Source organism: Saccharopolyspora soli, from assembly GCF_022678645.1.
Taxonomy (GTDB): Bacteria; Actinomycetota; Actinomycetes; order Mycobacteriales; family Pseudonocardiaceae; genus Saccharopolyspora; species Saccharopolyspora soli.
Map to the genome: position 1 here is coordinate 1 of NZ_JALBWV010000072.1, position 40,831 is coordinate 40,831.

The 40,831-nt window shown below is 64.1% G+C and carries 36 protein-coding genes and 6 pseudogenes; 17 read left to right on the forward strand and 25 right to left on the reverse strand.

Translation table 11 applies throughout. From position 1 onward, the window contains the following. From MOQ72_RS36585 to MOQ72_RS36595, 3 genes and pseudogenes are all read right to left on the reverse strand, one after another. Window positions 1-218, reverse strand: a pseudogene (locus tag MOQ72_RS36585) (hypothetical protein); the annotation flags it as partial. A 15-nt stretch (window positions 219-233) separates the two neighbouring features. After that, window positions 234-1,085: an IS110 family transposase gene (locus MOQ72_RS36590; RefSeq protein ID WP_308198044.1), complete on the reverse strand. Its 852-nt coding sequence runs from the start codon at window positions 1,083-1,085 to the stop codon at window positions 234-236. Window positions 1,086-1,258: 173 nt separating this feature from the next. Next, window positions 1,259-1,870 (reverse strand): TetR/AcrR family transcriptional regulator, encoded by a 612-nt coding sequence (locus tag MOQ72_RS36595; RefSeq protein ID WP_242190423.1) that lies wholly within the window; start codon window positions 1,868-1,870, stop codon window positions 1,259-1,261. A 651-nt stretch (window positions 1,871-2,521) separates the two neighbouring features. Between MOQ72_RS36595 and MOQ72_RS45850 the strand changes: the two are divergent. Together MOQ72_RS45850 and MOQ72_RS45855 are read left to right on the forward strand one after the other, a co-directional pair. Further along, a pseudogene (locus tag MOQ72_RS45850) lies at window positions 2,522-2,773 on the forward strand (IS110 family transposase); the annotation flags it as partial. A 355-nt stretch (window positions 2,774-3,128) separates the two neighbouring features. Next, a pseudogene (locus MOQ72_RS45855) lies at window positions 3,129-3,305 on the forward strand (transposase); the annotation flags it as partial. Window positions 3,306-3,527: 222 nt separating this feature from the next. Here MOQ72_RS45855 and MOQ72_RS45860 read toward each other — a convergent pair. After that, window positions 3,528-3,680, reverse strand: a complete 153-nt coding sequence (locus tag MOQ72_RS45860; RefSeq protein WP_372495624.1) for a helix-turn-helix domain-containing protein — start codon at window positions 3,678-3,680, stop codon at window positions 3,528-3,530. A 566-nt stretch (window positions 3,681-4,246) separates the two neighbouring features. Here MOQ72_RS45860 and MOQ72_RS45865 point away from each other — a divergent pair. The 5 genes from MOQ72_RS45865 to MOQ72_RS36615 all read left to right on the forward strand — a co-directional run bounded on the left by MOQ72_RS45865 (window position 4,247) and on the right by MOQ72_RS36615 (window position 9,706). Continuing rightward, window positions 4,247-4,435 (forward strand): BTAD domain-containing putative transcriptional regulator, encoded by a 189-nt coding sequence (locus tag MOQ72_RS45865; protein ID WP_372495625.1) that lies wholly within the window; start codon window positions 4,247-4,249, stop codon window positions 4,433-4,435. 75 nt (window positions 4,436-4,510) lie between these two features. Continuing rightward, window positions 4,511-5,206 (forward strand): SDR family oxidoreductase, encoded by a 696-nt coding sequence (locus MOQ72_RS36605; protein ID WP_242190425.1) that lies wholly within the window; start codon window positions 4,511-4,513, stop codon window positions 5,204-5,206. A 461-nt stretch (window positions 5,207-5,667) separates the two neighbouring features. Continuing rightward, window positions 5,668-7,170 carry a flavin-containing monooxygenase gene (locus tag MOQ72_RS36610; protein WP_242190426.1) on the forward strand — a complete coding sequence of 501 codons (1,503 nt, stop codon included), beginning with the start codon at window positions 5,668-5,670 and terminating at the stop codon, window positions 7,168-7,170. A 437-nt stretch (window positions 7,171-7,607) separates the two neighbouring features. After that, on the forward strand, window positions 7,608-7,724 hold the full coding sequence (cas5, locus tag MOQ72_RS45870) for a CRISPR-associated protein Cas5 (protein WP_372495626.1): 117 nt from the start codon (window positions 7,608-7,610) through the stop codon (window positions 7,722-7,724). Window positions 7,725-8,107: 383 nt separating this feature from the next. Then, entirely contained in the window at window positions 8,108-9,706 is a 1,599-nt protein-coding gene (locus tag MOQ72_RS36615; RefSeq protein ID WP_242190428.1) for an AMP-binding protein, read from the forward strand. A gap of 175 nt (window positions 9,707-9,881) precedes the next feature. On the opposite strand, the gene MOQ72_RS36620 is transcribed toward MOQ72_RS36615, so the two are convergent. Continuing rightward, entirely contained in the window at window positions 9,882-10,127 is a 246-nt protein-coding gene (locus tag MOQ72_RS36620) for a hypothetical protein (protein ID WP_242190429.1), read from the reverse strand. Window positions 10,128-10,616: 489 nt separating this feature from the next. Here MOQ72_RS36620 and MOQ72_RS36625 point away from each other — a divergent pair, with 489 nt between their 5' ends. Together MOQ72_RS36625 and MOQ72_RS36630 are read left to right on the forward strand one after the other, a co-directional pair. Further along, window positions 10,617-11,837: an acyl-CoA dehydrogenase family protein gene (locus tag MOQ72_RS36625; RefSeq protein ID WP_242190430.1), complete on the forward strand. Its 1,221-nt coding sequence runs from the start codon at window positions 10,617-10,619 to the stop codon at window positions 11,835-11,837. A 297-nt stretch (window positions 11,838-12,134) separates the two neighbouring features. Further along, window positions 12,135-14,885, forward strand: a complete 2,751-nt coding sequence (locus MOQ72_RS36630) for an ATP-binding protein (protein ID WP_242190474.1) — start codon at window positions 12,135-12,137, stop codon at window positions 14,883-14,885. A gap of 101 nt (window positions 14,886-14,986) precedes the next feature. Here MOQ72_RS36630 and MOQ72_RS36635 read toward each other — a convergent pair whose 3' ends face one another. Further along, entirely contained in the window at window positions 14,987-15,553 is a 567-nt protein-coding gene (locus MOQ72_RS36635; protein WP_242190431.1) for a TetR/AcrR family transcriptional regulator, read from the reverse strand. A 413-nt stretch (window positions 15,554-15,966) separates the two neighbouring features. Between MOQ72_RS36635 and MOQ72_RS36640 the strand changes: the two genes are divergently transcribed. Further along, a complete protein-coding gene (locus MOQ72_RS36640; protein ID WP_242190433.1) occupies window positions 15,967-16,470 on the forward strand; it encodes a PaaI family thioesterase in 504 nt (167 codons plus the stop codon). 223 nt (window positions 16,471-16,693) lie between these two features. On the opposite strand, the pseudogene MOQ72_RS36645 reads toward MOQ72_RS36640, so the two are convergent. After that, window positions 16,694-16,834 (reverse strand): annotated as a pseudogene (locus MOQ72_RS36645) (IS630 family transposase); the annotation flags it as partial. A 500-nt stretch (window positions 16,835-17,334) separates the two neighbouring features. Here MOQ72_RS36645 and MOQ72_RS45875 point away from each other — a divergent pair. Further along, complete coding sequence (locus MOQ72_RS45875) at window positions 17,335-17,553, forward strand: acyl-CoA thioesterase (RefSeq protein ID WP_372495627.1); 219 nt, start codon at window positions 17,335-17,337, stop codon at window positions 17,551-17,553. Between the two features lie 128 nt (window positions 17,554-17,681). Next, entirely contained in the window at window positions 17,682-20,033 is a 2,352-nt protein-coding gene (locus MOQ72_RS36650) for a molybdopterin-dependent oxidoreductase (RefSeq protein WP_242190434.1), read from the forward strand. 233 nt (window positions 20,034-20,266) lie between these two features. On the opposite strand, the gene ltrA is transcribed toward MOQ72_RS36650, so the two are convergent. Beyond that, window positions 20,267-22,054 carry a group II intron reverse transcriptase/maturase gene (gene ltrA / locus MOQ72_RS36655; RefSeq protein ID WP_242190436.1) on the reverse strand — a complete coding sequence of 596 codons (1,788 nt, stop codon included), beginning with the start codon at window positions 22,052-22,054 and terminating at the stop codon, window positions 20,267-20,269. Window positions 22,055-22,708: 654 nt separating this feature from the next. Then, complete coding sequence (locus MOQ72_RS36660; protein WP_242190437.1) at window positions 22,709-23,662, reverse strand: IS630 family transposase; 954 nt, start codon at window positions 23,660-23,662, stop codon at window positions 22,709-22,711. A 144-nt stretch (window positions 23,663-23,806) separates the two neighbouring features. Here MOQ72_RS36660 and MOQ72_RS36665 point away from each other — a divergent pair, with 144 nt between their 5' ends. Further along, window positions 23,807-23,947: a hypothetical protein gene (locus MOQ72_RS36665; RefSeq protein ID WP_242190440.1), complete on the forward strand. Its 141-nt coding sequence runs from the start codon at window positions 23,807-23,809 to the stop codon at window positions 23,945-23,947. A 151-nt stretch (window positions 23,948-24,098) separates the two neighbouring features. Beyond that, window positions 24,099-24,437, forward strand: coding sequence for a transposase (locus MOQ72_RS45880; RefSeq protein WP_372495628.1), 339 nt, complete (start codon window positions 24,099-24,101; stop codon window positions 24,435-24,437). A 257-nt stretch (window positions 24,438-24,694) separates the two neighbouring features. Here MOQ72_RS45880 and MOQ72_RS36675 read toward each other — a convergent pair whose 3' ends face one another. Continuing rightward, window positions 24,695-25,927 (reverse strand): cytochrome P450, encoded by a 1,233-nt coding sequence (locus tag MOQ72_RS36675; RefSeq protein ID WP_242190442.1) that lies wholly within the window; start codon window positions 25,925-25,927, stop codon window positions 24,695-24,697. A gap of 634 nt (window positions 25,928-26,561) precedes the next feature. On the opposite strand from MOQ72_RS36675, the gene MOQ72_RS36680 reads away from it, so the two are divergent. Beyond that, a complete protein-coding gene (locus MOQ72_RS36680; RefSeq protein WP_242190445.1) occupies window positions 26,562-26,822 on the forward strand; it encodes a transposase in 261 nt (86 codons plus the stop codon). A 98-nt stretch (window positions 26,823-26,920) separates the two neighbouring features. On the opposite strand, the gene MOQ72_RS36685 is transcribed toward MOQ72_RS36680, so the two are convergent. Then, window positions 26,921-28,135: an epoxide hydrolase family protein gene (locus tag MOQ72_RS36685; RefSeq protein WP_242190447.1), complete on the reverse strand. Its 1,215-nt coding sequence runs from the start codon at window positions 28,133-28,135 to the stop codon at window positions 26,921-26,923. A 91-nt stretch (window positions 28,136-28,226) separates the two neighbouring features. Continuing rightward, window positions 28,227-28,724, reverse strand: coding sequence for a nuclear transport factor 2 family protein (locus MOQ72_RS36690; RefSeq protein WP_242190449.1), 498 nt, complete (start codon window positions 28,722-28,724; stop codon window positions 28,227-28,229). Window positions 28,725-29,084: 360 nt separating this feature from the next. Between MOQ72_RS36690 and MOQ72_RS36695 the strand changes: the two genes are divergently transcribed. Next, window positions 29,085-29,684 carry a TetR/AcrR family transcriptional regulator gene (locus MOQ72_RS36695; RefSeq protein ID WP_242190451.1) on the forward strand — a complete coding sequence of 200 codons (600 nt, stop codon included), beginning with the start codon at window positions 29,085-29,087 and terminating at the stop codon, window positions 29,682-29,684. A 44-nt stretch (window positions 29,685-29,728) separates the two neighbouring features. Here MOQ72_RS36695 and MOQ72_RS36700 read toward each other — a convergent pair whose 3' ends face one another. The 8 genes and pseudogenes from MOQ72_RS36700 to MOQ72_RS36735 form a co-directional block, all read right to left on the reverse strand. Beyond that, window positions 29,729-30,838 carry an aldo/keto reductase gene (locus tag MOQ72_RS36700; protein WP_242190453.1) on the reverse strand — a complete coding sequence of 370 codons (1,110 nt, stop codon included), beginning with the start codon at window positions 30,836-30,838 and terminating at the stop codon, window positions 29,729-29,731. A gap of 37 nt (window positions 30,839-30,875) precedes the next feature. Further along, the gene (locus tag MOQ72_RS36705; protein ID WP_242190455.1) at window positions 30,876-31,253 is read right to left on the reverse strand and encodes a nuclear transport factor 2 family protein; all 378 of its coding nucleotides are present in this window, start codon (window positions 31,251-31,253) and stop codon (window positions 30,876-30,878) included. Window positions 31,254-31,336: 83 nt separating this feature from the next. Beyond that, window positions 31,337-31,502 (reverse strand): annotated as a pseudogene (locus MOQ72_RS36710) (IS481 family transposase); the annotation flags it as partial. Between the two features lie 238 nt (window positions 31,503-31,740). After that, the gene (locus tag MOQ72_RS36715) at window positions 31,741-31,989 is read right to left on the reverse strand and encodes an acyl-CoA thioesterase (RefSeq protein ID WP_242190456.1); all 249 of its coding nucleotides are present in this window, start codon (window positions 31,987-31,989) and stop codon (window positions 31,741-31,743) included. A gap of 260 nt (window positions 31,990-32,249) precedes the next feature. Then, complete coding sequence (locus MOQ72_RS36720) at window positions 32,250-32,420, reverse strand: DUF6130 family protein (RefSeq protein ID WP_242190475.1); 171 nt, start codon at window positions 32,418-32,420, stop codon at window positions 32,250-32,252. 987 nt (window positions 32,421-33,407) lie between these two features. Beyond that, window positions 33,408-33,959 (reverse strand): TetR/AcrR family transcriptional regulator, encoded by a 552-nt coding sequence (locus MOQ72_RS36725; RefSeq protein ID WP_242190458.1) that lies wholly within the window; start codon window positions 33,957-33,959, stop codon window positions 33,408-33,410. An 81-nt stretch (window positions 33,960-34,040) separates the two neighbouring features. Beyond that, complete coding sequence (locus MOQ72_RS36730; RefSeq protein ID WP_242190460.1) at window positions 34,041-35,630, reverse strand: multicopper oxidase family protein; 1,590 nt, start codon at window positions 35,628-35,630, stop codon at window positions 34,041-34,043. Continuing rightward, a complete protein-coding gene (locus MOQ72_RS36735; RefSeq protein ID WP_242190461.1) occupies window positions 35,627-36,076 on the reverse strand; it encodes a hypothetical protein in 450 nt (149 codons plus the stop codon). The genes MOQ72_RS36730 and MOQ72_RS36735 overlap by 4 nt, the downstream gene beginning before the upstream one ends. 450 nt (window positions 36,077-36,526) lie before the next feature. On the opposite strand from MOQ72_RS36735, the gene MOQ72_RS36740 reads away from it, so the two are divergent. After that, window positions 36,527-36,997 (forward strand): hypothetical protein, encoded by a 471-nt coding sequence (locus tag MOQ72_RS36740; protein WP_242190463.1) that lies wholly within the window; start codon window positions 36,527-36,529, stop codon window positions 36,995-36,997. 1,065 nt (window positions 36,998-38,062) lie between these two features. Here the strand turns inward: MOQ72_RS36740 and MOQ72_RS45885 are convergent. From MOQ72_RS45885 to MOQ72_RS36765, 5 genes and pseudogenes are all read right to left on the reverse strand, one after another. Further along, window positions 38,063-38,221, reverse strand: a pseudogene (locus MOQ72_RS45885) (IS66 family transposase); the annotation flags it as partial. Between the two features lie 213 nt (window positions 38,222-38,434). Next, window positions 38,435-39,523, reverse strand: a complete 1,089-nt coding sequence (locus MOQ72_RS36750; protein WP_242190467.1) for a DUF418 domain-containing protein — start codon at window positions 39,521-39,523, stop codon at window positions 38,435-38,437. A 354-nt stretch (window positions 39,524-39,877) separates the two neighbouring features. After that, window positions 39,878-40,120: a PLDc N-terminal domain-containing protein gene (locus tag MOQ72_RS36755; protein ID WP_242190470.1), complete on the reverse strand. Its 243-nt coding sequence runs from the start codon at window positions 40,118-40,120 to the stop codon at window positions 39,878-39,880. A gap of 184 nt (window positions 40,121-40,304) precedes the next feature. Then, window positions 40,305-40,688, reverse strand: a complete 384-nt coding sequence (locus tag MOQ72_RS36760; protein WP_277955237.1) for a ketopantoate reductase family protein — start codon at window positions 40,686-40,688, stop codon at window positions 40,305-40,307. Next, window positions 40,627-40,824 (reverse strand): helix-turn-helix domain-containing protein, encoded by a 198-nt coding sequence (locus MOQ72_RS36765; protein WP_308198045.1) that lies wholly within the window; start codon window positions 40,822-40,824, stop codon window positions 40,627-40,629. Before MOQ72_RS36765 ends, MOQ72_RS36760 begins: the two co-directional genes overlap by 62 nt. Between the last annotated feature and the right edge of the window lie 7 nt (window positions 40,825-40,831).

A 40,831-nucleotide genomic window follows, 5' to 3' on the forward strand; every position in this document is an offset into this window, starting at 1 on the left:
CTGATCGGTGGGCGGCCTGACCGCTGCTGGTAGGTCCACTTCTTGATGATCAGATGCCGATGCCACGCCAGGAGCGTGGAGGGTGTGACGATCTGCCCCAGTCGCAGGCTGCGAGGCGGCAGGCGGGTCAGCGCGGACAGGATGCCGCGATCCGGCCACGACAGCTGCGACCGCCGACCGACCTGGCGGCGTAACACCGTCAGCTCATGCCGCAACACGAGGATGACCAGCGATCACGGCTTGATCACGGAACTCAGCGAAACCCCAAGGTCGCCGACCGAGTGGCGACTTATGGCACGGCACACGATTCCGTGGATGGTGGGGAGGGTGGTGCCGGCTGCTGTGATCGCGGCCTTGGATTGCGTTTCGTTGTCGGTGAGGGGTTGGTCCAGGTGACGTAGGTCGGCGAGCAGGTCTCTGGCGAGGTCACGGCGGCAGGCGTCGGTGGCGGTGGCCGGTCGGACGCGGCGTAGGAGGGCTGCGGCTTTGTCGGCGGTGAGCCCGCAGTCTGCGCCGCCGGGGATGAGTTCGCGGAGCTGTTGGTGGAGCCGGTTGAGGACGCGGGTGCGTTCGTGGATCAGGTCGTCGCGACGGTCGGAGAGCAAGCGCAGGGTGGCTGTCTGGTCTTTCGGGTGGACTTGGCGCAGCGTTGTGTGGTGGTGGGCAACGCTGCGTGCGTCGTCGGGGTCGGTTGTGCGGCCGCCTCCGGTGGTGAGCAGGCGGGCCCGTCGGACGAGGGTGGCAGGGACATCCAGGACGTGTTCCCCGGCGGCGGCGAGTTGTTGAGCGATGCCGCGGCCGAGGCCGAAGGCGTCTTCGACGGCGAACTGCCGTTCGGGCCACCTTTCGGCCCATGTCAGGAGTTTCGTCAAAGTTCCAGCGGTGTTGGCGATTCGTCGGCCGGCTGATTCGGCGCCTGTGCTTTCGACGGCGATCGCGGTCAGCGACGACAGTATCCGGAGCGTCACTGGCCGACCCGCCCTGGACTCTGAGCCACTTTCCGATCCCCCGGCCGAAGTCCCGATGTGCTTGGCTCCGTCGGTGAACCGAGGCAGTGGGGTGTAAGGGTCACATGAGGGATCCACTGCCGTTCATGGCTCGCAGCTTCAACGGAGTTCCTTGAACGAGAGTGGATCTTGGTCGACCACTCGTTCTACCGGAACTCCGTTGTCCTGTCTGAGCGTCCCCCGCTGATCACCAAGGCTCTTGACACCAAGCCAAATGCCTTAACTGCCCGGCATTGCCTTTAAATGCAAGCTTAGTCAGCGTTCCGCTGGCGGCTTACGGGTGGCAGTTCGGCAAAAGTTGGTGGGGAGGTCGTTCCGTAGATGCTCCGCAGCCACAGCTCAAGCAACGTGTTGAGCATGCCGGACTCGGGTATTGCCGGTTGGTCATCGGTGAATGTGGCGAAAAATATCCGCTCGTTCATGAGATTGAGTGCTGTCGCTAGTTCCTGAGCCGGGATTCCGGGTAGAGCCGCGCCACGTCGACGTTCAGCGTCGATTGTCTTGGCGGTGAGATGTACCCAGTTCATCATGATCGTGCTCCATAGTTGCCGCACCTCTGGGTTAGTGGCTTTCGCGTACGCGGTGGCCACTAGCACGCCGCGGTGCTCACGAAATGCTCGGATCCCGGCGTTAATGCCCTGTCGCCACTGTTCAGCGGGGTCATCACTGTCCGACCGGAAAAGTCGGTCTGTGACGGTAAAGGACTCGGCTGCTACTCGGTCGAGTAAGGCGAGCAGCACGTCGTCTTTGGACCGAAAGTAGAAGTAGAACGCGGGGCGCGAGATGCCAACACATCGCGTGAGGTCATCGATCGAGATCTCCTGCAGTGAACGCTGACCAAGTAGTCGCTCAGCGGCGGCCAAGATCGCGAGCTCGCGGTCATCACCAGAACGCCGCGCGGCACGTCGGCTGCGAGACGGGGATGGCGAATCCCCTGAGGTAGACGGTCGCTGCATGTAGTGCAGTCTACATAGAGTCAGACCTCCTGACACTTTGTTGGTTCTACTTGACATTGTGTAAGCGTTTCTGACTGAGGTTCACCGCAGCGAACCACGGCTCGTAACCGGCAACATCGGGGCGTCTCCGCGAACCTCGAGCACCACGCATGCGAGGAAACTCGCGGCGGCGGCGAGGGGGTATCCAGCCCTGCGGCGCGGTCAGGCCGATGGCGCCCGTTTCTACAACGTCATAGGTGGGAGCACCCGCCCAGACGACCACGGGTAGCTGCCCGTAGAGGTCGAACGAGGGCCAGCTGTGAGTTCGTCGATTCCAGCGTGACCGCATACCCAGCAGGATCGCGACCAGATCGGTTGTGACCGGATGCCGTCCGCAGGCGCCGGAGCCCCAGTGCTCGATGCGCTTCGCTGATCGAGCACGCCATATGGCTTCGTCGCGGTGCCCGGCCCGCTGCCGTTCCACTGCCGATAGGACGCCACGTACCCGACCGGCTAACGCCGCATCGTCGCGGACTGCCGCCGACCGGCGGAACGCCTCGCGGTCGTAACTGTGCGGCGTTGTTGATCGCGTTGTTGGTCGGCCACGGCCAGCGGGTGGTTTCTCTGCCCGGACGCACCGTGCACCACGCCGCGGCTACCTACAGGGGCAACGGTAAGACCGACGCCAAAGACGCGGCGATCATCGCTGACCAAGCGAGGATGCGCCGCGACTTGCAACCACTGGTCGTCGCGGACGAGATCAGCACGGAGCTGAAGATCCTCACGGCTGATCGCACGCGGCAGATCAACCGGCTGCGCGCCCAGCTGCTGGAGTACTTCCCCGCCCTGGAACGTGCTTTCGACTTCAGCACGAGCAAGGCCGCTCTGGTGTTGCTGACCGGCTACCAGACTCCGGCCGCGCTGCGCCGTGTCGGCACGACACGGTTGGAGACGTGGCTGAAAAAGCGCAAGGTCCGCAGCGCGGCAGCCGTCGCCGCCGCTGCTCTGCGGGCAGCCGAGGCTCAGCACACCACCATCGCCGACGCGGACCTGGCCGCGAGCATGGTCGCGCGGGCTGGCGAAGGGGGTGATGACCCTCGACCAGGAAATCGCCGAGATCGACACGCTGATCGAGGACCGGTTTCACCGACACCACCACGCCGCGGTGATCATCAGCCTGCCCGGTATGGGCACCTTGCTGGGCGCGGAATTCCTCGCCTACACCGGGGGAAGCGTGACTGCCTACGGCAACCCCGACCGGTTGGCCGGGGTCTCCGGCCTGGCACCCGCACCACGGGATTCCGGTCGCATCAGCGGCAACCTGCACCGGCCTCAGCGTTACCACCACCGCCGCCTGCTGCGCGTGTTCTACCTCTCCGCGCTGGTCAGCATCCGCTGCTGCCCAGCCTCCTGGGCCTATTACGACCGAAACCGCGCCGAGGGCAAGCGCCACGTCCAAGCCGTCCTCGCACTGGCCCGCAGACGCCTGAACTCCTGTGGGCCATGCTCCGCGACAGCACCACCTACCACCCGGCCACCGCAGAATGATCCCCGCATCAGCAGCCACCCCTACGGCTTGACAACTTCATTGGGAACCCTTACCGCCCTCGCGGTATCTGGCCAACCAGCCATACACCGTCTTCCGGTGTACCCCCAAGGCCTCGGCGATGTCCTCGAGACTGCGCGCCTGCCTCGACACGCTCCACACTACTGACACTTCGTTGATTATACTTGACATCGCGTAAATGACTCTGACATGATGTCAAGTGTTGTTGTTGTTGTTGTTCGAATCATCGGGTTTGTCGGGAGGTGGATGCGCAATAGGCGGGGTTATATGCGAACCGCTTGACCCGATACGGCGGGTACGGCAGGGAGGATGCAGGGTGGATAGGGGACCGCCTCAGTCATGGGCCGTGCTTGCGGTGCTACCGCGCGAGTGTGTTTCGATATCCGCCGACGAGCTGAGCGTGGCCTTGCGGGGCATCGAATTGCCCGCAAACAAGCACGATGACAGTCCGCGCAGACAGCTCACGGCTGCGGCGGGCTCTCAATAGTCAATAACCTGAAAGCCTTCGCCGTGGAGGAATCTGGCAACGACCTGCATATCAACACCGACTGCGAAAGACGCCGAACTATTCGGCGCGCACTGCATGTGAATTCTTTCACCTCAGCCTGCCTAACATTGAGGCCGCACAGGACACGTCCCCCTCGGGAAGCCGCTCGTCGGCTGCGTGAAGGCCCGTCGTTGTGGCAGGAAGCCGTCCGTTGTCTGAGCTGAGCTAGAGAAAGGGCACGATACTTTACTTGAGAGGCCAACAAGCGCAATGGGAGCAATTGCGCTTGACTGTGGCAGAGGAGCGGCTTGCTGCCGAGATAGAACCAGGACGACATGTCGAGTTGTTTGCCAAACTGAGACTGACGATGACTGCACAGAGTCACCGTCAACGGCTCGGAAAGCGATCAATATTTGCCCTCTACAGATACAGCCACTAAGCCGAAACCTTGCGCGCCGCAGCGTCAGCCGACTATCAGGAACTACACACACCCAAGAATTAGGGAGCCGAGAACATGACAACTCGCACCGCGCTGGTGACCGGCGCTAACGGCGGGATAGGGAGTGCCATCGTTGACCGGCTGCGCACCGCCGGTCATTCCGTCATCACCCTCGACGTGGTCGAACCATGCGACCTCAAGCTCGACTTGACGACCGACCCACTCCCGCTGGATGTGCTGGCCGGGGTAGACGTGTGCGTATCCAACGCTGGAACTGTGGACACTATCGCCCCAGCGCACGAGATGACGACACGGCAGTGGCACCGAGACGTAGACACCAACCTCACCGGCGGATTCAGGGTTATCCAGGCATGCCTTGGCGGTATGCGCGAGCGCGGTTGGGGACGGGTGGTGGCTATCTCCAGTCTCGCTGGTCACCTCGGACTGGCGGGCCAGGTTGCCTACGCTGCTTCCAAGGCCGGACTGCACGGCATGATGCGTACCATTGCGATTGAGAACGCCTCATACGGGATCACCGCGAACTGTGTGCTTCCTGGCTTGGTGGCCACGCCGAAAGTACTCGGACTGCCCGACCAGGTGCGCACCCGATGGCTCCGAGGTATACCGATGGGTCGGTTCGCCGAGCCCGCTGAAATTGCCGAGCTGGTCGCCTATCTCGCAAGCGAGCACACCGGCTACCTCACCGCTCAGGAGATTGAAATCCACGGCGGACTCGGCATGACCACCAAAAGCTTCGGAGAAATCCGGTAATGACCGGGATGGCTCGCCCCATAACCCCCTGACTGCGGGAGCCTGCTCTGACTCCGTGGCCAGAGCCGGAGGGCTGGACGCGATGCCACCCATGTCTCGATGGATCTGGGTTGATTTCCTACGCCTGAGAGCCCAATAGCGATCCAGGAAATACTGGAAGTTAGGGAAATGCTGTGTGAAACCGAGCCAGTGATATTGACCCGGTTGGCACACAGGAATCGTTTGATTTGCAGCTACCCGGCTGGTGGGGTGTCATCGCCGTCAGTTGAGCGGTCAAAGCGCAGGAGAGTAAGTCGTGCAAGCCTGGTATTTGTTCGGCGCGGCCTACATCTGATCGAGACAGGATGGATCAGTGGAGGCCCGATAAATGTTCTCACCGAGATACGGAGTCAGTGTGATATTAGGAACACCCCCAAAAAATCAAGGAAAGGTCCTGTCGCCCAATGAAGTGGGGAACAGCGGTGACCTCGCTGACTGACCACGCACCGCCTGAAGAGAGTATCCCGCCCGCGAACGACGTCGACGTGCTGATCATTGGCGCTGGGTTCAGCGGATTCGCCGTGGCCGCGTTGCTCTCCCGGGCGGGCATACGCTCCTTTCTGATCCTCGAGTCGGCCAACGACATCGGTGGTACCTGGCGGGACAACACTTACCCGGGGTGCGCCTGTGACATCCCGGCCCCGCTGTACTCCTACTCGTTCGACCAGAAACCAGACTGGACGCAGCTGTTCGCCCGCCAACCGGAGATCCTGGACTACCTGCGCTCGGTCGCCCACCGCCGAGGACTGCTCGAGCACACTCGACTCGGCCAGCGGGTCGAACAAACCCGCTGGGTGGCCAAGGATACCCGTTGGGTAAGCGTGACCAATAGTGGTGAGCGCTACCGCTCCCGGTTCCTCGTCTGCGCGGTCGGTCTGTTGCGCGAGCCCGCCTACCCACGGCTACCCGGGATAGAGTCCTTCGGCGGCCCAATATTTCACTCCGCCACTTGGCGCCATGACGTCGATCTCACCGGCAAGCGGGTCGCAGTCGTCGGTACCGGAGCCAGCGCGATCCAATTCGTACCAGCCATCGTGGACCAAGTCGCGGCGCTGACCGTCTTCCAACGCACCCCACCGTGGATCGTGCCGAAACGCGACCGCCCATTCGACCAGCGACACCGCTGGCTGGCCCACTGGCTACCGCCATACCGCTGGCATGTGCGGCGGCAGCTCTACAGGGTGCATGAAGAACGCGCAACCGGCTTCGTCACCGACCCGGCCGCCATGGCCACCACTGCTGCATTGGCCCACCGGCTGCTGGCCAAACAGGTTCCCGACCCCGAACTGCGCGCCAAACTGACCCCCGACTACACCATCGGCTGCAAACGGCTGCTCATCTCCAGTGACTGGTACCCCACGCTGAACAAGCCACACGTGGACCTACGGACGTGCGCGGTCGAACAACTGGGCCCCAACACCGTCGTTGGCGCCGACGGGGGCACCGTGGACGCCGATGTCCTCATCTTCGGCACCGGATTCGACATTCAAGACAGTATCCGGATCAATATTGAGGGCGCTGACGGGCGCACCCTCGCCCAGTCCTGGAGTGGCGGCAGCGAGGCATACCTCGGCACGACGGTTGCTGGGTTCCCCAACATGTTCCTGATGGCCGGACCGAACACGGGGCTCGGTCACAACTCCCAGTTGATCATGATTGAGGCCCAGGCCCACTACATCGTGGACCTCTTGCGCCGGAGCCGCCGCCGCAACGCGCGCTCGATCCAAGTGCGACCCGAGGTGCAGCGCTCGTTCAACCAGTGGTTGATGGGCCGCATGGACGGGACCGTCTGGCAAACCGGTGGATGCCGCAGCTGGTATCAGGACCCGCGCTCCGGCCGCAACACCGTACTGTGGCCGGATACCACTATCGCGTTCCGACACCGCACCCGCCGCGCTCGTATGTCGGACTACCTACTGGACTGACCTACGGCCTGGATATACCGATATGCCTGTCTCATTTGATTTGACAACTACCGGTATCGGTGGAGGTTGGGTTGGACCCAACAGCCAAGGTTGGCCGAGATCGGTACACAGGTTGCCAAAGGTGATCAGATTCTGGTCGTAGTGAACACCATCGTCGATGCCCGCCATTACGGAGATTCAGCGTGACCGCAACGAACTTTGCTGCAGCGGCTACAGGACGGTCCTGAGGAACGGGGATGGTTGCTGCGGGAACTGCAGTGGCCCTAGCGAACCGCGCATGTATGACCCAGCGATTCGGGTGCTTTGCGACCCGCTGATCGGTGGTCTGTATGACAAGAACTACGGGGCCGACATGGCCGGCTTGCAGCATGAGAAGGTCTGGTGCGCCAGGAACTATCCCGCTCGGAGGAGGGCGCACCACCGGTCAGCGTGTAGGTATGAGGCCCGGAGCGCTGTTCACCCGCCCAGAGCTGAAAGTGGAACGCCTCACGTATCCGGTAATGCCCCAGCAGCACACGATCACGCGCATTACCCACGATGCCGGATCCCGGTAGAGGTGGCGCACTGACCGAAGATGGACACAAGTTCGTGTTGAACGAATGGTCTCAAGCCCGGCAATGGCAATACAGTGGCATGCAGCGAGACGTACATGCGATGTTGCTTCCGTTGGTACAGGCACGGCTACCCGCACGGTTCCTGGCGGAGACCGGCCTACCTATACCCCTATACCCCGTGGGCGGCGAGTTGAGGGGCGAACAGCTGATCACCTACGACGAACTGATCACGATCACACGTTCTGCGCACGGAATTTCCCTGCTGCCGTCGGGTGACGCCGGCCGTCCGCGGCCGGTGAGGATCGCAACGCTCACGATCTCATGATTCCCTTCACCAACAACCAAGTGGCGCCGGCCGTTTGCGGCCAGCCAAGGAGGCCGGAATGGTATTCCGTAGCCCGTTCCCCGACGTCGACATCCCCAACACCCCAGTACACGAGTATGTGCTGAGCGGGGCCGCGGATCGAGGCGATCGCCCCGCCCTGGTGGACGGCACCAATCCGAACAACCGGATCAGCTACGCCCAGTTGGACGCCGCGGTGCGCCGGCTGGCCGCCGGGTTTGCGGCCAACGGCATCCGGCACGGCGACGTGATCGCGCTGTTCAGCCCGAACACGGTGGCCTATCCGATCGTCTTTCACGCCGCGTCGATGGCCGGTGCGACGGTGACCACGGTCAACGCGCTCTACACCGCGGAGGAGTTGGCGCGGCAGCTGCGTGACTCCCAGGCGAAGCTGCTGGTGACGATCTCCGCTTTCCTCGACCGCGCAGTCCCCGCGGCAAAATCGTCCACAGTGGACGAAATTCTGGTGTGCGACGCCGCCGACGGATACCGGTCCATCACCGACGTCGCGAGCACCGCGGCCCACGACGTGGCCGCGCCCATCGACCCGGCCCAGGACACTGTGGTGATGCCGTACTCGTCGGGAACCACCTCGTTGCCCAAGGGAGTCATGCTGACCCACCGCAATCTGGTGGCGAACATGGCGCAGACACAGTCCCTGGTGAACCTGGGTGAGGACGAGCGAATCGTCGCGGTGCTGCCGCTGTTCCACATCTACGGCATGACCGCGACGATGAACCACCCGCTGCGACAGGGTGCGACCGTGGTCGTGCTGCCCAGGTTCGACGTCATCCAGTTTCTCGACGTGCTGGCCGAGCACCGCATCGCCCGCGCCTTCATCGCACCACCCATCGTGCTGGCGCTGGCCAAGCATCCCGCTGTTGACTCCTACGACCTCTCCGCGCTGCATACGGTGCTCAGTGCGGCGGCACCGCTGGACCCCGCGCTCGCCGAGGCGGCAGGCCGCCGGATCGGCTGCCGGGTGGTGCAGGGCTACGGAATGACCGAACTCTCGCCGTCCACCCACCTTGTGCCGGACAATGACTCGAACCCTCCACACGGGACTGTCGGCAAGCTGGTCGCCAGCACCGAGGGACGCCTGGTCGACGTGGCGAGCGGCGAGGACCGCGGTGTCAACGAGGACGGAGAGATCTGGATTCGCGGTCCGCAGGTGATGAAGGGGTACTTCGGCCAGGCCGACGAAACCGCGGCGATGATCGATTCCGACGGATGGCTGCACACCGGTGACATCGGCCGGGTCGACGCGCACGGAAACTGGTATGTGGTCGACCGCGCCAAGGAACTCATCAAGTACAAGGGGTACCAGGTCGCCCCGGCGGAACTGGAGGCCGTGCTGCTGGGCCACCCGCAGATCACCGACGCCGCCGTCATAGGCGTGCTCGACGGCGACGGAAACGAAGTTCCGAAGGCATACGTGGTGCGCGCCGACGAGAACCTGGAGCCGGACACCGTAATGTCCTATGTGGCCGGCGCGGTGGCACCGCACAAGAAGATCCGGCAGGTGGAGTTCATCGACGCGGTCCCAAAGTCAGCGGCCGGCAAGATCCTCCGCAAGGAGCTGCGCCAGTGGAACGCACCGAGACATGCTGCGCAAGCAGCCACATCGCCGGCGCGTTGATGGTCATCGAGGTGAGCACGTCACGGGGCCAGATGGCACGCTCGGGTCACCGCGCTGGGAGCGGCACCGGCCAGCTGGCGAGCTGTCCAGCAATGGAAGCTGATCGTCCAAGACCGCCTCGCCTACGTCGAGCGCTAGTTGTACTGCCCCGGGAGACCTCCGATCTTGCTAACTGTCAAGCGGCGACATCTTCGGACGGTGCCAGCTGTTCGCCGAATGCGTTGCTCGGATCGTAGTTTTGTCCGGTTTGGAGGCAGTAGTAGAGCTGGCCGAGCATTCGGTTGAACAGGTGGCGCAGTGCGGCGGCGTGGCGGTCGCCGTGGGCCCATCGGTGGTCGTAGTGCTCCCTGGTTGGCCCAGTGCGGACGATGGTGCTGAAGGTCCAGACGAAGCCGAGGGCGTTGAGCCGGTTGTTCTTCACAATCCGGCGGGTGACGGAGATGCTGGATCGGCGTCAGCCGCACGGGGCGACACATTGCCGGAACCAGGGGACGCGTCACAGGCGAAGGGTAGAGCCAGGACGGATGGGAGGATCTTCGGTTTCTAGGCCTGCTCGGGGCCTGGAGAGACGCGGAAGAATTTATAGTGGCTCTCCCCGCAGCAGCTGGCGGTGCTCGCGTCGCTGCTGCTGAATGAAACCCAAAGTTGTCGAGACCATATAATTGACGGTGTCACAAGGTCAGTGGAGCGACGAGTAATGCGGCCCGACAATATCTAACAGCCCGAGGAACGTGTTTTCCGAACCGTGATCTGCGCAAGGTTGTTCACGACATGAGCGTGTGAACTGATGTCGTTGTGGGCGCCTCCATCGTCGAGGTCATGTATGTGGCATGGCAGGCATGATGTCAGGAGTCAAGGCGGCATCATCTCTGTGCATTGGCTTACATCAACCAAACAAGATAGGAATCTCATGACTGTCGCTGAACGTGAAGGCGCCGGCGCGAACCCGAGTGAACGGCCCGACCGCGCTGAGCTAGTCAAACGTGCCCAGCGCCTGCAGCCGCTGCTGCGAGAGCACGCGTCGAAAGCCGAGGTGGACAGCAAGGTCGCCGACGAGGTGAATGCAGCTCTCGTTGAAGCCGGGTTCTTCCGGTTACTCGTGCCCAGGCGGTTCGGCGGCTACGAATCAGACCAGGCAACCTTGCTCGAAATCGTCGAGACACTCGCCGAAGCTGACGGTTCTGCGGCATGGCTTGTGGCTATCGGGACAACGGCAACATGGCTAGCCGGACTGTTCCCCGAGCAGTCGCTTCAGGAAATGCTCGGTGCGTCCCCCGACCTGCGGCTCGCGGGAGCCAGCGGCGGCCCCCACGTTGCGAAGCCGGCACCGGGTGGACTGCGGCTGAGCGGTCGCTGGACCTATTTGTCCGGTGTGGACAGCGCGGCCTGGGTCCTATTGGGCTCGCCTGTGGTCGATGACTCTGGCGAAACCGTCAGTGCTGTACTGACGCTGGTCCCTACCTCGGAAGTCACCATCGAGCGGACCTGGCAGACTATAGGAATGCGAGGCACCGGCAGCGACACCGTCGTCGTAGACAACATATTCGTGCCGGAACACCGGACGCTATGCACGGAAGCCCTCGATAACGGCATACCTACTGAGCTCTCCGCCGACGTGCCAATGTACAAGATGCCGCTAGCACCGGTCGGCACGCTGCCCCTCTTCGGTACTATTCTGGGATTGGGAACTGCGGCGCTAAAGCTGGTCATCGAGAAGGCGCCCACCAAGGCGATGGTCCATACGTTCTTCGCACGCCAGAGCGACTCGGTGGGGGTGCAGATTCAGATCGGGCAGGCGGCGATGAAGCTGAAGGTCGCCCGGACACTGGCCTACGACATCGCCGCCAAACTCGACAAGGTCACCGCAGGCGAAAGCCCGGTCCTCGACCACGACGCCCGTGCCGAATTGCGGGCCCAGGTCTGCCATGCAGCTCAAGAAGCCGTCGAGGCCATCCAGATCCTGCTCAACGCGCACGGTGCCGGTGCCTTCGCCGAATCCAACCGCCTACAGCAGTACTGGCGCGACGCCAACACGGCGGCCAGGCATGCCGCCCTTAACGCTTTCGTCGCCTACGAAGTTCATGGAAAGGCATTGCTCGGTGTCGAGGAGCGCATCAGCGCGTCGACGTGACTGGATACGAAACCAAAGCAGGGAGCCGCGCGCGACTCCCTGCTTAGCAGTTTGACGTGTCGTGGTTACCGTCCAACGGCTTTAGGTGCTGCGTTCCTCAATGAACACGTATATTGATCGTTGATCTTGCTGAGCGTGGGTCTGCGGAGTGTGGGTTCTGCCGAAGGTGTTGGTGGCGCGTCCCGCCACGGGATGCGGCCGAGGAACGCACGATCGGGGAATTGGCGAGTGCTCGGCATGCGCCGGGTCGGACTGGAGTCCATTTCCGGTATCGGAGCTAACGTGGGAATGCATGCCATGTCGCTTTTCGGGCGGGACGCGGAGATCAAGTACCTTGCCGAGCTGATTGGTGGTGTCGAAGACAGGGGTGGTGCCCTGATCGTCCGCGGCGAGCCGGGTATCGGAAAGTCGGCCTTGCTAGCGGAGGCGTCCAGCATAGCCTCGGCCTCGGGGATGCGTGTGCTTACCATCACCGGCGTCGAGGCTGAGCAGGGCCCGCCCTACGCGGGGCTGCATCAGCTGATCTACCCCATCCGGGCCGGCATGGGCGCGCTCACGGGGCCGCAGTGCGACGCTCTTCGTGGCGCGCTGGGCCTCGCCGATGTCGCCGCACCGAGCGGACCACTGGTCGGACTCGCCACGCTGACGCTGCTGGCCGAGGAGGCCGTCCACAGGCCGCTGTTCCTCGTCGCCGAGGACGCGCACTGGCTGGACAGCGCCAGTTCGGATGTGCTCGCGTTTGTCGCGCGGCGACTGGAATCCGAGCCTATCGTGCTGGTCGCCTCCGCACGGGAGGGCTCCAATTCGCCATTGGCCGATGTCGACCTGCCGTCTGTGGACCTTAATCGCTTGTCCGAGGATGTCGCTGGTGAGCTGCTGGATTCTGTAGCCCCTGGTCTCACTCCCGCTATCCGGTCGCGGCTGCTCCGCGAGGCAGACGGAAATCCTCTCGCACTGACCGAACTGCCTGCATCAGTCGGGAGCCTGGACGGGCTCGATCCGGTACTGCCGTTGACCGACCGGCTCCGGTACGCGTTCACCGCTCGCATCGCCGGGCTGCCGGTACAAACCCGGACCGGTCTGCTGGTCGCGGCGCTCAACGACAGTCCATCGGTCGCCGAGGTTCTTGAAGCCACGGGCGGCGTCCTCGGTAGGTCAGTGGAGCTGGATATCCTGACCCCGGCGATCGATGCCCGGCTGATCGAGCTTCGCCTCGGCAGACTGACCTTCCGACATCCGCTGATGCGTTCCGCCATTCCCGCGGCGGCCGATCCGGGTGAGCGTCTACAAGCGCATCGTGCGCTTGCCGAGACCCTTCGCGATCAGGCTGATCGGTGGGCCTGGCATCGCGCCGCGGCGACTGCTGGGACGAGCGAGCGCACCGCGTCCGCGCTGGAGTTGGCGGCCGACCGAGCTCTGCGCCGCGGCGGTGTCGACGCGGCGATCGCCGCGCTGGAGCATGCGGCGCGGCTGAGCAAAATGCCGGATCGCCTGGCCGAGCGGCTGCTGCGGGCGGCGGAGCTGGCGTTCGAGTCCGGGCAGCGGGATCTGGTCGAGCATCTGGTGCGCAAAGCGGAGACGGTGGAGCTGTCGGCGCGCCAGCGCGCCATAGCCACCTGGTTACCCAGCAGTTTCGAGGATGGCGTGCGCGAGGACACTTCCCGGACGCCGGAGCTGGCGTTTCTGGCTGAATCGGTCGCCGCCGACGGTGATGTCGAACTGGCAATGCGCATCCTGTGGAGTGCCGCAATGCGGTGTTTCTGGACCGAGCCGGGTTCCGAGGCCCGCCGGTTGCTGCTCGCTGTGGCCGACCGGCTGCCGATCCCGGCGGACGATCCTCGGATCGTCGCGATCTCCGCATATGGGGCCCCGTTCGAGCGTGGCGACAAGGTACTTGCCGGGCTGCGAGCGCTCGCTGCTGCGGCGGGCGAGGATGCCCAGGCGGACCGCTTCTTGAGCAGCGCCTCAGTGATGGTCGGTGCGTTCGACCTCGCCGCTCGTTTCTCCGCATCCGCAGTGCCCGGGCTGCGTGCTCAGGGCCGGCTCGGGCTGCTGGCCCGGGTGCTGACGGTCCAGGCGTGGAGCTGCGTCCGGCTCGGCGACCTGCCGACGGCGCTACCGGTCGCGGCGGAGGCGGTCCAAATGGCACACGAGACCAACCAGCGTTTCATATGCGGACTGGCCAAGGCCGTGCAAGCTGAGATCGCCGCGCTGCGGGGTGACTACGAGCAAGCTACGACGCTCGTGAAGGAGGCGGAGCAGGTCGGTCTGGCCGCCGGTGCCCGACCGGTACTGGCCACCGCGCAGCTCGCACGTGGGCTCGTCGCGTTCGGCGAGGGGCGTTTCGACGACGCGTTCGCCGACCTTCGCCGGATGCTCGACCCTGCGGATCCCGCTTACCAGTTTGCAATTCGGGCGTGTGCAGTTTCGGAGCTAACGGAGGCGGCTGTCCGATCAGGACAGTCTGACGCGGCGAGGGACATCGTCAACGATCTGGAGTCGCTGGGAGCGCGCACTCCTTCCCCGGCCCTGGAGATCGGCCTGCGCTACGCGCGCACGGTTCTCTCCCCGCGGGAAGACAGGGACGAGCTGTTCGCCGCTGCATTGGAGGCGGATCTGACCGGATGGCCACTCGAACGCGGCCGTCTCCAGTTGGCCTTCGGCGAGTGGCTGCGGCGGCAGCGGCGGGTCGTGGAATCCCGGACCCACTTACGGGCGGCGCGTGACACATTCGACGCGCTCGGTGTGCACGCGTGGGCTGATCGGGCGCGAGCGGAACTGCGCACCGCGGGGGAGCCGGGTCCGCGTCGCGGCCCGGATGCGCGGGACCGCCTGACGCCGCACGAACTCGGCATCGCCCAGCTCGCCGCAGACGGGCTCACCAACCGGGAAATTGGCCAGCGCCTCTACCTGTCGCATCGCACGGTCAGCACCCACCTCAGTCGAATCTTCCCCAAGCTCGGAGTCAGCTCCCGCGCGGATCTCGGCCCGATCCTGCGGTCCGCCGAGGCTGGGCAACGCCGGTCGCATGATCGCCGACGACCATAAACACCGTCTGGCTGACGCGCTGGCATAGTGACCGTTCCAGCCTGGTTACCGGGTGGTGGGAAGGGCTCATCCGCTGCGATTGCGCTGGCGACACCCACGAATTACCGCACTACTGCGAAAATCGGTGGGACGAGGTCGCCGACCTGTTTACCGAGGACCCGGTGATGCCTTTCTACGACGTGGACGGCAGCCTCCTCAACCGGGTCAACACGTCGACGTTCAGCGTCGATTGTCTTGGCGGTGAGATGTACCCAGTTCATCATGATCGTGCTCCATAGTTGCCGCACCTCTGGGTTAGTGGCTTTCGCGTACGCGGTGGCCACTAGCACGCCGCGGTGCTCACGAAATGCTCGGATCCCGGCGTTAATGCCCTGTCGCCACTGTTCAGCGGGGTCATCACTGTCCGACCGGAAAAGTCGGTCTGTGACGGTAAAGGACTCGGCTGCTACTCGGTCGAGTAAGGCGAGCAGCACGTCGTCTTTGGACCGAAAGTAGAAGTAGAACGCGGGGCGCGAGATGCCAACACATCGCGTGAGGTCATCGATCGAGATCTCCTGCAGTGAACGCTGACCAAGTAGTCGCTCAGCGGCGGCCAAGATCGCGAGCTCGCGGTCATCACCAGAACGCCGCGCGGCACGTCGACTGCAAGACGGGAATGACAAATCCACTGATGTAAGCTGGATGCCGCATGCCGTCCAGTCTACATCGAGTCGGCAGTGATTGACGTCTCGTTGGTCTCAATTGACACTGCGTAAGGTATCTGGCAGAGTGTCGAACGTCGCTACTGGAATCATCAGGTTTGAAGGAGATGGATGCGTGCTGGGTTGAGCTATATCTGAACTGCTTGGCGCGATGGGAAACATAAAGCGCGCTGCTTCCAGGTCTGGACTACACGACCTGATATGCACTCGCGATCGAGAACGCCTCGTACGGCATCACCGCGAACCGCACTCCCTAATGCTTGCCCTCTGGCACTACCCCTCACGTGCGGCCGTGTCCAACAGGCGTCGTGAGACACAGCCGTGAGATCGGTTGGGCCGTGTTGATACCAGACAGTGCCCGTTCGGTTAAGGACAGCGTGATGACTTCTGACGACAGCATTGCAGCGGTGCGCGACGCGTTCGCGACCTCGGAGGAGCCCGTCTCCGCCGAGGAGTTCATCGATAGAGCCAATGTGCAGATGCCGCCCGGCATGAGGCTGATTGGCGCGGAGTGCGTCCAGGCGCATGTCGAGCGCGGTGAGTTGTGGCTGCGGTTCACCCTGGACGAGCAGTTCAGCAATGTGGTGGGTTTTATCGGTGGTGGCTACGTTGCCCAGATGCTCGACCAGTCCGCCACCTATGCGGCGACGATGCTGACCGGCCGCGCGGCTCCCTCGACGAACCTCTCGGCCAGCTTCATCGCTCCGGCGCGTCCTGGCACGTTCGAGTGCCTCGGGCGGGTTATACGGGCAGGCAAATCGGTGGCTTTCCTATATGCCGAGCTCTTCGACCAGACAGGGCAGCTCGTCGCCACCGCGTCGGTGACCAGCCAACTGATGTCACGAAAAGGACTGGCCGACCGCGCCCGCAAGGCACAACCCTGACCCACCATCCTCGGCGCCACCGGGAAGTCGGCATCGCGACCTTGGTCGAACGATCCAGCCGGTTCGTCGTGCTGGCCACCTCGGAGCCGACCGCAGCGCCGACGCGGTCCGCGACAGCCTTAGCGCCGCCGTGTCCGACCTTCCCGAAGCACTGCGCGGCACACTCACCTGGGACCAGATGGCCGAACGGCGGATGGCGTCAATGAGGTCGCGGACGCTGGCGAGCCGAGAACAAGCTGGTGGTGCCATGCCGGAGGTAGTCGTGGGTCTGTCTTTCGAGGATTCCAGGGCGAAGCGGCAGGATCGGCGCGGTGCGGTCCAGCGCCTGGATCCGCGACTTCTCGTCACAGCAGAGCACGATGGCGTTCTACGGAGCGGCGATACGTCCGGATACCCGGTCGTTGACGAGCGCCGCGAGGCTATCCGGATGTATGGGTTGTCCGGTGCGTCGTCCGGGAAAGAGGTTGGCAGCGGGGCCTTATGTTGGCGCGCGCCACTCAGCGCCCTGTCGGTCGAGGGGGACCCGCGTAGCCGGGGTCGTCTGGTTCCTTGCCCGCTGATCTGACCCCACACGGTCTGGCGAGACGAAAGGACTTTCAATGACGAAGCCGACAGGACCTCGCGTGTCGCTCGACGATCGGAGCCGTCCATCGTTCGTTCTCGGTGCCTAGCAGCCGCAGCTAGTGATCTCCGTTGGTTGATCTTGTTTTTCCAAGATCATCAACCTACGCGTCCACAACCTCCATGGGCAGTACAGCTAGGGCGTGACGTACATCGATGACGTCGTCCAACAGGCGCCAAGCCGTTCGCTCGCCACCTACCGTCGCTCTAGGTGGTTCGCCGCTGAAAGGATTGCTGAGTGCTATGAGCGTCTTCACCGTGACGTTGACTCCACGACGGTACGAAACGGACTTCAACGGCCATGTGAACGCCCTCATGTATTTCGATTGGGCCGACTATGCCCGGGGCGTGTTCCTCGGCCGCGCCGGAGTCTCAGTGGAGACCATGGTGCGGCATAAACTCGGGCCAGTCCTGTTGGAAGCTGAGAGAAGCTTGGGCTCCGTCGGCGTGGCAACCGCTTAACGGTCGCCACGCCTCGATCGGATGTGAATGACGACCCGATCGAGGTTCCCGGAGCCATTATTCAAAATCCAGCGTGCGGAACGTAGCTCGCCGCTGACCGAGGCATATAGACGAGATCGGGAGCCGTCGTGACCCAGAAGGAACTGCCTCTGTGGCACAAGACCGCATGCAACCTCTGCTATGTCAACTGTGGACTAGAGGTGCAGATCGATGGACGCGCCATCACGCGAATCCGCGGAGACAAGCATCACCCACGCTCCAAAGGTTACTTGTGTCAGAAGGCGCAACAGCTGACGTGGTATGGCAACCACAACGACCGGCTCACTTCGCCGCTGCGGCGGCGTCCGGATGGGACGCACGAGCAGATCAGCTGGGACGTCGCATTGACCGAGATCGCAGCCACGCTCCAGCAAGTCCGCGATGAGGACACTGCTGCCGGACGGCCGGGCTCGCTGGCCTATGTCGGCGGTGGCGGCCAGGGCAACCATTCCGGCGGCGCGTACGCGAGCGCCCTCCGTAAGTGGATGAACTCCCCGCGCTATTTCACATCCTTGGCACAAGAGAAAACCGGCGACTTCTGGCTCAACGGCAAAATCTTCGGCGGACAAACCTGTCATTCCGCGGAAGACATCGAGCACTCGGACTTGCTGGTCGTGATTGGCTGCAACCCGTGGCTCGCGCACGGCTTCAACCGAGCCCGCAATGTGGTGAACCAGTTCAAGAACGACCCGCACCGCAAGATGATCGTCATCGACCCACGCCGCACCGAGACTGCCGAGATGGCCGATGTACATCTGCCCCTGCGCCCAGGGACTGACGCCTACCTGCTCGGCGCCATGCTCGCGCTCATCGTCGAGCGCGGTGGACAGGACGACTCGTTCCTCCAAGTCCATACCGACGGATTCAACGAGGTCTCGGCGACCTTGCAGGGCATCCCGGTGGACGAATGGATCGAGCACGCGGAGGTCGAGCGCGCGGACGTTGACCGCGTTGTCGACATGATCCTTGCAGCAAAGGCGATGTCCGTCCGAGTGGAGCTGGGCATTCAACAGGGCCGCCACTCCACATTGAACAGTTACTTGGAGAAGCTGCTCTACCTGGTGACTGGAAACTTCGGTCGCCCAGGAACCAACGCGCTGCATTCCTGGCTCGCGCCGATATGGGGCGAGTCCCGGGGGGAACGGTCGGAGATCACCGGGTTCGAGTACATCGGAGGGCAACTGCCGATGGCTACCCTTGCCGAGGAGATCCTGGCTGACCACCCGAATCGTGTGCGAGCTCTATGGGTGGACTCGTCCAACCCGGCGAATACGGTGTCGGACACCAAGTCAATCACACGTGCCATCACCGAATGCGAGCTGTCCGTCGTGATCGACGTCGCCTACACGGAGACAGCGGCGCTGGCGGACTATGTGCTGCCGGCCGCATCTCAACACGAAAAGTGGGAGTTCACGTTCTACAACCTCGAGTGGCCTGAGAACACTTACCAGCTGCGTCCACCTCTGTTTGAACCGTTGCCCGGCACCCTCCCGGAACCCGAGATCTACTCCAGATTGTTCGAAAAGCTCGGCGTGCTCCCAGAAGAGGCGACACTTGAAGCACTCGCCGACGTTGCCCGCACTGATCGCGGGAAGCTCCTTGAGCATGCTGCCCCGTTGATCCAGGAGCGACCAGACCTCGCGTCCATCATCCCCATCCTGGTCTATCGCACCCTCGGGCCCACGTTGCCGAACGGTGCCGCCTCAGCCGCTGTTCTGTGGCTCTTCTGCCACCGAACCGCTGGTCGGATGACCTTGCCTGTACAAAGGGCCCTGGGCAGCTCGCTGACTGGCTCTGCCCTTGCCGAGGAATTGTTCGACCGGATAGTTCGCAGCCCACAGGGGACTCTGTTCACCGTCCATGATTACGACGAGACATGGGACCTGGTGCGGAGTGACCGAGTCCAGCTCGCAGTACCGGAGATGCTGTCCTGGTTGGCAAGCCTTGATCCTGTTCTCGACCGCCCAGATCCAGCGTATCCATTCTCGCTGGTCAACGGGCAACGCCGGAGCCATAACGCGAACCAGATCCTCCGCCCGCCTGCGTGGCGAAAGACCGATCCTGACGGTGCGTTGTGGGTTCGGACCGATGACCTCACTGCGATTGGCGCACATGAAGGTGACTGGATCGCCGTGGTGTCCAAGACCGGCCGTATCGTCGTACGCACCACCATCGATGACAAGCTTCGCCGTCACCAGGTGGCCTTGCCACATGGATTCGGCATGGCAGTACCTGACGGGCACGGCGGTCGCGTCACCAACGGCCCGCGAATCAATATGCTCACCGATGCCACCGACCGAGACCCAATCGCAGGAACCCCGCACCACAAGGATGTTGCTGTTCGGCTCGAACTCCCGACCGAAGAGGAGAAAGCCACGGCTGTCCGCGACATGGAGCGCGTACACGCGCTAGTGCTTCGTCAGGCAACGTTGGGTAGGTAATCGGGTCTCCGGATTTTGGAGTCGGGGGCGAGCGGTGTTTGGGCTGGGTGTGTCGGTTGGTCCAGCGGGTGTAGCCGGCGATCGCGGCTTCCTGCGTTTGATGTGAGGGGTGATCGCTGCCGTCGAGGGTGAAATACCGCAGGGCGGTGAACTCGCTTTCGTCGGGTAGCTCCGGCGCGTTTCCGCGCCGGAGCCCCCTCAGAACCGGACGTGCCGCTTTCGCGGCATCCGGCTCAAGCAAGCTCTGAAGACTCACCGGCGGGGTTGCGCTGTGCCCGTTGCCGGAGTTCTCGGCGCTGGCAGTGGGCGTGTATGAGCCGGGTGGCGGTGCGTTCGTTCGGCGTGCCAGCGTCTCGCAAGGTGATCGCGTGTTTGCGGATCGCTTTGCGGGTGGCCGCGAGCCATTGTTCCCATTCCTGCGGGGTTTGCGGCTCGCGGTCGGTGTGCAGCAGCAGCCCGCGGCAGAGTGGGCAGCGTCCGTGCTGGGCTCGGAGGAACCGGAGCGTGGTCGTGCCCATCGGAGGCGGGTTGCGGCGGCGCCGCTGGGCCCAGTAGTCGGTCAGGGACGGATCATCCGGGGACGCCGTTCCCGCGACCATCCGGTGCCGGACGATCGGTGTCCAGGCGAACTTGCGGAGGTAGAAACCGGATTCCTGGCTTCCGAATACCCACGTGTCTCGCCTGGCGGGGTTGAACATGCCGAAGTGCCGGGCTATCACCCAGCGCACCGGCTTGTTCGGGTGAGTGAACCTGGCCCATTTGTAGGCCAGTCTCCACAGATGTGCGTCCAGCGCGTTGAAAACGCGTTTGGACACCCCGATCCGGTAGTAGGCTGCCCATCCAGCAATGATCGGGTTGAGCTTGGCGATCACCGCGTCGGCGTTGGTCCCGCGCAGGGCCTTGACCTCGGTCGAGAGCCGTTTCCGGATTCGCCGTAACGCGCGCTTACTCGGCTTGGTCAGCAGCTTTCCGTTGGGGTAACGGCGAATGGAGAATCCCAGGAAATCCACACCGTCTTGCTCAAGGTGCGTGATGCGGGTCTTGTCCTCGTTGAAGACCAGACCCCTGTGGGCCAGCCATTCGGCAAGCCGTGCCTTGACCTGCTCGGCCTGTTCACGCGAGTGACTCAGCGCGAGCAGATCGTCGGCGTAGCGGACCACCACCGGGGAATCCGATGTCGTTTTGCCTGCACGGGTGCCGGTGACGTGGTAGCGGACTCCGGCGGCGGCCTCCATGCCGTGCAGAGCAATGTTGAGCAGCAACGGGCTGACCACCCCGCCCTGCGGGGCGCCTTCCTCGGTCGGGGTGAACCGGCCATCCTCGATCACTCCCGCTTGCAGCCACTGGCCGATGAGTTCCCGCGCGGGAAACGTCTCCAGCGACTCCAGAATGTGGTTGTGGTCGAGCCGGTCGAACGCCGCAGCCAGATCGGCGTCCAGCACCCACAGCCGTTTGGCGTCGGTGCGGCTTGCCGTCGTGTGGATGGCCACGATCGCGTCGTGACAGCCACGGCCCGGCCGGAAACCGTAGGATTTCGGTTCGAACCGGGCCTCCCATTCGGGTTCCAGCGCGTTGACCACCAGTGCCTGCAGACACCGGTCGGCGACCACCGGAATCCCGAGCGGGCGACGACGCCCGTTGCTTTTGGGCACATACACCCGCTTGACCGGCCGGGGCGACCACGGCCTGGCCTGGTGCATCATCCAGTCGACCAGTTCGGCCTTCTCCTCTGATGTCACCACGACCGTGCCGTCGACTCCGGCGGTCTTGCGGCCAGCGTTGATCTCCGTCACCCGCCGCACCGAGATCAGTGCGTTGCTGCGGGAACGTAGCATCAACCTCTGCAAACTACGGACCCTTTTCAGGTCCCCCGCCTGTGACGCCGCGAAGATCCGCTGCCGAAGCCGCCGTACGTTCTCCTCGGCCTGGCGCCACGATGTGGTATCCCAGTCCGGCGGAGTGTCCTTGGGTCCGTTCACCACATCCGCATCACCGACGACCTCGGTCGCCGCAGCGGTCATGGCGTCTAACTTGCCCCGTGAGGTTCCAGCGGTTGCGTTCATCGAAGTCCTCGCAAGCTCACCCGACCCGCGTCAGCACCCTTTCAGGTCGGGCCATCAGCCCTATCCGGCCGGTTATCGGACACCGGTGGCGAAGGAACCACTCTGGTGTGCCCGTTTCCCGTTGCCTTTCGGCTACCGGCGTTCGCTTCTCGGGTCATCCTGCGCCCGCTGGAGAGTTCCGCCTTCCTCACGGTCGGCCTACCAAGCGGCGAATCCGCCTGGACTCCACCGGGGTTGTCACGTTCCACATGAGACAGATACGGCCGGGGTGGATGCCTTCTGTGCCCCGGGGACGGTGGTGCGTTCCCACCCGGCTGAATCCCTCCGGGCGGCACCTGTCGTCTCACAACGACGGCCCCTCTCTCCTGCTGCAGCGTCCCATCGGCAGGAGTGCTCGTGACGAGGCGTCAGAGAAGGTTCATATGCTTCACCCGTCCGGCCTTCCCCAGCCTGTGGCTCCCGGATGGAACGGGAGCCCTTGGGCATTTCCCCGGGCTTCGCACCCCACGGTTACCCGTAACGCACGCCGAGGCGGGGACGGTCCCTACGCACAAGACCGGGCACTACACCTTCGACATCACGTCGAACCTCCTTCGATGAGCACCGCTGTTCTCAAGCGGCTTCGTGTCGCACGATCCAGTTCAGCCACGAGGCGTTGGTCGGGGTGAAGACCAGCTCGATGTCGTTGGCCCGGCACCACGCTTGGACCTGGTCTTTCTTGTGTGGCCCGTAGTTGTCGCAGATCAGGTAGAGCTTCCCGGTCGGGAAACGGGCCCGGAGTTGTTTGCAGAAGCCGAGGAACTCTCGCCAGCGTTTGCGGTCGCGGAACCGGTAGAACATCTGCCCGCTGCCCAGGTCCAGGGCGGCGAACATGTGCCGGATGCCGCCGGTGCGGTTGAACGTCGCCCGCAACCTGCTGGGCTGCCCGGTGGGGAACCAGCCCCGGCCTGGGCGGGGTTGCAAGTTCAGCGGCCCGAACTCGTCGGTACAGATCACCCGCCCATCAGTGGGTGGATGGTCGTAGAGGTCCAGGATCCGGGCCGTCTTCGTGGTGAATTCCGGGTCCCGGCTGGTCTTCCAGGTTTTCGTGGCCTGCCAGCCGATCCCGGCCTCACGCAAGATCCCACGGACAGTCTCGGTGCTGATGACGATCCGCTTGGCCTGTCCGAGGTATCCGACCAGCTTCGACAGGCTCCACGTCGTGAACGGGAGATTGAGGCTCTGGGGTGGGGTTTTCGCTGTCTGGCAGATGATCGCGCGGGCGGCCGGACCGAACTTAGCCGGTCGGCCGCCCCTCCATTTTGGGTTCAACCCGGCGAATCCCTGCTCGTTGAACGCCCGGATCACCTCCCGCGCGTACTGCGGCGACGCGGCGAACATCCCCGCTGCCTCCGCCGCGGACCGGCCCTGCATCGAGGCCAGCACGATCCCCGCCCGCCTCAACCGGACCCGGTCCTTCGCCGTTCTGGTGATCTTCACCAGACGCTGCGCCTGCACGGGATCCAACTCCCGCACGAACACCTCGGGCTGACGTGCCACCCACACCACCTCCAGCAGCAAGGTCAAGCCAACAGGATTACAACATCAACATTCCCGGACGAAGCACTAGCCAAGACCAACCGCTAGTGATCTCATCCGCTGTCCGCCAAGGATCGCGTCACCTCGGAACGACAACATCAACGACGCAGAAGAAACTGTCAATACCTGTGGATGAAGATCCTTTTAGGCGGCGGTGGGTGGGGCGTGCTCATCGGGGCGTTCCATGAGTTTCCCGTTCTCGAAGCGGGCCTCGGCGCGGACGAGGGCGACGAGTTCGGGTGCGTGCACTGCACGCCAGCCGACCTAGGCTGATCTTGCCAGCCGCTTCGGGAACCGTGACTCCGTAACCGGCAGGCTGCGTCTGGCTCGGTGTGTTGTGGAGGACGGCTGGTCACTGCGGCGGGCGGCGGAGCGCTTCCAGGTCGGACTGTCCGTGATCTTGGGGGTGTGGGTGATCTTGACCATGCTGGGGCGGGTGTTCCGGTGGAAGGGTTCGAGGTTGACAGGCGAGGACGCGGCGGCTGGCTCGGCCGTCAACGCGGCTGCGGTCGGGGATGATCTTGATGTGCGGGTCGCGCGGGAGTTGATCGATAAGGCCCGCGAGGATGGCGTGTCGCTGGTCGGGCCGAATGGGTTGTTGCGCCAGCTGACGAAGACGGTGCTGGAGACGGCGTTGAATGCCGAGTTGGACGATCATCTCGGGTATGAGAAAGGCGATCCGTCGGGGAAAGTTCGGGTCGAACGAGCGGAACGGGTCGTCGGCGAAAACGGTGCGTACCGATGTGGGCGAAGTACGCATTGACATGTCGAAAACTTCAGCGCTTCGCTTGAGCAGTGCTTCCCTGCTGGGAACGTGGTGATGCACGAACGGGTACGTCAGTAGGATGCTCTTCGGGAGGTCGGTCACAGAGACTGACGGGACTCCCATGAAAGGCCCATAGTAAGCATGGACCCCATGTGCACGTAGGGACATCTGCGAAGACTGGCCCCCTTGACGAGAGGCCCTGCTCTCGAATCACGTCGGCTAGTTTCTCCGAGATGTACATTAACTACTCACGGTTAGGTTCGATCTGCCGTAGAAGTCCTCACCCACAACTCTTTCGGGCCGCGCAAGGATAGATTTGAGATAAAATCCAGTCGTCGATCCGGTTCGAGTTGAAGATCGGGGAAGGCTTTTGTCAGGAGCTCCAGCACGATCCCGGCCTCCAGCCTGGCAAGTGATGCTCCCGCGCAGTAATGGATACCTTTGCCGAATGCGAGGTGACTCCCTGAGTCATTTCTGTAGATATCAAATCTTTCCGGCGTCCGGAACTTGTCCGGGTCACGACCTGCTGCCGCGAGCAGCAGAAGTATGTTTGAGTTCACGGGTATGACCTGGCCATGCAGTGAAACCGGTTTCGTAGTGACCCGCCTCCAGCTGATGACACTTGTGTCATATCGCAGTGTTTCCTCAACGGCTCCTGGCACCAAATCGCTATCTGCGCCTAGCGCTTCCCATGCCTGTCGATGCTCAAGCAGCCTGCGGACTGCATTGCTGATGAGATTCGTAGTTGTTTCGTGACCAGCAAGGCTGAGATTAAAAATCAGCGCGGCGATTTCGAGTTCGGTCAGAAGGTCCGGTTCCTCGCGGCGGATCGCAATGAGGTCGGTCGTGAGGTCATCGCCGGGAGCGGAAAATTTGCGCCGGATAAAGTCGATACAGTAATTCCAGTAGAGGCGCATGCGTTTCGCAATATCGAGCTGCTGCATATCACTGGAGAGTCCGAATAGAAAATCAAGACGATTGCCGCACCAGCTCTTGAGCATAGTAAAGTCCTGGGGCGGAAACCCGAGGAGCTTGAATATCACATAGGCCGGCACCGGATAGCTCAGCCGTGCGACGAGGTCAAAGGGCTCTGTACGCGGCAAGTCGCTGATCAACTCCGCTGCCAGAGACCGTATTGGTCTTTCCATGGTCTTGACGCGTCGAGGGGAGAATGCGCGTTGGACGATTGGGCGGATCCGGCGATGCACGTCCACGTCAGCGTTCACCAAAGTTGGAGGCTGCGGAAAGTGGTGCCCAAGCTCCCGCCGCGCCGCCTCCGAAAACGACGCAATCGGATCCAGCGAGTTCACCGCTGAGAACGTATACGGATCTTTGAGCACGGCCTCAACGTCCTCGTGCTTTGAGATGACCCATAAATTCAACTGCTCATAATAAAACAGCGGGGGGAGCTGTGCATAGTACAAGTAGGGGTCGGAGAGGTAGAATGGCGAAAAAGGGTCAAAACTATCCATTGGACAGCGCGTCATAGGTCCTTCACACCTCCTTGCTCGAGATGTCATGCCCAGGCAAGCCGGAAACGCGCCCGCCAGCATGACGCCGCTAAATGCTGTTCTTAGGGCGTGGATTCTGGTCTCGCCAGCGAGCCAGGCTATATGCAGCCGGACCTTCCCCAACTGTGCCCACGCGGTTACGCAGCAACGCTTCGGCCCGCTCCACGCGGGTCGACCAGTACCACTCGCTAATGCCAAGAACGGATAGGGAGCAGCGCACATCCTCCTAGCCTGAGCGGCGTTGTACTCTTACCAGCCCCCTGGGAGTTGTCTGGGTGCATGTCGATGGCGACGTCGCGAGGCACGCAACGTGTCTTCCGCGTCGACAACGGGGAACATGTCCTCGCCCCGACCTAGCCCGCGAGCGATCCGATCAGCCGATCCTGCTGCAGTGTCTCGGTTGGTCCGACCGGCGGTGTCGTACGATTCATCGTTGTGGTTCGATTCGCACGTTCGTCAGCCTAAGAACCGGACACGCGCCAGCGCGACTGTCAGGTGACGCTGTCGGTGTACGTCACCTGGAGCCTAGTATCGCGCCGAGGTCCGAGGTTCCCCCTGCGTGCCGGACACCTTGAGTCCAGGCAGTGGTGGCCTGGGGAAGGATGTCCTGGTGTCACGTCCGTCGAAATATCCCGAGCAGTTCCGTAAGGACGCGGTTGAGCTGGTGCGTTCCTCTGATCGCCCGTCGCGGGAGGTCGCCCGTCAGTTGGGTGTCAACCACGAGACCCTGCGTAGCTGGGCGCGGGCCGCCGATGGCGCCGAGACCAGCGAGGCCGATGAGCTGGCGTCCGGCGAGCGGGAGGAGTTGCGGACACTCGGTCGGAAGACACCAGCCGAATCGCTAAACGAGCCGCTACTCTCACCTCAGTAGTCCGGTGTTGCGACGACGGGCGACCACGGTCCCAGACCAGCAGACATAGCCAGGAAAGTGGGCACCCGACCGGTCGGGACCAAGAGTACATCGCGGGTTCAGCGTAGCTTGCGGAAGGTGGCGCGGACGTCCTCGATAACGGCTTCGGGATTCTCCCATGGCACGAAGTGACCACCGCGTTGGTGGGCTTTGATGTAGATGGGGTTGAACCAATCGCGGGTCGGACCGTTTTCGAATAAGGCGACACGAGTCTCGAGGGTCGCACCGGGCGGATAGTGATCGCCGGCGAGAAAGGTGAAGCCGGCTGCGGCCTCGATCGCCGGCGTGCGGTCGTGAGAAGGCTGCCAGGGCCAGCGGTTGGCGTTGCGGTAGGAGCGGATGGACGAGCCGATCGATTGAGTGACCCAGTAGATGGTGGCGTTGGTGAGGATGAAGTCACGGTCGAAGATATCCTCGAACACTCCGTTGCGGTCGCTCCACTTGCGCCAGCGCTGCAGTATCCAAGCCAGCATGCCTGCCGGGGAGTCGTTGAGGCCGTGGGTCAGGGTCTGGGCGTCGAGCATGTGGACGGTCACGTGGGACGCGTAGGTCTCGTAGAAGGAGAGCAGCTCGCGTCGGAGTTCGTCCGGCACGTCGTTCGGCACCTCGCCGAGGCTCCAGTAGGTCTCGCCGTTGAACATGTCGGGCAGCAGGTCTACTCCCAGATGGATGCCGTACAGGTCCTTCGCATGCTTGTGCCCGAGTTGAGCGGTGACCAGCGCGCCGTAGTCCGATCCACCCGCGGCGTACTTGTCGTGACCGAGAACGTCGGTCATCAACCGATGCCAGAGCTCGGCCATCTTCCAGTGATTCATGTCCCCCGCGGTCGGCGTGGAGAACCCGAACCCGGCCAGAGACGGCACGATGACATCGAACGCGTCAGCCGGGTCACCGCCGTAGGAGGCAGGATCCGCCAGCGGACGGATCACCTTGCTCCAGAACCAAAACGTCCACGGCCACCCGTGCGAGAGAACCAGTGGGATCGGGGCAGGCCCCTTGCCAGGCTCGCGGATGAAATGTACCGGCACACCGTCCACCTCAACGCGGTAATGGGTGAACTCGTTGATCGTGCGCTCCGCAGCCCGCCAATCAAACTCGTTGATCCAGTAGTCAACCAGATCTTTCAGGTAGGCTGTGCTGACGCCGTACACTTGGTCCTCGTTGTGCGGGTCGGCCGCCCAGCGGGTGGCCTTGAGGCGCCGTTGGAGATCGGCGAGGTCCTCGTCCGGCACCGCGATTACGAAGCGTTCCAGAGCGGTATTCTTGTCGGTCATGACACTCCAGTCCAAGAGATAAGCGGTCGTGAACAGGCGCAGTTCTGCTGCGCCTCCCAAAAAGGTGACGTTGTGGTGGCGGCACGGAGGCCTAGCTGCGGAACTCCAGCCGCGTGCGGGTCTGAACCCGCTTGCTGACGTACCAGGAGCCGTCGATCTTGACGTAGTCGACGTGATAGTGGCCCCAACCGCGCATTTGCCGAAACGGCGGGACATTTCCGGTCGCTGCCGAGTGAGCAGGGGGGTCGTCGTCACGGAAGATGAGGTCGGCCATCGCCCACACCCCATGCGCGCGGGTTGGAGATATCACGTCGACCTCCGAGGTCAGTAGCATGTGGATCGGCGTCACGTTGCCTGCGTTGACAGCTGTCAGGCTGGCGGCGATCTCCTGCCGTCCGGACATGTCGGCCACAGGTTTGCCGTCAACGTCCAGCGAAGTAAACGTCCCGTCGACCGTGAACAGGCCGGCCAATTCAGTCCAACGCTTCTCGTCGGCGTAGCGCGCGTAGCGAGCCTCTAAACGGCGGATCTCTTCCACCGCCATCAACACCTCCACATTCCCCATCGCGGCTTCTTCTTTATCACTCATTGCCGGTACCTCCTCGGCCGTCGAGCCGGTATCCACGAGTGCGTTGGACTACGAGATCCAACTTTGGCCGTCTAAAAATGGACTGTCAAGTACAATGTTGTGGGCTTGGCAAGCGTACGAGGTAACTACGGGAGGCTGGTCAGCGGCGGACGGTCCCCATGGAGGAGATGTCCGGTCATCAAACTAACGTTCGATATTGGTGGTCCCAGTGTGCCGAGGTGGGTTACTGGCGTTCGCGAGTGACCCCAGGGCCGCGGTCGTCGAGTTCTTGAGCCACGAATGAGGAGAGCGGTTTTCGGTTGACGACCTTCGGTGCACTCGGTTCCAATAGACTGGAAAGTACATTTTCGGGAGGCCTGTGTGCTCACCAAGAAGGGTGCCGCGACCCGGCAGCGGATCATCACCGCGGCGTCGGCTCAGATCCGAGAGCGTGGCGCGGTCGCGACGACCCTCGAGGACATCTGCCAGCGCAGCGGCACCGGCAAGAGCCAGTTGTTCCACTACTTCCCGGACGGCAAGGAGCAACTGTTGCTGGCGGTGGCCGAGTGGGAGGCCGACCAGGTGATCAAGGACCAGCAGCCCTACCTCGGTGACCTGACTTCGTGGACGGCGTGGCGCCGGTGGCGCGACGCCGTGGTCGAGCGGTACCGGCGGCAGGGTGTGCACTGTCCACTGGGCGTGCTGATCACCGAGATCGGCAGGCACACCCCCGCCACGCAGGCCATCACCCGGCGGCTGCTGGAGCAGTGGCAGCGTCAGGTCGAGACGGGCATCGAGCAGATGCGGGCGAGCGGCCAGATCACCCGCGAGATCGACCCGACCCGCACGGCGGGCGCGCTGATCGCCGCGATCCAAGGTGGCGTGACGATCCTGATGTCGACGGGATCCGCGGAGCACCTGGAGTCCGTGCTGGATCTTTGCCTCGACTACCTGCGCACGGGGACTCACACGGCCAGCTGACCCCGGTGTGCGGGGTGCCGCCCGATCGAGCGGCACCCCGCGGATCAGCCCTGCTTCTCGGGCACCCAATTCCGGACGACTGGGTGGTACCCGGTCGGCTTGTCCCCGAGTTTGACTCCGACGTTGACCATCCACGACTGGTATTCCGGCGTGAACATCACGTAGGGCTTGCCCGGGGGTACGGCACTGGCCGCGTCGAGTTCGGCGCGCAGTTCTGCGGGCAGTTCGAAGTCGAGCGCCGCCAGCGAGGAGCCGAGCTGCTCGGCGCTGCTCGCTCCCACGATGGCCGAGGCGATGCCGGGCTGGGTGGCGACCCAGTTGAGCGCCACCTGTGCCATCGTCACGCCCAGCTCGTCGGCCACGGTTTCCACTGTTCTCAACACCTCCCACTGCTGGTCGGTCCACGTGAACCCGACCCCGCCTTGGCCGCTGAGGCGGCCGTCACCGGTCAGGCCCTTGTCGGAGTTGCGGTACTTGCCGGTGAGGAATCCGGCGCCGAGCGGGCTCCACGCTGTGATGCCCAGTCCCAGGGTCTGCCCTGCGGGAACGTGTTCGGTCTCGATCGTCCGCTCGACGAGGGAGTAGGGCAGCTGCAGGTTGATCATCGGCACGAGCGAGTGGGTCTCGGCCAGTGTCTGGGCCCGGGCGGCGTACCAGGCCGGGACGTCGGACAGGCCGGCATAGCGGATTTTGCCTGCCTTGGTGAGGTCGTCGAAGGTGCGCAGTACCTCCTCGATGGGGGTGATGCGGTCCCAGGTGTGCAGCAGGTACAGGTCGAGGTAGTCGGTCTGCAGGCGGCGCAGCGAGGCCTCGACCGCCCGGATCATGTGCTTGCGGCCGTTGCCGCCGGCGTTTGGGTCGCCCGGGTCGACGCTGTTGGTGAACTTGGAGGTGAGCACCAGCCGATCGCGCGCCCCGGCCTCGGCGATGAGCTTGCCGAGGATCGTCTCGCTCGCGCCCGCCGTGTAGAAGTCCGCGGTGTCGATGAAGTTGCCGCCTGCCTCCACGTAGCGCCGGAAGATGGGCCGGGTTTCGTCCTCGGTCTTGCCGTACGGGGCGTGGAAACCGTCGGTGCCGAAGTTCATCGTGCCCAGCGACAGGCGGCTGACGCGCAGCCCGGAACGGCCCAGGAGGTAGTACTGGTCGAGTGCCATGAATTCATTGCTTCCCAGGTGAGTGACGAACGGAGGTTCAGCCCGCGAGCAGTTTGCGCGCGTGGTCGGGGTTGGTGTAGTCGCGCCACGCGATGATCTGGCCGTCCTGGAACTCGTAGACGGCCATGTTCCTGACCGGGGCCAGTGGCCTGCCGGGCAGTGCGAGTCCGTGGATCTGCTCGGCAATTACGACCTCGCCGTTCACCGCTTGGTGGACCACCTCGAACCGCACCTGCTCGAAGTTCGTGAAAACTCCCTTCCACAGCCGCACGACTGCCTCGCGGCCGTGCACCTCGTCGTCGCCGTAGTTGAGGAAGACGACGTCGGGGTGGAGGTAGGCGGCGAGCTCGTCGGCGTTCTTGGTGTCGAAGGCCGCCAGGAAGCGGCGGGCCAGGGTGTCGTTGTCGGTGCTCATGAAATTCAGGATGGAGAAAGAGGATTGTACCTGCAAGTACAAAAAATTCGCGCTGGAGCAGACAGTCCACTGGTTATCATCGAAAGCAGGGGGCGGTGGAACTGCTCGCTTTTCCGTTCGTCTGGGGCCGCCAGGGGCGGGTGAACCGGCGGGCGATGCGAGCTCGGCGCAGGTGTCCCGCCAGGCGTGTTCGCGGTAGACCCAGGCGTTATCGGTGAGCACCCGTTCCGACCACCACGCCGTGCCGGGCGACTGACGAGGCGGAGCCCGTCGAGCGGGTGCCGCTCTGGCGCGGGCCGTGCTGATACCGGTGGCGGTGCCGGAGCGGTGGGGGTGTGCTCGCCGACGCTCGGCTTCCCAGTTGCCGCGGCCCGCCGCCATGCTCGGATGGTCGGATTTGCAAGACGACGGTGGGCGGCGTCGTGCTTACCCTTCGCCGACGGCGGTGTCCGGCTTGCTGCGCTGTCGACTTCTGGAACGCCGTCTCTCAGAGGAGGTCGGGACGGGCCGCCAGTGATCGCATGGCCTGAAGCGGTTCGGGGTTCAGGCGCCGGGTCGCGTAGTCGATGAGTCCCAGCACGGCGTCCATCCGCGCAACCGGCTCGCCGTTCGCGTGGGCGAACAGGTGCTCGACCGTCCAGGTCTTCCCGGTGCCGTAGGCCGGTTCGACCGAGATCGTCACCTCGTCACCGAGACGGAGCTCGTTGAGGTATCGGATTCGTACGTCGAGCAGCACCGGCCCGAGTTCGTTGCCCCATCAGCGCCTCCACGGAGAGTCCCGCTCGGTGGAGGTACTCGTTTCTGGCGTGATCGGCCCACTGGTGGTGCACGACGGCGTTGACGTGCCCGTTGTAGTCCGTTTCGTACTGCCGCGGGGTCACAGTCACGGTGAACGCACTCACGTCGTTCAGCACTCCTTTCGACGGCTGCCTCGCGCGGGGCTCTGCGTCGTCGTGGTGGGCAGGATCGACCTCGCTGGCTCGGGCCGGTGCGACATCAGTGCTGGCCTCCTCGTACCGGTGGATGACCAGATCCACGGTTGTGCTGTCCAGGATCGGCCAGTCCGATCCAGACCCGGTGCGGGCCCGGAGGAAGTCCCTGGATGATGAGCGGTTCGCCGCTGCCGTCCGCCCAGTGCCACGGCGCGTCATCGACCGCGACGTGGATGTGGGCCGATGCGGGGTGAGACGTCGAGTGCGCCGGGCCCGTAGACCGGTCCGCTGCCCGCGACGATCAGGCGACGGACGAGGTCGTGTTGGTCGAGCGCGACGAGCTGGGCGACAGACCCGCCGAGGAGCCGCAGCGGCCGAGCAGGTCGGTGTGTCGCTGAGCTGTGTGTTGGTGTGGTTTCGTCGAGGGTGGCCGGGTGGATTTCATCGAAGAGCCGATATCTCGGCGCTATCTGCCCCAAGACGATCGAGATCGCTGATGGTCTGGCCCCGGCGAGGCGGTGAAGACGATCGTGGCGCGGATCGCGAAGAACTACCAGACGGTCTATCGGGGAGATCGGGCGCAACCGCAAGCCCGACGGGCGGTATCAGCCGTGGTATGCGCACAATCAGCCTCACCTGCGCCGTCGACGTCCCAAGCCTCAACGGTCCGCCCTCGAGGTCGAGTTGCGTATGGTCGTGGCCGCGAAGCTCGCCCAGCGTTGGTCGCCGGGCCAGATCAGCCGGTGGCTGTGGCGACACCGCCGTCGATATGGCAAATCTGAGCACAGGCCGAACTACCGGCACTGGCAAGGTCGCGGTCGGTCCCGCGATAGCGCGTCGAAGCAGTCGACGAAGATGCGTTCGATCCACGCCAGCTGGTGAGCGTGTGGTCGCGTCAGCAGGCAGGGGCGGGAAGGGGACACCGCCAGCGGCCAGGCGTTGGGCCTCCGCAGTTCCTGCGAAAACGCGGCTCCTGTCGGCGGCACGTGAATACTGGATCCATGATCCAGCTGCCGTTGACAGCTCCGAGGCTCGGTGGCGCGTCGATGCACCGGATCGTTGCCCGACAGGAGCTCACTCCGCGGCCACCAGCGCCGTGCGCTACCCGCACGTCGCCCGTGTTCGTCCGCCGCGGCGGGCAGTCTTCGCACGGCCGGACCTTTTCGAATGCGCGCGGTGGCAGACCACGGCCAGCCGGGAGCGAGGCATGCAGCCTGCGAAGTCAAGCCGGGTCCGCGTGGTCGACCTCGGTCAGTTGGGCCAACCGTTTCCGCAACGCCTTCTTCATCGGCTTGGACGGCGGGCTTCCGCTGGTGGCCTTGCACAGCCAGAGTCCGCTGGCGGCCATTCGGACCAGCAACAGCTCAATGTCGGCACGTTCGGCGGAGGTGGGCATAGGTGCCCAACGGTTCATCAGGTCGTTCCACACCTGGGCCAGCTGCGGGTGGTTGGCGGATTCGACCATGAACGCGAGGTCCGCTTTGGTGGCTACGTCATCGGCACAGACCTGTGCGTAGGCGGCGGTGGATTCTCGGACGGATGCCTCGGCCAGCGGCTTGCCCAACGCGGCGGTCAGGCGTTCCTCCCACGCGGCGGCCAGGTGCTGCTGGATCGCCATCAGCAGCTCGTCGCGGGTGTGGAAGTGGTACAGCAACCCGCCCTTGGTGACCCCAGCCTCCTCGGCTGTCGACTCCAGCGTCAGGCCGGTGATGCCCGCACGCTCCGTCACTCGGATCGCGGCGTCCAGGATCAGGTTCCTCGAACTCGGTCGCATACCTGAACTGTACCTTCCAGAAGGTACAGTTCAGGTATGCTGAAAGGCTGGGACGCCGGGATTCCTGCGGATGGGTGCCGGTCAGACCACGCGGAAGATCCCCATCATGGCCATGTCCTCGTGTTCCAGGTTGTGGCAGTGGAACATGTACCGGCCGCGGAAGCCGTCGAACCGGGCCAGCACGTCCACGGTCTCGTACGGATGCACGTCCACGGTGTCCTTCCAGCCCTGCTCGCCCAGGTAGGGCGGTCGGCCGTCGCGGGCCAGTACTTGGAAGTGCGCCAAGTGCAGGTGCACCGGGTGGTGGAAATCGCTGGTGAACCGCCACCGCTCGACCGTGCCCAGCCGCGGCGCGGCCAGGTCGCGTTCGGTCGAGAAGGGGTGACCGTTGATCGTCCACACATGTCCGCTGACGGACGGGTGGGTCAGCCGGAAGTCGAAGGTCCGCATGGTGGCCGCGTGCGCGGCCGTCAGCGGTTCGATGTCGGCCAAGCGCTCGGGCACGCGGGAGGCATCCGGCGCCCGGCGGGTCACACGGAACCGCATCACCTCGCGCATTCGTCCCTCCCCGAGGGTGTTGACCAGCCGGATGGCGGTGCCCGGCTGCCAACGGGAGAAGTCGAGGACGACCTCCGCTCGCTCACCCGGTGCCAGAGCCACTTCTTCCAGTGTCACTGGCCCGGCGAGCAGCCCACCATCGCTGGCGATCTGCACCAACGGTCCGCCCGGCTCCAGCTTCAGGCGGTAGCGGCGGGCGTTGGAGGCGTTCAGCAGCCGGAAGCGGTAGCGCACGGCGTCGACTTCCAGCTCCGGCCACGGCGCGCCGTTGACCAGCATGACATCGCCCAACACCCCGTTCATGTAGCGCTCTTCCACGCCCGGCTGCCCCCGCAACGACGGGTCCAGTGAGGGATAACGGAAGGAGCCGTCCCCCTCGAACGCCCGGTCGCAGAGCATCAGGGGGATGTCCCGCTCGCCCGCAGGCAGCGGCAGGTTCTCCTCCGCGTCGTCGCGCACCAGGAAGAAGCCAGCCAGGCCGCGCCACACCTGCGGCGCGCTGAAGTCCATGCGGTGGTCGTGATACCAGAGCGTGGCGGCGGGTTGGTCCAGCGGGTACGTGTACTGCTTGACCTGGTCGGACATCCTCCAGGCATCCGCCGCCACGTGCATGCCGCCGTGGCCTGCGTGATGCCCCGCGGCCCCGGCCGGTTCGCGCCCCCAGCCCCGGGGTACGACGAGGTCGGTCGGGCCGCCGTCGGAGTCCGGCGGGGTTACCCCGCCGTGCAGGTGCGTCGAGGTGGGTGCTGGCAGCTCATTGCGCACCGTCACCACCGCCCCGCGGCCCGAGCGGCCCACGAACGTCGGCCCCGGCACCATCCCGTCGAATCCCCACACCTCGGTGCGCAGCCCGGGCAGGATCTCCGCCGACACCGCCCGCTGCACCACCTCGTACCGGTCCATACCGCCCGCCGTGCTCACCGGCCGGGCGAGCGGGGGTATCGGCAGCGGCGCGCGAAAAGGTTCCGGGAGCAGGACGGCGCTGGTCAGCACCTGCAGCACGTTCTGCCGGCTGGTGATATCGGTGGTCACCGGGCCGGTCACCGCGACTACCGCGGTGCCACCCGCCACGCCCAGGAACTCACGGCGACTCAGCCTTCGCGCACCGCTCACCGCACCTCTCCCGCCGGAACCTCATCGGCGACTTGAGCCGGGCGGGGGCGGGTCTCGGTCAGCACGGCCAGGAAGACGAACATCCCCAGCGCCGCCGACGTCACGCCCAAGGTGATGTGCGCGGCCACCAGACGAGCCATCCCCAGACCGAGCTGCCCGGCCGCCACCGCCAGGGCGAGCCCGCACAGCCAGATCAGCCGCCAGGTGACCGGGTACCCCGACTGCCTGCGCGCGCGGAGGTCCAGCACCGCGATCAGCAGTTGCACCAGCGCGATCGCCACGAACACTTCCCCGTTGATGCGGTGAACCGCGACCAGAGCCGCGTCACCGGTCACGAACAGGCCGGCCAACATGCTCTGGCCCAGTGGTATCGACAGGTACAGCGCCGCTGTCACCCGCAGCGCCCAGGTCGTCCATGGGACCGCTCCGGCGGCCTTCCCCGGCACGAAAACACCTCCCTCATCCGAACCCCGCCCTCCGGTGCCAGGCTGAACAGCCCGAACCGTGACCGATGCCGGGGACACCTCGACTGGGCATGCCCGCGGCCAGCGCAGGTCACATCGAGAGCACCGACCATCCGTCGTTTCGACCGCAGCAAGCTATAACTATACCATCCGGACGGTATAGTTACGAACTGCCGGGTCGAAAAGCAAGCCACTCTGGACAGCCCGCTCCGCGTCTCACGCAGTAGTCACCGGAGAGCGACGTGCGGCGAAAGTCGTATGCATCGTTTGGGCTGGGGACCGCTGGAAAAGGACCCGCACTGCGGGCACTTCGCCGACGGCCACCAGTGCCCTGTGGCACAACCTCGCCGAGGCCGTCGGCAAGGAAGTCGCCGCCCACAGCGTGTGTTGGGGCAAGACCGGCCCGCCACCACGCGAGGGCAAGCGGCCGCCATGGCCCGTGAACGCTGGCGGCAGGTTCATGATCTGCTCGATCGCGGCGTCGAACTACTCGAGATCTCCCGCCGGTTGAACATGGCGCTGAACACGGTCAAGCGTTACGCCCGCGTAGACCAACCCGAACGATTGGTCCAGGCCCCGCAGTACCGGCCCACCCTTGTCGACCCGTTCCGCGACCACCTGCGCCGCCGTGAGGAAGACCCGGCCGTGCCCGTCCTGCAGTTACTCAAGGAGATCACCGAGCTCGGCTACACCGGAAGCCAGAACCTGTTGTATCGCTACATCACGCAAGGGCGCGTCGAATCCGACCGGCCCGCGATCTCGCCCAGGCCGCTTACCCGCTACTTGCTCACTCACCCGGACAAACTCAAGGACCATCAGTGGGAGCGGATCGAGCCTGCGATGCGCCGTTGCCTGGCCCCCAGCCAGGACCCGTGCGATGGTAGTCCACTTCCAAGCTCATAGGCTTCCGCATGAGGTCCGAGGTTTTCGATGGGCGTGACCTGTCCGGCGGATCATCGCGACACCCTTCCCGCCGACGCCAGATCCCAGCGTTGGCACGCCGCGAATAGATACTTGAGTCGTAGCGACCGGCTGACGTTGCCCACGAGCAACCAAAACCAGCACCTACCGAGTGAGGACGTTGGGAACAACACGCATCTATCCGCGTACAGCGCCAACCGTCACCAACGAGCGCGCAGCGGTTCGCATCACTGAAGCGCCCAGGTCGAGCCAGTCGTAACCGCGCGGTGCGCCGGGGCGGACGTGCAGCTCACAGGAGGTCCCCGGCCCGGAACGGGCCGCCCGCGTAGGCGATGGCTTTCTCGCGGAAGATGTCGAGGATGTCGACCTCGACGTAGGCCGGGGCGAGACCGGGAAACCGCGTCCGTGCCGCGATCGGCGCGTTCCACCCGGTGCGGTTGTTGTCGTAGTTCCAGGTCGCCGTGGGAACCAGCTGGGATCCGGGTCGGCGTCGCGGTCGTCCAGCATCGGGAAGACCAATATCTGCCGGGCGACGTCGATTCCGCGGTCGCGTGCCCGGATCACCGCTCCGGCGGCGATGTCTGCCGTTGTCTCAGAGCAGATGGACCCGGATGTCCGCAGCCACCGCCTCGGGCTGCTGCTGGAGAACGCGAAGCAAGGGCATGGTCGCTTCCCTGCGGGCGGCGAACTCGACGGGATCGACCGGGTGGGTGGACTACGCGCCCGCACGCTGGTGCTGACTGGTGCTCTCGACACCCGGGACATCCACGATGTGGCGGATCTGTTGGAGCGCTCGGGCCAGAGCGTGCGCCCGGGTGTCGTTCAACGGTGCCGGGCACCAGGTCGCCCAGGAGCGACCGCGGGAGTTCGGCGAACTGCTCGCCGGATTCCTACGCGATCGTTTGATCGGCTGGACCCGTGGAAACCGCCCGCTGGTCCGCCGGACCCGGCGCCCAGTAATGCCGCGCGCCGAAGGGAACCCCACCGAAGCACGACGTGGTGTCGGCGCTCGCGTCCCCATTTGGTGGCCGTGTCCATAGAGGACTATACGATGGCAAAGTCGATGAAGCTTCCAGCAGCCGCCGGAGGTGGCTGCTGGATTTTGACGGGGCGCATCGCTCTTTCGGCTTCGTTGTTGGTGAACGGTACCGACAGGTCGGTGGTCAACCGCAGGATCATGTCCTCGAACCGGCGGAACCTGGTGACGCCAGAAGACTGGCGACGCGTTCCGCCAACGCGCGCGATGTGATCTGCGTGCCGAACTCCCTGCGTGGACGTTCCACAACAATCCCGAGGGCCGCACGGTAGCCGAGCACTGCGTGTTCGGGTGTGTAATGGGAAGACCGTTGGCGTCACGGACCGTCTTTCCACTGCTGCTGCGGAGGTTGGTCTTCGCGGGGCGTTGCGTTTCGGCATGATTCAGCGCAGTCGCATCGGCGGTCGGATGAGATAAGTCCCTGCTCGCCATATCCATTCCAATGGGCCGTAGGCGAAACGAGAAAGCCACCAGTTGCAGAAGACGAGTTGGAGAATCAAGATCGGAGCACAGAGCAGGAGGAGCAGCGAGTAGGGGATCGTCGTGACGGATGCGAGAGCGGTTACGCCCGTGATACCGAAGACCCCGTGGGTGACGTAGCTGGTCAGCGCCATCCGCCCGTAGCGCTGCAATGGGAGCAGTCGTGTGTGCAGCCGCGACGAACGCAGCAGTAGCACCAGGCCCGACAAGTACGCGACCGCGGGAACGATGGCGAGGTTTCCGTTTATCGCGTTGATCAAGCTGGTGTTGGACAGCGACAGTGCCCACGCCCAGAGAGCGACCGTGCCGACTGCCGCGACGGCGAACAGGACGCGCACCGCCGGAATCCGGCGCTCGTCGGTCAACAGACCCGCCCGGAATGCCCAGCAACCGAGGAACGTGTGTCCCAGCGATTGGGCTACGACCCAGGCACTGAGCACGGGAACCATCTCGATACCGGTAGCGGCATGGTGGTTGATCACGGCGACCAAGACGGAAGCGAGGTTACCGCCGCATGCGACCACCAAGCCGATGATCAGCAGAACCCACTGCGGAGTACGGAAGAACAACGCGAGCAGGGTTCCGTTGACCGCGTAGAAAATCAACACGTCAGGGGCGTGCAGCAAAATCAGGTTGACCGCGCCGAACGCCACGAGGACGGCCATCCGGCGCAGGTACGGCCGCCACACCTTGCCCCGAAGGGACATGTTCTCGTACAGGATCGCAGCGCTGACCCCGAACAAGAAGGCGAAGATGAAATGGAACTTGTCCAACACCAGCAAGCCGACCACGCGATCGCTCCACACGTCCAACGGGGAGACGATCGCAGGGGGCTGGTGACTTTGATTCGCGTAGTAGGACCCGATATTGACGAAGAGAATCGCCATGACCGCGATCGCACGGATGATGTCGATGGACTCAATCCGCTGCTTGACCGGCCCGTTGAACCCAGCGCCCGACGTGGGCCCTTGGGGCGTCGCGTCAACGTTCAACAGAATCCCCTTACTTTTTCGGGTAGCCCGATTTCTCTAGTTGCACAGCCTCGGACATACGACGGCGGTGCCCCACGAGGCGCACAGGCACCTGCGTCTCCGCAGATGGTGACCTGATCCATGTCGCTGCGGCGGAAGAAGCGCAGGCGGAGAAGTCGACCCATGGGGAAGAACGAAATGCCCAGTCTCGGTCTCTCACGAAGCGGACCAGCTTCTCGGGCAGGCGATGCGTGGCACCCCTTCCTCGGCGTTTTCCCTTGGCCTTCGTCGCGTTTGGCTGCGCTTTGGGTGACGCCCGCTCGGCGGCCGTCGCGCGACGACGCTGGGTACCACGAGTCACTGGTGCGATACGCGTCAGGCCGGAGTTCGTGCGCTCTGCTTTCGCTCCGATGAGCAACCACTGGATAGCGGGCCGAGAAACGGCACGCAGAAGGCGAAGATGATCCAAATTACCTTCATCCCGCTGCTTTGGCTGTTACCGAGAATGCTGACAAGCGTGCAGGAAAAGAAGCCGACGTAGGCCAAGGCGACAAGACCGGCCAGGACGATGGTCGAAATCGCCCAAGCCCGCTCGGCGACACGGCCGGCTGCGGACACATGGTCATTGGAGCATTCCTTTGCGATGGGAGCTGGCGTTCGGGGGCGGTTGTCCGCCCCTCTCGGTATTGATCAGTTTGCCGTCGTCCGAGCCTGCGCACATCAGCCCCGCAGTTCGTCTCGGGGTATACCGAAGTCGTAGTCCCGTCAGCCTGGAGACTGAGCAGAGGAGTCGACAGTGATCTCAGAGGCTGATCTTCGACAGGCAAGAGACCGGCTCGGCAACAAGTGGCAGAGCATGAAGCAGCGCAAGGATAGTTCGCGTCGTGGGCGTGGGTATGCCCCGCTTCACGCCCAGTATCACCACCGGGCCGAGCAGCGCCTCGTGTTCCAAAGGACGGCCTGCCTGCCGGTCTTGCAGCATCGAGGTCGTTGCCCCTGGCGAGAGCGTGCCCATCCACTCCAGGATCGAGCGCGCCCGCTCCTCCGTCAGCGCGACACCTTCGGCTCTCGCCACCGCGACCGCTTCATCGGCTAGCTCGATCGCGAGAGACCGCACGTTCAGATCACCGAGCATTTCCAACCGACGTCCAGTCAGAGCGGTGACATGTACGGACAGAACACCCAATCATCCAAGCTGGACAGTCAAGCCTTCCAATCCGAACTCCCACGAATCGCGATCGCCAGGTGCTGACCATGTCTCTCGACACACCAAGCTTGGCGGCCACCGCCGTGTTCGACCCGCCTTCTGCGCACGTCAACACAATCCGC

Coding starts and splice junctions, on each gene's coding strand:
- MOQ72_RS45860 (WP_372495624.1), bottom strand. CDS start 3,680: ATGTCAAGTATAATCAACGAAGTGTCAGTAGTGTGGAGCGTGTCGAGG.
- MOQ72_RS36605 (WP_242190425.1), top strand. CDS start 4,511: ATGACAACTCGCACCGCGCTGGTGACCGGCGCTAACGGCGGGATAGGG.
- cas5 (WP_372495626.1), top strand. CDS start 7,608: ATGAGGCCCGGAGCGCTGTTCACCCGCCCAGAGCTGAAAGTGGAACGC.
- MOQ72_RS36615 (WP_242190428.1), top strand. CDS start 8,108: ATGGTATTCCGTAGCCCGTTCCCCGACGTCGACATCCCCAACACCCCA.
- MOQ72_RS36625 (WP_242190430.1), top strand. CDS start 10,617: ATGACTGTCGCTGAACGTGAAGGCGCCGGCGCGAACCCGAGTGAACGG.
- MOQ72_RS36630 (WP_242190474.1), top strand. CDS start 12,135: ATGTCGCTTTTCGGGCGGGACGCGGAGATCAAGTACCTTGCCGAGCTG.
- MOQ72_RS36640 (WP_242190433.1), top strand. CDS start 15,967: ATGACTTCTGACGACAGCATTGCAGCGGTGCGCGACGCGTTCGCGACC.
- MOQ72_RS45875 (WP_372495627.1), top strand. CDS start 17,335: ATGAGCGTCTTCACCGTGACGTTGACTCCACGACGGTACGAAACGGAC.
- ltrA (WP_242190436.1), bottom strand. CDS start 22,054: ATGACCGCTGCGGCGACCGAGGTCGTCGGTGATGCGGATGTGGTGAAC.
- MOQ72_RS36665 (WP_242190440.1), top strand. CDS start 23,807: ATGAAGATCCTTTTAGGCGGCGGTGGGTGGGGCGTGCTCATCGGGGCG.
- MOQ72_RS45880 (WP_372495628.1), top strand. CDS start 24,099: ATGCTGGGGCGGGTGTTCCGGTGGAAGGGTTCGAGGTTGACAGGCGAG.
- MOQ72_RS36675 (WP_242190442.1), bottom strand. CDS start 25,927: ATGACGCGCTGTCCAATGGATAGTTTTGACCCTTTTTCGCCATTCTAC.
- MOQ72_RS36685 (WP_242190447.1), bottom strand. CDS start 28,135: ATGACCGACAAGAATACCGCTCTGGAACGCTTCGTAATCGCGGTGCCG.
- MOQ72_RS36690 (WP_242190449.1), bottom strand. CDS start 28,724: ATGAGTGATAAAGAAGAAGCCGCGATGGGGAATGTGGAGGTGTTGATG.
- MOQ72_RS36700 (WP_242190453.1), bottom strand. CDS start 30,838: ATGGCACTCGACCAGTACTACCTCCTGGGCCGTTCCGGGCTGCGCGTC.
- MOQ72_RS36705 (WP_242190455.1), bottom strand. CDS start 31,253: ATGAGCACCGACAACGACACCCTGGCCCGCCGCTTCCTGGCGGCCTTC.
- MOQ72_RS36725 (WP_242190458.1), bottom strand. CDS start 33,959: ATGCGACCGAGTTCGAGGAACCTGATCCTGGACGCCGCGATCCGAGTG.
- MOQ72_RS36740 (WP_242190463.1), top strand. CDS start 36,527: ATGGCCCGTGAACGCTGGCGGCAGGTTCATGATCTGCTCGATCGCGGC.